Below are 57164 nucleotides of genomic sequence, written 5' to 3'. Positions count from 1 at the left end.
TGGCGTCACTTCTCCGGCTCTTCACGGACGCAAATCCGACCTGCGCGTTACAGGAGGCCAACGATGCCCGACATCGAAGTTCCCGTTCTCATAGTCGGTGCCGGCGGCTGCGGTCTGACCGCGTCGATCGCCCTGTCCGAACTCGGCGTGAAATCGCTCCTGATCGAGCGTCATGCCTCGACCGGCAACCTGCCGAAGGCGCGATACATCAACCAGCGGACGATGGAGGTCTTCCGACAGTTGGGTGTGGCCGGGGCCGTCTACGACAAGGCCATGCCGCTGTCCGCCATCCAGCGCATCCGCTGGTGCACGACCCTCGGCGGCGACGGCCCGCTGGACCGGCGCACATTCCACAGTGTCGAATCCTTTGGCGGTGGATCGCTGACCGACTACAGGCGGCACAGCCCCTGCGAAAGCTGTCTCTACCCGCAGGTTCGGCTCGAACCCTTGCTGACGGAACAGGCGCAGGATCGCAATCCGGACGGCCTGCTGTTCCGCCACGAGCTGAAAGAGGTGCATCAGGACACCGACCATGTCACCGCCATCGTCCGTGACCTCGAGAACGACCGCGATCTGACCATTCGGGCCCGATACCTGATTGCCGCCGACGGCGGACGCACGGTCGGCCCGGCAGTGGGCAGCCGGCTGGAAGGGCGACGCAAGCTGGTCGACATGGTGACGGTCTATTTCAGGGCCGACCTGTCGCAATGGTGGGACGACGATCTGGCCATGACCACATGGTTCGTCAATCCGGACGGCGGATCGTGGAGCAGCGGCGTGCTGGGCAAACTCGGGCCGACCCGGTTCGACCGTCACTCCGAGGAATGGATGTTTCACTTTTCCTTCCGCCCGGATGATCCGGCGCGGTTCGATCAGGCCTCGCTCTTGCCGCGGATGCGCGCTCTGCTGAATGTGCCGGACCTCGACCCGGACATCATCGGCATCGGTCACTGGGAAGTCGAAGGCGTGCTGGCCGACCGCTACCGGTTCGACAGGATCTTTTTGGCCGGCGACGCCGCGCATCGGCATCCGCCGACCACCGGTCTTGGCCTGAACTCGGCAATACAGGACGCCCATAACCTGGCCTGGAAACTGCGGGAGGTGCTGGAGGGTCGTGCCGATCCGGCCCTGCTGGACACCTATGAATCCGAGCGCCGGCCGGTTGCTGCGCGTAATGTCAGCTGGGCGCTGATGACCTTCGAAAACCATGCGCTGACCGATGGCGTCATTGGCCTGGTGCGGGGAGATGGCGAGACAAGCAGCAAGAACTTCGTCAAATTCTTTGCCGAGGACGATGAAGGCCGCACCCGCCGCGCACGGCTGAAGCAGGTGCTCAAGGTGCAGGAGATGGAGTGGCAGGCGCATGACCTGGAACTCGGCTTTCACTACGAACAGGGCGCGGTCATCGGCGACGGAACGCTGCCGCCCCAACGCGATCCCCTGGGCCGGACCTACCAGCCGACAACCCGGGCCGGGCACCGGCTCCCGCATTGCTGGGTCGAGAAGGACGGCACGCGCCTGTCCACGCTGGATCTCTGCGGCAAGGGCGATTTCGTCCTGATCGTCCCGGAAGGCGGCGCCGCATGGCTGCCCGCCGCCACCGATGCCGCCGCGCGGCACGGGGTTTCGCTCCGCACCGTTCGCATGGGGACGGATGTGGTCGACCCGGATCGCGAATGGGCGGCGCAATGCGAAATCGGCAGTACGGGCGCCATCCTGGTCCGACCGGACTCGCACGTGGCCTGGCGTGCGTTCGAAGCTGTGGCCGATCCGGCGACCGTGATGGAACAGGTGTTTGCCACCCTTCTGCGGCGCCAGCCCGCCCTCGCGGCCACAGCGGCCGCATGATGCCGCTGGCCAACCCTTTCGACCTCTCCGGAAAGACCGTCCTCGTATCGGGCGCGGCGGGGGCCCTCGGCAGCGCGACCGCCCGGGCCTGTGCCGGCCTTGGCGCGCGGCTGATCCTGACCGATATCCGCCGGCCGGACGATCTGGCCCGGGAACTGCGCGCGGCGGGAACCGAGGTACAGGCCCATCAGCTCGACACCACTGACCGGGCCGCGGTCGTAACCTGCATCGCCAGCCTCGGTCCGCTTGACGCCTATGCCGAATGCAGCGGCATCTACAGCAAGGGCGACTGGCGCGACGGCGGCGACTGGGACGCCCTTTATCAGCGGATCATGGAAGTGAACGTGCGCGGCCCGATCAACATGATGCGGGCGGTCATGCGTGGCATGATCGACCAAGGCGGCGGCAAGATCGCCATCGTGGCTTCGCAGGCCGGGCGCAACGCGGGCACCACACTGGATGTGGAACCGGCCTATGTCGCCTCCAAAGGCGCGATTCAGTCCCTGGTCCGGTATTTCGCCCGGCAAGGCGCGGCACATGGGGTGACGGTGAACGCAGTTGCACCGGGGCCGATCCTGACACCGATGCTGCGCGCCTCCGGTCAGCCGTTCGACCTGTCGAAACTGCCGACCGGCCGGATGGGTGAACCCGAAGAGGTCGGCGGCCCGATGGCCTTTCTCTGCACCGCCGCCGCCGGTTATGTGACTGGCGCCGTGCTGGACATCAACGGCGGCCTGCACTTCTCCTGACCGGTCTTGGCAGTCGACCGGGATGCAAATCTCACCTGTCCCCGTCAGGGGGGTCATGACCCGCACAGCTCCCCCGACAGACTGCCGCGCGGGGAGGATCCGACATGCAGTCACCAGCCAACGGGCACACCGATACGACCGCACTGTCGCACGTCCCGCGGCACGAGATCGTTTCGCACACCATCAGTATGCAAGGGCATCGGGTCTTCTATCTCTCCTGCGGGCCGCAGGATGGCGTTCCAGTCGTCCTTGTTCACGGCTGGCCTGAGTTGTCGTGGAGCTGGCGGCATGTTCTGTCGCATCTGGGCGGCATGGGGTTCCGCGCCATCGCGCCCGACATGCGGGGCTATGGCCGCTCGCAGGTCTACGACGATCCTGCGGCCTATGCGCTGCGCCACCAGGTCGCCGACCTCACCGGGCTGGCCGATGCGCTTGGTCTGAAGCGCGCGGTGTGGGTCGGCCACGACTGGGGTGCCCCGGCCGTCTGGTCTGTGGCCAGCCATCACCCGGATCGCTGTCACGGCGTTGCCAATCTCTGCGTGCCCTACCGCACGCTGGAATTCGGGATGGAGCACATGCTGCCGCTGGTCGACAGGACCCTATATCCCGAAGACAGCGCGCCCTATGGTCAATGGGCCTATCAGAGGTTCTATGTCGAACAGTTCGACCGCGCGACATCTGTCATGGAGGCAGACGTCTTGTGCACGGTTCGTGCACTCTTTCGGCACGGCAAACCCGAGGCTCTGGGCAAGCCCAGCCCGCATGCCGATATCTTCCGCAACGGCGGCTGGTTTGGCGGGGCCGACAAGGCGCCGGACCTGCCGCTTGACACCCGGGTGCTCACCGAAACCGATCTTGCAATCTATACGGACGCCCTGTCGCGCAACGGCTTTCGCGGTCCGAATGCCTATTATCTGAACGATGCAGACAACGCCGCATATTCCGCCACCGCCCTCAACGGCGGCCGCCTCGACATGCCCGTGCTGTTTCTCGCCGGGCGCTACGACATCACCTGCGAATCCGTGGATTCGCGATTGGCCGAACCGATGCGCGAGTCCTGCCGCAACCTGACCGAGCGCATCGTTCATTCCGGTCACTGGATGGCACAGGAACGGCCCGAACGCGTGCATCTCGAACTCACGCGCTGGCTCCTGACCAAAATGCCCCACCTCGTGCCAGACGATGCGGCGCCAACCCCCTGAGAGAGAAATAACATGCTGATATTGCTTGGCTTCTACAAGCGAAAGCCGGGGCTCACGCTGGATGAATTTCACCGACATTGGGGCGAAATCCACGGCCCGCTGGTCGCAAAGACGCCGAATATAGAGCGGTTTCTAAAACGATATGTCCAGCATCACATCAGGCCAAGCATCGGCTTTTCCGGTGTCGGCACTCTCGACTACGACGGCTTTTCCGAAGCCTGGTTCGTTTCCGAAGCAGCCCGCAAGGAAATGCATGCACAACCCTATCAGACCGAGGTCATGATCCCCGACGAACACGAGTTCCTCGACATGTCGGCGACGCGCTTGCTGATGTTCGACAAGCAGGTCGTGCAGATCGGCAAGGACTATGCCTTTGAATGGATGGCCGGCGGGACCTGAGACCCGCCTGTCCCATCGCCGGGGGTCACTTGGCCCGGCGATGCCGTGTCAGACCTGAGCCAGAGACATTCACGCCCTGACGGTTCCGGAGGACGCATGATCATCACCCTCGGCTTTTACAAACGCAAACCGGGCCTGACACTCGAGCAGTTCCAGGCTCACTGGCGGGACGTGCACGGGCCTTTGATCGCCGGAATCCCAGGCGTCGAGAAATACCTGAAACGCTACGTTCAGCATCACATGGTTCCTAGCCAGGGCTGGCCCGGAGTCGGACCGCTCGACTACGACGGGTTTTCCGAAAGCTGGTTCCCGAGCCTGGAGGCGAGAAAGGAGCTGCACGCAATGCCCTATTTCCAGAACGAGATGATTGAGGACGAACGACAGTTCCTCGACATGGATGCGACGCGCGTCCTGATGTTCGACAATCAGGTTGTCCAGATCGGCAAGGACTACGCAGGCGACTGGATGGAAGGTCGGCTTTGACGGCCGCTTGAAAGGACAGAGACCATGAAAGGTCTGGAAGGTCGCGCCGCGATCGTAACCGGTGCGGGGCAGGGGCTGGGTCGCGGGATCGCGGAACGGCTGATCGCCGAGGGTTGCCGGGTGCTGGCCGTCGATATCCGCCCCGATGGCCTGTCGTCGTTGCGCGGCGCGGAAATACTGGTTCAGGATTCCACCGCCGACGACGCGCCGGCTACCATCCTGGAAGCCTGTCGGAAGTCCTTCGCGACACTGGATATCCTGGTCAACAACGTCGGCCTCGGCAACGCGCCCGCACTGCATGATACGACCGACGAAATCTACGACCGGTATCTCGACGTCAATCTTCGCGCCATGTTCCGCCTGTCCCGCGACGCGCTGCCCATGCTTTTCGAAAGCCGTGGCAATATCGTGAACATCGCATCGTCCATCGGTCTGTCGGGCTACATGGGATTTGGTGCCTACACCGCAGCGAAAGCCGGCGTGATCGGCGTGACCCGGCAGATGGCCAGTGCCTATGGCCCCAAGGGTGTGCGGGTGAATGCCGTCGCGCCCGGGGTGATCCGGACACCGGGAACCGAGGACCGTCTGCACACCGCGCGGTTCAAGGCGCTGGTGGTGGCCACCATGCCGCTCGGTATGACCGGCGAACCCGAGGACGTGGCGAGCGCAGTCGCCTTTCTGGCAAGCCAGGACGCGCGCCTTGTCACCGGTCAGGTTCTGGCGGTGGACGGCGGGCAGACATCTTCTGTCTTCGTCAGTGAAGAGATGATCGCGGCCTGGGTCGCCACCCAGACTGAATAGGGCCTCAAGGCTCGAAGGATGAAAGGAACTCTCCAATGCGTATCGCACTCGTGACCGGTGGGGCAAGCGGACTTGGTCTTGCAACCGCCAAACGGTTCGCGAAAGACGGCATGATCGTCGCCGTGGCAGACCTCAAGGCGGAAGCGGCCGAACGGGCCGCGGCCAGCCTGCCCGGCGAAGGGCACAGGGGGTTCGCTCTGGATGTGACGGACGAAGCCGCCGTGAAAAAAACGTTTGGCGCCATCGAGTCCGAGGTCGGTCCGATCTCGGTCCTTGCCCAGTTCGCGGGGACGCTTGGCAACGGAAGCATGAGCACGGCGCCGGCGCTGGCCGATACCGACCTCGACGATTGGGATTTCACCATGGGCGTCAATGCCCGTGGCACGATGATCTGCATCCGCGAAATGGCTCGGTGCCGGCGTGCCAAACCGGTCGAGCACGGACGGATCATAACGGTATCCTCGCTGGCCGGTCAGATCGGCGGCCTTCAGTCGGGGGTCAACTACACGGCGTCCAAGGCCGCGGTGTTGGGCCTGACGCGCTTTGCCGCGCGGGCGCTGGCCAAGGAAGGGATCACGGTGAATGCCATTGCGCCGGGCCCGATCGACACGCCCATGCTGGCTCAGGCGACGGGCGCCACCGCGGATGGCACCAAATACACCAAGATGGATGCGATCCCCCTGGGCCGGGTCGGCCATCCCGACGAGATCGCGCATACCGCATCGTTTCTGGCTGACCCGCTGGCCGGGTTCATCACCGGCGTCACCATCGGCGTAAACGGCGGCCTCTTCATCGCATGAAAGCTTGCCCGGATCGCTGATCCGGGCGCAGCATATCGGATGATCGCATGACGAATATGAAAGCAGTCGAGCTTCGCCCGGCGCATGGGGGCGGCGGGCTGAGCATTGCATCCCGCCCGGTCCCGAAGCCCGGACGCGGTGAAGTGCTGGTACGCGTCCGCGCCGCATCCCTGAACTTCCGCGATCTGCTGGTTGCAGATCACATGTATGGTGCCCTGCCGGAAACCGTCGTGCCGCTGTCGGACGGAGCCGGAGAGATCGCAGCCCTTGGCGAAGGCGTCTCGGGGCTTGTCCCCGGGCAACGCGTCGCCGGCGCCTTTTACCCGGACTGGATCACCGGCCCGATCACTGCCGCTGCACGCACCCGGTCGCTGGGCGCCAACATGGACGGGATGCTGGCGCAATACGCGCTTCTGCCCGCCCATGCCGCCATTCCGGTGCCTGACCATCTGAGTGATGAAGAAGCCGCGACGCTGCCCTGCGCCGGTCTGACAGCATGGAACGCGCTGTTCAACGTGGCCGCGCTGCAGCCGGGTCAGGACGTGCTGCTGATCGGTTCCGGCGGTGTGTCGGTCTTTGCCCTGCAATTTGCCAGAATGGCCGGCGCCCGGATCATCATCCTGTCGGGCAGCGCTGAAAAGCGGGCGCGGCTGGCCGAAATGGGCGCGCATCACCTCATCGACTACAAGGCATCGCCAGACTGGCACAAGGACGTGATGCAGTTGACCGACGGCCGTGGCGTCGATGTGGTGGTCGAGGTCGGAGGTCCCGGCACACTGGAAAAATCGATGCAGTCCGTCCGCGTCGGCGGCACGATTGTCGCCATCGGCTTTGTCGCGCAGGAAGGCGCCGGGGTCGCGCCCCGTCTGGTGATCGGCAAATCCGTCAACCTTCAGGGCATTACCGTCGGAAACTGCGCCCAGTTCCACGAGATGAACCGCGCGCTGTCCCTGCATGAGCTGAAACCGGCCATTGGCCATGTTTTTGCGATGGACGACGTAAAGGACGCCTACGCTCTCCAGCGCCGTGCCGGGCATTTCGGCAAGATCGTGATCAAGGTGGATTAGAGAATGATTGACCTTCACTATGTCGCCACGGGCAACAACCTGAAGATCGCGATCATGCTGGAAGAAACCGGTCTGGAATATCGGCTGGTCCGATATGAGATGTTTCGAGGCGATCATCTGACTCCGGAGTTTCGCAGGATCAACCCCAACTGCAAGCTGCCAGCCATTGTCGACCGCGCGCCAGCCGATGGGGGCGATCCTTTCGCCGTCTTCGAATCCGGGGCGATCCTGACCTATCTGGCGGAAAAGTCGGGCCGATTTATCCCGGAAGACCCGCGCGGCCGAAGCCTCTGCCAACAATGGCTGGCCTGGCAGATCGCCGGGCTCGGGCCGATGCACGGGCAGGCGCATCATTTCATCCGCTATGCACCGGAAGGCCAGCACTATGCCGTCGCGCGCTACCGCAGCGAAGCCGAGCGACTTCTGCATGTGATGGAATATCGCCTTGCCGGGGCAGACTATCTTGCCGGCGAATACAGTATTGCCGATATGGCTTGCTTTCCCTGGCTGGGCGGACTTTCCCTGATCGGCCTGACGCTTGACGCGCTGCCGCATCTGGCCGCCTGGCACGACCGGATTGCCGCGCGGCCCGCAGTGCAGGCGGCCCGACAGGCGATCATGGACGAAAATCGTGCTCTCTATGCCCGGGCGAAGGCGGAACTGACGCCCGAACAGTGGTCGGCCATGTTCGGCGACCGGATGCACCGAGCCTCGCGCACCCTGTAATGCTGCCTCACAGTGTCGCCGTGCGGCCGGCCATGGCGGCTCGAACCCGCCCGCCGCTCTGCCCGCCGGGGATGCCGGCCCCATCGCAGGCCACAGGGATCAGGCCGTCGAGATCGACGCCCGTGGAGATGCCCATCCGGTTGAACATCCAGACCACATCCTCTGTCGCCACATTGCCGGTCGCGCCCGGCGCAAACGGACAGCCACCCAAACCCGCGAAGGACGCATCTACGATCCGCACCCCGGACCGGTAGGCGGCATACACGTTCGCCAGTCCCAGGCCATAGGTGTCGTGGGCATGAACCGCCCAGCGATCCACTTCGGGGAAAGTCGTGCGCGCCATGGAAAACAGGCGTTCGACCTGTTGCGGCTCTGCCTTTCCGGTGGTGTCGCAGAGGCAGATTTCCGCGCCCGGCTTCGCCGGCACCAGCTTCTCCAGCAGCCGCAACACGGCATCTTCATCCACCCGCCCCTCAAAGGGGCAATCAAAACAGGTCGAGAGGTCCAGCCGCAAATCCGCGTTGTCGGGCAGGGTCTCAACGATCTGAAGATATTCACCCACCGACTCGTCCGGATGCCGCTTCACATTGTTCCGATTGTGTGATTCCGAGACCGACAGCACAAAGGTCGGAAACGTCACCCCGTCTTCCAACGCCCGCAAGGCATGTTTCAGACTTGGCACCAGCACCCGGGGCGACACGTCGGGCATCGCCGTGCAGGCCGCCAGCAGCTCGGGCGTATCGGCCATCTGGGGCAGGGCCTTCGCGCTGACATAGGACCCGATCTCGATCTCTCTCAGGCCCGCAGCAGAAAGGCGCTGCAGGAAGGTGATCTTGTTCTGGGTTGGAATCAAGGGGCCAATGCCCTGAAAGCCGTCCCGCGGACCGACTTCAACCAGTGTGACACCGGGCGAGGTCATGCGATGATCTCCTTCTCGCGCAAGGCAGCGATTTCGGGCAGTGTAAAGCCAGACCCGGCCAGCACTTCGTCGGTGTGCTCCCCGATGGCAGCACCGCACCAGCGGATTTCGCCGGGATCGTCCGTCACCTTCGGCACGATGCCGGGATGGGTCAGAGCCTTGCCGAACAGCGGATCCTCGACCTCCCGCACCATCTCGCGATGGCGAAATTGGGGATCGGCGGCGCAATCCGCGGCGTCGTAAATCCGGGTCGCGGGCACATCTGCCTTTTCAAGCAGATCCAGAAGTGTTGCAGCCTCAAATTGGCACGTCCAGGCGCCGATCATGTCATCCAGCGCCGCGACGTTGGCCACCCGCGAAGGGTTGTCGCAAAAGCGCGGATCACCTGCCAGATCCGTTCCTCCCATCAAGGCGCAGAGACGTTGGAACAGCGGTTCGGAATTGCCGGCGATCAGCACCCATTTCCCGTCCCGCGTCGGATAGGCGCTCGATGGCGCGGCCGTCGGTATGCGCGATCCCGAGGGCTGGCGGACTTTGCCGGTCTCGCCATATTCCGGCAGCATTCCCTCCATCAGGCTGAGCACCGACTCGGTCAGGGCGACGTCCACCGTACGGCCGCGGCCATCGCCCGCCGCGCGGTCCCGCTGCCAGAGGGCCGACACGATGCCAAGCGCCGCGTAAAGGCCGGCCAGTGAATCGCCGATGCTCACCCCGACCCGTACCGGCGGCAGATCGGATGTCCCCGGCGGATGGTCCGACAGATGCCGCAGACCTCCGATGGCCTCGCCGATCACGCCGAAGGCGGCACGATCACGATAAGGGCCGTCCTGGCCATAGCCCGACACATGGCCGATCACCAGGGCCGGGTTCTCCCGCCGCAGGGTCTCGTTGGACAGGCCCATGCGGGCCAGCTGGCCCGGCCGGAAATTCTCGACCAATGCGTCGCAGTCCCGCACCAGCCGCAGAATTACCCCGGCCGCCCCCGGCGCCTTCAGGTTGACCGCCACCGAACGCTTGTTGCGCGCATGCACGGACCACCAAAGCGATTTGCCGTCGACCGAGTCACCCCATTTGCGGACAGGGTCGCCCGAAAGCGGCTCGACTTTCACGACATCCGCCCCGAGATCCGCCAGCAGGCGGGTACAGAAGGGCGCCGCGATGAAATGGCCGATTTCAAGTATGCGCATGCCGCGCAGCGGACCGGAAAATTTCCTCTTAGTCATCTTTGTCCTGTGCATATGGTCGGGCCGCGCCGGGCGCGTCTTCGGCCACAGTCTTGCACGTCCGGACTGCGCGATTTGTCCATGCCTTTAGGGACAGGCCGGGTTCGTTACGCTTTTTGCGGCAAACTTCTGCGAAGTTTCACGGTAACGACAAAAAGAATGCAGGCGGCGGCGATCGACACCGAACACATGCCGAAAAGCGCGGGGAACAATCCAAATCGGTCGGCCGCGAAACCGGTGAAGAGCACCGGCACGATGGAGCCGAAATAGCTGCACATATAGAGCATCGAGAGCACGGAAGCGCGCATCGCGTCAGGAGCGATCCGGTTTATCAGCTCCACCGTGCCCATCCATCCAAGGCCCTGAGACATTCCGCCGACCAGCAGACCGATGGCGACCCCGGCCACGCTTTCCGTCTTTAGGGCGACCAGCACGGTCACCAGCGCGACAACGACAAGGACTAGGGAAACCAGGGTCGCCCTGATGTATCCCAGCCAACCGCCTGTCAGCTGGATCATGCCGGCCGTTCCCAGAAAGGCCACCACGGACAGCCCGCCGACAAGCGGATGCGCATCTGTCATCAGAGTGAAGAACATGCTTGGTCCCAGCGACAGCCAAAGCCCGGTGTTGGCCCAACAGAGTACCGCAAGGCAGGCGGCATAGATGAACGGTCCGCGGATGTCGGCGGGTACACGCATCGCCTGCGGGCGATACGAAGCCGAACGAAGGCTCCGCCTGGCAATTGGCAAGATCGTTTCCCGATAGCCCCAGGTCAGTCCAAGGCTCACCACCAGCAGTGTCGCGAAGATCAGGTAAGGCAGCAGTACAGCCGTCTCTGTCGCCGCAAAATAGACCACCAGCGTGGCCGTCAGCATGCCCGCCGCCGGCGCGCTCAGGGTCGCGACGGCACCGACCCGCGACGCGGCACCCCGGTCCAGCCTGGGGTGCAATTCGATGATCGAGGCCACGGCCGGCCCGCTGAGCATGCCGATCCCGTAGCCGTTGAGCAGACGCGCGACCAGCAGCGGAGTCATGGAATTGGCAACCAGATACCCAAGGCTTGCCAGCAGAATCAGGAACAGGCCACTGCGCACCATGGGCTTGCGTCCCAGTTGATCCCCCAGCCGTCCGCCATGCAGGAGGCCAAAGGTCACACCAATCGGGTAACAGACAAAGATCATCACGATATCCGAGTTCGTCAAATCGAACCTGTCCTGCCAGAACGGATAAAGCGGCGTCGCCAGATGGCTGCCGAAGAGAGCCAGAAACAAGACGATCGCGGAGAAAACATACTGCAACATCGGACCGGGTCGGGCCATCGCGACCCGCTCTGCAGTTCCATCGCTCATCTGGTGGCTCTTTCGTCTTGCCCCGGCGGCCGGGCGGGCAGGGGGGCCATTTCGGTCCTGACCCGCGGAATTCGCTTGTCGTCCAATAGTCTCTCCGTCGCCGCCCAGGGCGGCTCTCTGTACGAGACTATCTATCACAAATGCCGGGCCATGCACCTGCCCGCAGGGACAAACGACGCCCATCACGACTGTCACACTGCAAGGGACAGACGATCAGAGACCGGCGCTTCATCCTTGTGCCACCTCGGCGAAAGAGAGCCGATCACAGGTAGTTGGTACCGACCAGAGGAGGGACGGAATGAAGATCACTCAATTCGCGGCGATTGGCGCATTCATGACTGCGGTAGCGGGACCGGCCGCTGCCGAGAACGTCGTATGGAAATACTCGTCCTGGCTGCCGCCGCAGCATCACGTGAACACAGAGGTCATGTATCCCTGGTTCGAACAGATCGAGAAGGTGACCGAAGGCCGGGTCAAGGTCGAAACGCTGCCAAAGATGGTTGGCTCTGCCGCTGGGCAGTTCGATGTCGTCCGCGACGGTCTGGCAGACGTTTCTTTCATCGTGACCGGCTACACGCCTGGCCGCTTCGTGATGTCCGAGCTTGGCGAAATGTCCTGGGTCGGCAACGACCCAAGCGTCTTCGGCCCGATCTTCTGGGACATCTACAAGGAATACATCGCCCCGCACGACGAATACCGGGGCGTCAAGGTCATGACCATGATCTCGAACGCGCCCGGCAATATCGTGACGACGCAGAAAGAGATCACCTCGATGGAAGATCTCAAGGGGATCAAGCTGCGCAGCACCGGGCCCTATGCCACCTCGCTCCTCGAAGCGGTCGGCGCGGTGCCGATCCTCAAGTCCTCAAACGAAGCCTTCGAAATGATGAGCACCGGGGTCATCGACGGCAGCCTCAGCCAGCCAGAGACGGTCATCAACATGAACATGCTGGACATGACCAAATACTACACGCTGGTGCCTGGTGGCCTGTTCAGCGCGACGCTGGGCGTCGTCATGAACGAAGACAGCTGGTCCAGGATCTCGCCCGAGGATCAGGAAGCGATCTGGAAGGTATCGGACCGGGTACTCGCCCAGCTTCTGGCCGACGATTTTGCAACCGCCGGCAATAAGGCGATGGAGCAGATGAAGGCGACCGATACGCTGACCATCCAGACGATCAGCGACGATTTCGTCGCTGAACTGAAAGAGGCGACACGCCCCCTTGAAGAAGAATGGGCCACCCGGGCTAAGGAAAAAGGCATGGAGGACCCGCTGGAGATTCTGGCCGAATTCCGGCGCCGCGTCGCGGAAGCCGAATCCAAAGCGACCAACTGAGTCCACGAGGGAGGAACAGCAATGCTCAAGCGCATCGAGACAGCCATCTCCATCATCGCAGCGGTCCTGTTGTTCCTCCTGATGATCATCACCTTCATCGACGTCATCGGGCGGAACTTCTTTAATCGCCCGCTGAACGGCGCGGCCGAGCTGACCGAACTGATGCTCGCCGCAACGGTCTTTCTCATGCTGCCGCTGATTGCGATCCGGCAGAAACACATCGTGGTTGACCTGCTGGACTTCGTCGGCAACCGGGTCTTCAAGGCTGCGCAGACGGTGATCGGCGTGGCGGTCGGCGCGTTTCTGTTCGGCATGATGGCCTGGCGCCTGTTCATTCTGGCCGAAAGCACCGCTCGGTATCACGACCTGACACCCACGCTCAAAATTCCGATTGCTCCCCTGGTCTATGGCATGTCGCTCTTTTCGGGCCTCACGGTGATCGCCTTTGTCGGGCTGGCCGTCACGATGTTCCAGTCGGGCTCGAAACGCCCGGCCGAGCAAGCCGGCGCGCCCGGTGAACTGGCCGCCAGAAGCCCGAACACCTGACCGGCTGGCCCCGCCGTCCCGACCTTCCAGCATTACCGGAGAACTCAGCCATGACAGTCGCTCTCGCCGGATTCGCCTCGGCCTTCTTCCTGATCTTCATGCGGGTTCCCATCGCCCTCGCCATGGGGCTGGTCGGGTTCATCGGCTTTGGCTATCTCGTCGGATGGAACCCGGCGTCATCCATGTTGGCCATGATATCGCGCGAAAGCACGATGACCTATTCGATGGTCGTGATTCCGCTGTTCATCCTGATGGGCAATCTCGTCGCCGGCACCGGCATCTCGCGCGAGCTGTATCGCGCCGCCCAGTGTTTCCTGGGCGCGCGCAAGGGCGGGCTGGCGGTTGCCACGGTGGTGGCCAGCGGCGGCTTTGCGTCGATCTGCGGCTCTTCGGTCGCTACCGTCGTGACGATGGGCAAGGTGGCGATGCCATCGATGCGGCAATACGGGTATGACGACCGGTTGTCGACCGCCTCCATCGCGGCCGGCGCCACGCTCGGCATTCTGATCCCGCCAAGCGTCCTGCTGGTCATCTATGGCATCATCACCGAGACCCACATCGGCAAGCTCTATGCCGCGGGTCTCATTCCCGGCATCATAGGGATCCTGCTTTACATCGCCGCGGTGCGCTGGACCGTCTGGCGCAAACCGGACATCGCGCCGCCTTCCGAAAAGGTCGGCTGGTCCGAGAAATTCGCTTCGCTGGGGCACATATGGGCCGCAGTGCTTCTGTTCGTCCTGGTGATCGGGGGTATCTACTCCGGCTTCTTCACCAGCACCGAGGCCGCCGGCTTCGGCGCATTCGGCGCCATGGTCATCGCGCTCGGGCGCCGGAAACTGGGTCTGCGCCAGTTCTACGAGATCCTGATCGACACCGCCGAAACCACCGCGATCCTCTTCGCCCTCATCATCGGAGCCGGTCTGTTCACCGAATTCCTGAACTACTCGGGAGCACATGCCGCCCTGCTCGACTTCGTCGCCCAATCCGGGTTTTCGCCCGCGACGGTCATCTTCGTGATCTGTCTCATCTACATCGTCCTCGGCATGCTGATGGAATCGATCTCGATGGTGCTGCTGACAGTGCCGCTGTTCTTCCCCGTCGTGGTCGGACTTGGGTTCGATCCGGTCTGGTTCGGCATCCTTCTGGTCATCCTCTGCGAACTCGGGCTGATCACGCCGCCTATCGGCGTGAACCTTTTCGTGATGCGCAGCGTGACCCCCGACGTGCCGATCTCGAAGATCATCCACGGCATCATCCCCTTCATCGGAGTGGACCTGATCCGCGTCGCCGTCGTGGCCCTTTTCCCGGCAATCGCCCTCTTCCTGCCAAACCTGCTGTTCTGACGCGGCACCGCATGCGCCCTTCCCGCAGCCCGGACGAAGAAATCAATTGGAGACGACTCTATGACCGATGACCGCAATGCAGACGACCTGCGACGCGACTGGATGAAGACCTCGACAATCGAGGACATGGTGGCACTGGTCGCCGGCGGTGGCAGCGGGATCGGCGAAGCAATCGCACATGCCTTTGCCGCCAATGGCGCAAAGGTCGTTGTCGCGGACCTGCGTCCCGACATGGCAGACAGCGTGGCGGCAGATATTCAGTCGAAGGGCGGAACGGCGATCGCAGTCTCGATGGACGTCTGCCAACAGGCCGACATCGACGCCGCGCTGGCGAAGATCGACTCCGATTTGGGCCGACTGGACATGCTGGTCAACTGCGCCGGGGTCATCACGCCCCGACCCTTGGTCGACGCCGATCTGGCCAGCTGGCGCAAGTCCTTCGAGGTCAATGTGGAAGGCGCCCTGCAACTGGCGCGCAGCGCGCTGCCGATGCTGAAGAAAAGCCCGGCCGCCTCGGTCGTGAACGTCGCTTCGCTCGCCGGTGGCCGCGCCTATCCGAACGGCGGTTCCTATGGCACCAGCAAGGCGGCCCTGATCCACCTGTCGCAGACGATGGGTGTGGAATGGGCCGAACATGGGGTGCGGGTCAATGTCATCAGCCCCGGCTCTGTCCTGACCCCACTGCTGCTGGCCAATATGTCAAAGGCAACGCAGGCGGCCCGGGCCGAACGCATCCCGCTGCATCGCATGGGCGCCCCGCGCGAGGTCGCCGATCTTGCCGTCTTCCTGGCGTCGCCCATGGCATCCTATATCACCGCGCAGGAAATCTGCTGTGACGGCGGACTTTCGCAGGCGCTGATGGTGCAGAAGTGGCAATCCGACACCTGAGTGAAAGCCCGGTCCCGGCGACCGGTCAAGCCGCGGGGGATCACTCCGCCGCGGCGATCTCGTTCCCGGCGATGTAGCCGAAGGTCAATCCCGGCCCGAGGCTCGACCCGCCGGCCGGATACATGCCCTTGGTCATCGAATTCATGTCGAGTCCGACAGCATACAACCCGGCAATCGGCTTGCCCGCCTCATCCAGAACCCGCGTCCGACCGTCGGTGACAAGCCCCGCAACCGAGCTGAGGTCACCCGGATACAGCGTGATCGCATAGAATGGCCCTGTTTCCAGCGGTGCAAGGCTCGGGTTCGGCTTGACCGTCTGATCGCCGCGATAACGCGAATGCGCGTCTGCTCCGCGACCGAAATCCGCATCCGCCCCCTTGCGCGCGAAGCCGTTGAACCGTTCGACCGTGTCCTGCAGTCCTGCCGGATCGACGCCGATCTTGCGCGCCAGGTCCTGAAGCGTCGCGCCTTCGGTCAGATATCCGTTCTTCAGCCATTTGCCGATCGGGTAGGGGAAGGGCCTCACCAGCCCCATCCCGTATTTCCGCAGGAAACGCCGGTCGCCGATCAGATACGACCGTGTCATGTTCCGCGCGTGCATCGTCGTCACGTAATGCTGGTAGGACAGCCCTTCGTTGACAAAGCGTTGACCAGTCTCGTCTACCGCAATCGACCCGGGCATGTAGCGGTCGATCATGATATGCGGAAAGCGTTTGACGGTTCCGTCCGCCTCGCGGTGCTCGGAAATCGGGATGAAGATCGCGTTCGAGGGATTGTCGCGCGCCATGCGCCCACCCACAGCTTCCCCCATGCGGGCGCCGTCCCCGACGTTCTCGGAAGGTTGGATCGAACGATGGTGCTCGGGATTGGGCATAAACTCCTTGCGCATCCCTTCACTCGCACCAAAGCCACCCGACGCCAGCACGACGGCCTTCCGCGCGGTGAGAACAATTTCCTGGCCCTTATGGCGCGCCTTGACACCGGTGATGCGCCCCCCGGTCTTGAGAAGCTCCAGTGCCGGCGTCTCGTTCCACAGCGTCACGCCGGCATCCAGCGCGGATTTGAGAAGCCGCGCGGCAAGAGCATTGCCGCTGACCAAACGTGTCGCTCGGCCATGGGTCGCCTTCTGGCGGGCATAACGGGCAACGGTCCGGGTGGTATAGCCAAAGCTGGCAGGGGTCTGGAATGCTGTCCGCAGCGGGGTGATGTCCGCGCCCGCCACCTGCATCCCGCCCAGAACCGTCAGCGTGTCGAGCGGACGGCGCAGAAGGTCGAGGTGTTTCCCCAGGCGCGTCCCGTCGTATTCCTTGGCGAGCACGCCACGTGAATGATAGGCGCTCGGCTTGTCCGGTTCGTAATCCGGCGTCGGCGTCACGACAAAATCCAGTTCGGTCGTATCCATCATGTGTTTCAGCATCCTCGGCCCGTTGTCGAGGAATGCATCGATCATTTCCGGATCGTAATGGTTGCCAAGCACCGCGCGCAGATAGGTCTCGGCCTTCTCGCGGCTATCGTCTAACCCGGCCTCGTGCATCAGATGGTTGTTCGGGATCCATCCAACCCCGCCGGAATAGGCGGTGGTTCCACCGAACACCGGGGCTTTCTCGATCACCAAAACCTTCAGCCCTTGCTGGGCCGCCACGATGGCTGTGGTCAGTCCGCTGACACCCGAACCGATCACAATAGCGTCGAAGTCTTTCACGCGTTTTCTCCCGGCGATTGATCTGCGCGAATACTATAAGACGCGTCCCGCGCCGGTGCCCCCGCGTGCAGGGACCGTCGATGTAACTTCCAGAGGGGACACACGCCGACCCGCGCGAAACTAAGGTTCTTCCAACTCCAAGGATGGGACTGTTTCGATGACCAAGGCGCCGTATCAACTGACTTTTCGCTGGCTGCACCTTCAGTATGCCGAGAACAGCCAGTTCGTCGAAACCTACGGGTTTGCAGGCAATCAAGGAAACGTGAACCTTGAAGGGATTCTGATCCTTCCCGAGGGCTGCCCCTCGGATACGCTCTGCGTCTTCATGCATCCGGCCTCGACACTGCAGCTGCTGCCGGTCCCCCGCGCTCTGGTGGCGCAGGGAATGCACGTGCTCTGCGCGGCAAGCCGTTATGCCAAAAACGACACGGCGCTGATCATGGAAAAGGTCCTGCTGGACCTCGGCGCCTACATCCGCCACGCGAAAGAGGAACTGGGATACCGGCATGTCGTCCTTGTGGGATGGAGCGGTGGTGGATCGCTGACGCTGATGTACCAATCGCAGGCACAGAACCCGACCATCACCGAAACACCCGCCGGCGACCCGGTCGATGTGAAAGGCGCCGGCCTGATCCCGGCGGATGCGCTTGTCTTCCAAGCGGCCCACATATCGCGGGCGCGGCTTCTTCTGGACAATATCGATCCTTCGGTTCTCGACGAATTCGACCCCGATAAACGCGATCCCGAACTGGATATCTACGATCCCGCGAACCCGAACAAGGCGCCCTATTCTGCCGAATTCATCGCGGACTATCGCAAGGCGCAACGCTGGCGAATCGACAAGATACGCGCACAGGTCATGGAAACGCTGCACGATCTGAAATCGCGTGGCACCGGCGAATTGGAGCGGCCTTTCCTGACCCACCGAACATTTGCAGACCCGCGCTTTGTGGATCCTTCACTGGATCCGAATGACCGAAGGCCGAACTGGAGCTATATCGGCGATCCCGAGACCGCGAATTCGGGCCCGGTCGCGCTTGGACGTTTCTCGACTTTGCGGTCCTGGTTGTCGCAATGGTCCATCGAGGACAGCAAGGCCGACGGCGTGGAGAATGCGGCGCATATCACGGTGCCCTTCCTTGCCATTGAAAACAGCGCGGACGACGCCGTGCCCACCTATCACACGCCGGCAATCCACGCCGCCACCGCGAGCAAGGACAAGACCCATCATCTGATCAAGGGCGGCACCCATTACTACGCCGGCCAGCCGGATCATCTGAAGGAAGCGGTCGAAACACAGCTTGGCTGGCTTCGCGAACGCGGGCTTTTCCAGGGATGATTATCGAACCCACTCTAAGCGTGCGGAACTGGCGTCCCATAGGGGGGGACACGCCAGCCAGCGCGCAGATGCTAATTTCGAAACAGAAGCAGACCGCCTTTCGGTCTTGATGAATTGAGGTAAATGCCATGGCAAATGTGGACGTTCAAAAGGCACCGCACGCGACCGCGCGGCCCCGCAATCCCGGCCTGACGCCGATGATGCTCAACCATGCGGCCTGGGTCACGCATGACGTCGAAGCAACTCACGACTTCTACACCCGAATTATGGGAATGGAACTTGCGAGCACTGTCATCGACGATGCCGTGCCCTCGACCGGCGACGCATTTCCTTATTTCCACCTCTTCTTCAAGATGAAGGATGGCTCGACCTTCGCCTTCTTCGAGGCACCCGGGCTGCCTGCGCCGGCAAAGTCCACTCACCCCGCCTATGACGTCTTTACGCATATCGCGCTCGAGGTCGACAGCACCGACAAGGTGCTGGAATGGTACGAATGGCTCAAGTCCAACGACATCGACATCGTCGGGCCGACCGATCACGGCATCATCCTGTCGATCTACTTCTTCGACCCCAACGGCGTCCGGCTGGAAATTACCACGCCCCTGGACAAGGACTGGAACAATCACACCGAAACCGCGGCCGATGATTTCCGGGCCTGGACCGATGCCAAGCGCAAGGCGAAGGAACAGGGTGACGACGTCGTCCAGGCGATGATCGACCTCGCACGCAAGCGCCGCGCCGAACGCAACGCCGCCAAGTCCGCCGGCCACTGAACACGGCGTCATGGCTCGACCAAGGGGTTGAGCCATGAAACTCCCCAAAGAAGTACTATTGACCATCCCTTAGATTTATTTTAGCCGTCATCGTGTCGCGAACACAGTAATGGCGGCGTCCGGACCAGGGTCCTGAAGGAGGAAATGAATGTCGGATATCCAGCTTCGTCACGGTATCTTCCTGGCGCCATATCACCCCATCGGCGAAAGCCCCTCGACGCTGCTGCGGCGCGACATCGACTACTGCAAGCTGTGGGAAGACCTCGGCTTTGACGAAGTCTGGATCGGCGAACACCACTCGGGCGGCATGGAAATCATCAGTTCCCCCGAACTGTTCATCTCGGCCGCCGCCGAAGCGACCAAACGCATCCGCTTCGGCACGGGCGTCATCTCGCTGCCCTATCACAACCCGCTGATGGTCGCGAACCGCATCGCGCAGCTCGACCATCAGACACGCGGCCGCGTCAGCTTCGGCTTCGGGCCGGGGCTGCTGGTCGGCGACGCGCACATGCAGGCGATCGAACCCAAGACCACCCGCAACCGGATGCTCGAGGCGCTGGATGTCATCATCCGTCTGCTGAAGGGCGAGGAAGTCACCGAAGAGACGGAATGGTACAAGCTCCAGAACGCGCGCGCCCATCTGCTGCCCTATTCCCGGCCCCTGCCGGAAATCGCGGTTGCCAGCGCCGGCACCCCGTCTGGCGGGCATGCCGCCGGCAAGTTCGGAGCCTCGATGCTCTGCGTGGCCGCTTCCGATAGCGGCGGGTTCAACGTGCTGGATACCAATTGGAAGATCGCCTGCGAAACGGCTCAGGAATACGGCAACACGATGGACCGCAACAACCTGCGCCTCGTCGCTCCGATCCACATCGCTGAAACCCGCGAGCAGGCGCTGAAGAACGTAGAATGGGGTCTGGACGAATGGGGCGACTACTATCAGCTCGTCTCGCCGAACCCCTTCGGAGCGAGGGGCAAGGAACTGACAAAGGCGCTGATCGACAGCAAGCGCGCGGTCATCGGCACCCCGGATGACGCCATCGAGATGATCGAGCGGATGCAGGGCAAGCAGGGCGAATTCGGTGTCTTCCTGGCACAGCACGTCGATTGGGCCGACCCCGCCGCGACCCGCAAGTCCTACGAGCTCTACGCGCGCTACGTCATGCCGCATTTCGCAAAGACCAACCGGAACCGGGTCGCAACGCAGGATTGGATGATCGCCCAGAATACGGACTTCCAGGCCCGCCGAAAGACCGCGTCCGATGCGGCCTTTGCGCAGCACGAGGCAGGGAAGGCCGCGGCGCAGCGCAAGGCTGGCGAATAGGGAGGCCGGACATGGAAGTGCGGGTCAGGGGAGACCGAATGGCGCTGGATCTCGCCGAGGACTTTTCCCGGTTCAAGGTCGTCATGTGCGACCGGACTGCCACCAGTTTCGCGTCGCACCAACTGTCTCTCGAACCTTCGCTGACCCTCGCCGACAAGGACACCGCCTGGGTGTCCTTGTCATGGCTGCGCACGACCGGGCCTGCCGACACTCACTGGCAGACCGGTCTCGATCAAATGGTCGCCAAGGCCGCCCCGCATGGCTGGATCAGCGCCGATGGCTCGGCCGTCAAGGCCCATCTGGAGTGGGCCGAGGTCGCGCCCCAGGTCAGCGACAGTTTCCGTCTTGCCATGCGCCGCCTGGCCGCCACCCCCTGTCTCATCACCACGATGAGCGCCGGCCGGCGCCATGGCATGGCCGCAACCTCGGTTACCTCGCTAAGCTTCGATCCACCATCGATCCTGGTCTGCGTCAACGCCCAGGCCAGCATCCACGACCCTCTGCGGGCCGAAGGCCGCTTCTGCGCCAACCTCATGGGGGGCAACCACGACGCGTTGCTCGGCGCGTTCAGCGGAGAGTTGAAAGGCGAGGCGCGCTTCAGCCTCGGCGACTGGCAGGTCCAGGCGAATCTGCCCTATCTCCCGGATGCGCAGGCCAACATCTTCTGCAGCGTCGCCGAAAAGTGGCGCTATGGAACTCATTCCATTTTCGTGGGGCAAGTCGAATCCGTGCGCACCGACGGCGAACTCGATCCCATGGTCTACCTCGACGGGCGCAAGGGACGGTTCGCAGCCGTCTGAGGCCTGCATCCCCTGAAACACCCGCAAATGAAACAGGCTCATCTGGCCACCGACATCCGCACGGTGCCGCTGGGTTTCGAATTAGGAGAGCGAACCAATGACTGCCAACCTCTTGTCCGAAGCCCTTCCGCCTGGTGTTGAAGCCAATGAAGATCGCGCGGGGATTCACCGCGCCATCAAGAAGCTCTGCGATGGCTTCGATGACGAATACTGGCGTGAAAAGGAAAAGACGCACAGCTTCCCGCATGAATTCCACAAGGCTCTGGCCGAACAGGGCTGGCTGGGTCTGACCATGCCCGAACAATACGGCGGCGCCGGCCTTGGCGTGACCGAAGCGGCGATCATGATGCAGACCGTGGCCAATTCCGCCGGGGCGATCTCGGCCTGCTCGACCTTCCATATCAACCTTTTCGGACCGCATCCCGTGTTGCTGTACGGCACCGAGGAACAGAAGTCCCGGATCGTGCCGCCCCTTGTGCGGGGCGAGGACAAGGTGGCCTTCGGCGTGACCGAACCGGACGCCGGTCTCGATACCACCGCGATCACCACACGCGCGGTGCGGCAGGGCGACAACTACATCGTGAACGGCCGCAAGGTCTGGACGACGACGGCACAGCAGGCGACGAAGATCTTTCTGCTGACCCGAACCACGCCGAAGGAAGACTGTGCAAAGCGCACTGACGGCTTGACGCTGTTCTACACCGATTTCAACCGCGACCGGATCGAGGTCCGCGAGATCGACAAGATGGGACGAAACGCCGTCAACTCGAACGCGATCTTCATCGACAACCTCGTCATCCCCGAGGAAGACCGCATCGGGGAAGAGGGTAAGGGCTTCCGCATGCTGCTGGACAGCCTCAACCCCGAACGGGTTCTGATCGCGGCGGAATGTGTCGGGCTGGGCCGACGTTCGCTGGCCCACGGGGTCCAGTATGCCAACGACCGCGTCGTTTTCGGCCGGCCGATTGGCAAGAACCAGGCGATTCAACATCCGCTCGCCCAAAGCTGGATGTCGCTCGAAGCGGCCGATCTCATGGTCTGGCTCGCGGCGAAACTCTATGACAGCGGCCAGCCTTGCGGCGCTCAGGCAAACGCAGCCAAATACCTTGCCGCTGATGCCGCTTTTGCCACCTGCGATCAGGTTGTCCGCACGCACGGTGGCTTCGGATACGCCAAGGAATACAACGTCGAGCGCTACCTGCGCGAGATCATGCTGCCCCGGATCGCCCCGGTCAGCCGCGAGATGATCATGAACTACGTGTCCGAGCACGTGCTCGGTCTGCCCCGGTCTTACTGAGCCTGCCCGGACGATGGAGACAGGAGCCGACATACCGCACGACCGGCCCCTTGCGGGCCTGCGCATCCTCGAGATGGCCGCGCTTGGCCCGTTGCCGCTGGCCGGAACGCTGCTGGCCGGGTTCGGCGCCGATGTCGTCCGAATCCAGAAGGAACCGGACACCGACGTCGCGGTGCGGTCGCGGCGCGTTGTCCGACTCGATTTGAAATCGCCGGAGGGGCGCGCCGCCTGTCTCGACCTGGTGTCCGGCGCCGACGCGCTGCTCGAAGGATTCCGGCCCGGCACGATGGAGCGGCTCGGGCTGGGATCGGCCGACTGCCACGCCCGCGCGCCTGCACTTGTCTATTGCCGGATGACCGGCTGGGGTCAGGACGGTCCGCTGGCCCGTGAGGCGGGGCATGACATAAACTACATCGCCTTGTCCGGTGTGTTAGGCCGCATCACCCGCCCAGGCGAACGCCCGGTGGTCCCGCTCAATCTGATCGGGGACTACGGTGGCGGCACGATGACCATGCTGTTTGGACTGATGACCGCACTCTGGCGCGCACGGGCGACAGGGCAGGGCGAGGTGATCGACGCCGCCATGATCGACGGTGCCGCCATCATGATGAGCAAGCAATTCGCCTTGCACGGACAGGACCAGCTTGGCCCGCCGGGCACCAACCTGCTCGACGGCGGGGCGTTCTTCTACGACACCTACGTCTGCGCTGACGGCCACCACGTCGCCGTCGGGGCGATTGAGCCCAAGTTCTATAAATCTCTGCTGGCGGTGCTTGGCCTGACGGAAGGAGACCTGCCGCCGCAGTCTGACCAGGCCCGCTGGCCGGAAGGACGCCGCATCTTCGCTGAAACGTTCCTGACACGCACGCGGGACGACTGGGTCGCACGTGCCCGTGACAAGGACGCCTGCCTGACCCCGGTGCTCGACCTCGACGAAGCGGTCGCACATCCCCATGCCAGGGCCCGCAACAGCTTTCACTGCGCAGAGGGCGGCGCCTGGATCCCGGCGCTCGCCCCACGCCTTGCCTCGATGGACGGCAGGTCTCTGCGAGAGGACAGGAACAGCGAAATCCCGGTCGCAGAGATCATCGCAGACTGGCGCGCGCGCAGCGCCGGCGCCACTGAAAGGAAGGGTTCGAAATGAGTTATACCGATCTGCTGATCGAACGGCAGGACCATGTTCTGAGACTGACGATCAACCGCGAAGAACGCCGCAACGCCTTGAACGAGGAGATCATGATCGCGATGCGCATCGCGTTGGAGGAGAATATCCCCAATCGCGACATCCGCGTGGTTCTGGTGACCGCGGCGGGCGAAAAGGCGTTCTGCGCCGGCGGCGATCTGAAGCCCGGCGCAGATACCTTCGGCTTCGATCCCGCTGAACCGCGCACCGCCTTCGCCGGGCTGCTGCGGGTTGCCAAATCCTGCGATGTGCCAATCGTGGCGCGGGTGAATGGCCACTGCCTGGCGGGCGGCATGGGTCTGCTGGCGATGTGCGACATGGCCGTCGCGACCGAGAAGGCCCTGTTCGGACTGCCAGAGGTCAAGATCGGGATGTTCCCGGCCCAGGTGGCCGCCCTGCTGGAACGACTGATTCCGCCGCGCAAGTTCGAGGAGATGACATATACGGGCGAGCCGATCACCGCAGAGGAGGCCTGCGACATCGGGCTGATCAACTATGTCGTCCCCGCCGGCGAACTGGACGAAAAGACCAATTGGCTGCTGGGCCGGATCGTCGACAAGTCGCCGACAGCGATCCGGCGCGGCAAATACGCTTTGCGCGCCACACGCGACATGTCGATGGATCAGGCTCTGACCTTCATGGAATCGCAGATCGGCATGTTCGGCATGACCCAGGACGCAAAGGAAGGCCTCGCGGCTTTCAACGAAAAGCGCAAGCCGGTCTGGCCGGGCAAGTGACACCAGGGGAGCCAAGACAATGACGGATCTGCCGGAACGGGTTGAAATCATCGAGGAAGGCCCGCGCGAAGGCTTTCAAAGCGAACCGCCCGGTATTGCGACCCGCGACAAGATCCGCCTGATCGAGGCGCTCGCCGAAACGGGCCTGCGCCACATCACCTGTGCGTCCTTCGTCAGTCCGAAACTGCTGCCCCAGATGGCCGATGCCGAACGGATCGCCGAGGGGATCGACCAGAAGCTAGGTGTCGAATACGGCGCGCTCTGGCTGAATGACAGCGGCTTCCGGCGGGCGCAGGCCACCAGCTTCACCCTGCGTCCGGTCCTGTTCGCCAGCGCATCTGACACCTTCCTGCTGAAGAACAACAACCGGACGCCCGATCGGTCCCTGGCCGAACAGATGGCGATGCGCGGGCTTTATGACGAGGCCGGACTGGGACGCAGCCCGCTCTACATCTTCACTGCCTTCGGCTGCAATTACGAAGGCTCCGTGCCGGTCGACAAGGTTCTGGCGGCCGTCGAACGCCTGATTTCAGGCCTTGCCGATCTGGGGCAGAAACCGTCCGAAATCTGCCTCTGCGACACAATCGGCGCCGCAAACCCCACCCTTGTGCGCCGCGTCATTGGCGCGGCGCGCGACCGGTGGCCGGACCTGCCGATCGCGCTTCACCTGCACGACACCCGCGGCCTCGGCATCGCCAATGCGGCCGCAGGGCTGGACCTTGGCGTGTCCCGCTTCGACAGCTCCATCGGCGGTCTCGGCGGCTGTCCCTTCGCGGGAAACCGCGCGGCGGCGGGCAATATCGCCACCGAGGAACTGGTGTTTCTTTGCGAAGAGATGGGCGTCGACACCGGCGTCGATCTCGAACAGGCCATCTCGGTCGCCACGCTGGCGGAACAGATTGTTGGCCATCCCTTGCCCGGACGCATCATGAAGGCCGGATCGCTCAAGCGGTTCCGCGCCCGCGCGACGGCGGAGGTGGCCCAATGACCGGGTCGAAGTGTCGCACCGCCGAGGATGCCGTCGCCGTGGTCAAATCCGGCATGACGGTCGGTCTGGGCTGTATCGGCGCCGAGCCGACCGACCTGACAACCGCGCTCTGGGCACGGGGCGGTGAGCTTCGCGATGTGACGATCCTCACCGGCATGCTGCTGACGGGATACGATTTCCTGACCGGCCCGAATGCCGGCGCATTCCGTCTGAGGACGTGGTTCATGCCCGGCACGCTGCTCAGCTGTTCGGCGCGTGACCTGCGGGCGGACTATCTGCCGCTGAACTGGACCCAGACCGCCCGGATGCTGGCCGCCGCGCATATCGACGTGGCCTTTGTCCAGGTTTCGGAAGCGGATGCGCAGGGCTATCACAGCCTCGGGATCCACGTCGGCCAGCAACTGCCAATGTTGCGCAGCGCAAAGCTGGTCGTGGCCGAGGTCAATCCCAGGATGCCGCGCACCTTCGGCAGCGCGCTGGTGCATGAATCCGAGCTCGATATCCTCGTTCGGACAGATCATCCGCTGATCCCCTTTCCCCACCGCGACGGCGACGACATTGACAGGCAGGTTGCCCTGAATGCCGCGAAACACGTCCCCGACGGTGCGACCCTGCAATTCGGTATCGGCGGGATCCCCGGCGCGATGCTGGCCGAACTGCAGACCCTGAACCGCAAGCACCTCACCATCTATTCACAGCTCTCCGATCCCGGCATCGGCCTGATCGAAAGCGGTGCCTGCCGACAGGATGGGCCATGCTGCATCATCGGCGAAATCCTCGGCACGGAAGACCTCTACCGCTGGGCCGATGGGCGAAAGGACCTTCGGATGGCAAGCGCATTCGAGACGCACACGCCCAATGCCCTTGCCAGGGTCGAGAACTTCGTCTCGGTGAACTCGGTTCTCGAAATCGACCTCTACGGACAGACGAACGCCGAGACGCTCGGCGGGCGACAGGTCGGCTCGACAGGCGGCAGTTCGGATTTCGCCATCGGCGCGATGTTCGACGGCAACCTGTCGGTCATCGCCCTGCGCGCGACCACCAAGAAGGGCGCCAGTCGCATCGTGAAACAGCTGCCTCCCGGACCAGTTACGGCTCAGCGCACGCTGGTTCAGGTCGTCGTGAGCGAATTCGGCTCGGCCGATCTGCGCGGCAAGACGATGCGTGAACGGGCCGAAGCGCTGGCGGCGATTGCTCACCCCGATCACCGCGAGGATCTGATGCGCGCCGCGGCGGATTTCTGAAAGGACAGCGTGATGACACCCCTTTACGGACCCTCCATCCTGTTCTGTCCGGGCGATCGGCCCGAGCGGTTTGCCAAGGCCGCCGCAGCTGCCGATACCGCCGTGCTGGATCTGGAGGACGGGGTCATGCCCGCTTCCAAGGACGCGGCCCGTGATGCTGTCTGCGCCCACATCGCGGGCGGGGACAGGACTGTCATTGTCCGCATCAACGACCCCGCGACCGAGCGTGGCCAGGCCGACCTGAAGGCCCTCGCCGCAGCCGGAGCGCGCTCGATCCTGATGGCCAAGACCGAGACGACCAGCCAGATCGACCAGGTCGTCGCGGCCATCGGCAAATCGGTCAGCCTGACGATCACGGTGGAATCCGCCGCCGGCCTTCAGACGCTGCCGCAACTCCTGCGCCACGACGCGGTCGGGGCAGTCTCCTGGGGTCCCTACGACCTTGTCGCCGACCTGGGCATGCGCGCTGTGCGAGACCCGTCCGGTGCGCTGCTGCCGATCCTGACACAGGCGCGCAACCAGATCCTGCTGGCGGCCGGCGCGGCGCGCGTGCCGGCCTACGACACGGTCACCGCCGAGATGTCGGACGGCGGCAAGATACTGGAGCGCGACGCGAACGAGGCCGCGGTGCTAGGCTTCGTCGGCAAATACATGATCCACCCGTCGCAAACGGAAATCGTGCGGAACGCCTTTCGGCCGACCCAGCAAGAGCTGGACCGAAGCCGCCGGATGCTGTCGGCTATCACCGACCGCGGAGCCTTCCTCTTCGAAGGCGACATGACCGACGAGCCGATGCTCCGGCGGGCGCGCCGGATCGTCGAGACCGCAGACCGCATCGGGACCAGATCGCCATGAGCACCGACCACACCGCCCCCGCGCTTCCCTGCCAGGGTATCCGCGTGCTGGATCTCAGCCGCGTTCTGGCTGGCCCCTTCGCTGGCGCCATCCTCGCCGACCTGGGCGCCGATGTCATTCATGTAGAACACCCCGATCAAATGGACGAAACCCGCCGTTGGCCCCCGGTCTTCGGCGATTTCACCGGCGCCAACGCCGCGCTCAATCATTCCAAGCGCAGTATCGCCCTCGATGTCGGCAAACCCGCCGGCCGCGATCTGCTGCTGCGCATGATCGCCGAAACTGATGTCCTGATCGAGAATTTCCGTCATGGCGGCATGGATCGTCTGGGACTCGGCCGCGAGACACTCAAGACCGCGAATTCCCGCCTGATCCACTGTTCGGTGCGGGCCCATCCCACGAAAACGCGGAACGAACGCCTGCCCGGATACGAGGCGACGATGCAGGCCTATTCCGGCGTCATGAGCCTGACGGGCGAAGCCGATGGCGAACCGGTGCGCTGCGGCCCAAGCGTGCTGGACCTGTCCACCGGCATGGCCTCGGTCGTGGGCATCCTCGCGGCGCTACGTCATCGCGATGCCACGGGGCAGGGGGCCTATGTGGAACCTTCGCTTCTGCGTTCGGCGCTCAACCTGATGAATTTCCAGATTGCCTCTTACAGCCTCGGCGGCGCCGTCCCGCAGCGCTACGGCAGCGGTCATCTTTCGCTCGTGCCCTATGGCACGTTTCACACCAAAACTGGTCCGATCCTGCTGGCTGCCAGCAACGACCGGCTTTATGCGCGCCTCTGGTCTGTCCTGGATCGGGGGCGGGGCGAAGCCTGCCCCTGGCCCACCCTGGCCGAACGCGTTCAGAACCGTGACCTCATGAATGCCCGCCTTTCCGTCCTGACAGCCGAGTGGGACCGCGACACCCTCCGCGACGCGCTCGAAGCCGAAGGCGTACCGTCAGCACCGGTGCAGACGTTGCCCGAAGTTCTTGAAGACCCGTCACTTGTCACCGCCGGCGCGCTGACTCGGATGCAGCTGCCCGGCGGAGCGGCGCTGACCATTCCGGGGCCGCTGTTCGGTGGCGATGTTCCAATGAAGACGCGCACCGTCGCGCCACGTCTGGGCGAAAACGGCCCCGCAATCCTGCGCGAGTTTGGCCTGACCGCGGAAGAAGTCGCTGACTATGCCGCCGCCGGCGCATTGCCGAAAGTCTGAAAGTCCCCGATGCATCGTCACGCCGTCACGTTAAGGAATCATTTGCCGGAAAAGAGTGCCGGGCCTGTCAAAAATATCTGCTTTATCCAAAATAGAGTCATGTTGCCCTCCAGCCAGCGAACGGACGAACGCTCTGCAATCGCTAGGATTGTGTCGTTCAGATAGGCAAATAGGTCGGTTCACTGGTATTACCCGCTCTAACGTCAGTTGAGAAACGCACAAAAGTTCTATATAGATCCATCAGTAGAACAACCATTGAGCGAACTGGTTAATTGATGAACTCGAGCCAACCTGCGGTCCTGAAGTCCGGTCCAGTGACCCTTTACGCACAACTCGCGGATATCTTCCGCCGCAAGATCGTGGCAGGAGAATGGGCGCAGAACGAGCCGATTCCGACGCTCGAGGAACTGGCCAAGCAATACGACGTGGCGCGAGTTACCGCGCGGCAGGCGATCCAGATGCTCTCGGCCGAAGGACTGCTCTCCAGCCATCGCGGCAGACGCACCACCGTGACCTACGAGCTCAAGAACCAGCCGGTCTTCCTTTCGGTCGGTTCGGTCGAACGCGACACCCCCGACTTCAAGCTCCGGATCTATTCGTCCCAGCCGGGACTTCCCGACCGGGCCGATGCCTTCTTTGGCAAGCTGGCCGGCGAATACCAGCATATCCACAAGATCGACATGGACGCTGGCGCCGCCTATTCCGTCTCGCATAACTTTATCGCCCAAAGCCTCTATCAGAGGTTCCCCGAGGGCGCCGAGCAGCGGATCAAGGTGGCGCGCCTGGTCAGCGACTACGGCCGCGATTTCGTGGCGATCTGGAAGGAAAAAGTCACCGTAGGCATGTCGGACGAGGAGGAGTCCCTCCTCCTCGGCTGCGCGCTGCACTCGCCCGTGGCCCGGATTACCCGTATCTGTACGGATGTCGAAGGCAAGATCCTCTACCTGGGCAAGCTCTGCTATCTGGGGTCGCGCTATGAGACACAGCGCGACATCACCCATCTTTTGAAGACCTGAAGGGTCAGGGCAGCAGCAGGATCGACCCGGCGGCCCTGGCCGTCTCTGCCAACTGATGTGCCTGAACCGCGTCGCGCAGCGCAAAACGCGAGTCGATGCGCGGAACCAGCGCCCCTTCGGCAAGTAACCCGACCAGCTCGCTTGCCGTTCGCCGCAGCGCCACCGCGTCACCGATATGGCCGGTGACGCCGGCGCGCGCCACCGAAAGCGAGCGCATGGCCAGCGTCTGGATATTGAGCGGCGCAACCGGGCCGGAGGCATTTCCGTAGTTCACCAGCTTCCCGAAGGGCGCCATGAGACCGACGGATTTCTCGAAAGTCGCCGCGCCAACGCCGTCATATACGATGCTGACCCCCTCCGGCACGAGATCGCGAACCGCCTCGGAAAAATCCACGTCGTTGTAAAGCACCACGTGAGAGCAGCCGTTCTGCCGCCCGATCTCGGCCTTCTCAGGCGAACCCGCCGTGCCGATCACAGTCGCGCCAAGATGGTGCGCCCATTGGCACAGCAGCGAACCCACACCCGAGGCGGCTGCATGTACTAGCACGGTGTCGCCCGGTCCGGGGGTCGCCAGACGATTGACGATCAACGACGCTGTACTGCCCTTCAGCAACATCGCCGCCGCCTGCTCGTCCGACACCGCGTCTGGTATGTGGACAAGCCTGTCCTGCGGCACCGCACGATACTCGCAATAGGCGCCGGATTGCTCGAAGAACTGCCCGTGCATACCGGCATAGGCCACACGGTCCCCGGGGGCGACGTCGGTAACGCCTTTGCCAACGGTCTCGACCACGCCCGCCGCCTCGTTCCCCAGGATCAGCGGAAATGGTTGATCGCTGTCGGACAGGATGCTCGCATAGAAACCGCCACGCCGGACGTTGATATCGGAAAAGTTGACACCGATGGCCGTGTGCCGCACCAGCGCCTGCCCGTGACCTGGCACTGGTTTGGGCACCTGCTCCCATTGCATTTCTTCTGCGCCGCCGTTCCGGTGGATGCGGATCGCGTTCATCGTTTCCATGCTACTGGCCCCGTTACGGTCTGGAAAAAAGGACGGGAGCCACCACCGGGCCCCCGTCGCCATCTCTTGTTGCGTGCTGTGTGCTTACATGCCGCCGGTTGCGGCCTTTTTGTATTTCGCCAGAGTCTCTTCGGCATTCTCCAGCCCGGCCGCCTTGGCCCGTTCGATCCAGGCGGTTTCAATGGGCTTGAGCATCTCGCGCAGCTTCGCCATGTCCTCATCGGAGGCCACCGTCGTCGAATAGCCCGCCTCTTTCATCTTCTCGAGAGCCGCCGCGTCCTGACGGTCGTATTCATCGCCAACGTTCTTGGCGAAAACCTCACCCGAAATCTTGCGGATCGCGTCCTGGTCTGCCGGCGAGATCTTGTCCCAGGTAGCCTTGTTCAGGCCCCACAGGATGACCGCGTTCGACATGCCGCCCGGGATGTAATATTGGGAATCGGTCAGCCCCAGCCCGCCAAACCCGATCACCGAGTTCAGGTTGGTGATCTGCCCGTCGATCGTGCCCGAGGCCAACATTTCATAAACCTCTGCAATCGGCTTCAGGATCGGCACGGCACCGACGGCCTCGATCGCGGCTGTCAAGGTGTTCGATGAAGACCGCAGCTTCAGCCCCTTCAGATCTTCGACGTGGTTGACCACGGTGCCCTTCAGAACCATCTGCAGGGGCGAGATGACCAGCACCGACAGCGGTTCGACACCTTCGAAGACGTTGTATTGCGCCAGGTCCTCGCGATAAATCCGGTCCATCGCGGGGGCAAGCGTACCGGCCTTTTCGCCGATCAGTCCGAGATCTCCAAACTCGATCATCGGGAAGCGCCCGGGGGTATAGCCCGCAACGATCCAGCTCAGATCGGCCAGCCCATCGCGGATAACGTCATATTGTCCCTGCACCGATCCGACCACCTTCGGCGTCGTCTCGACAACAACCCGGCCTTCAGTGACTTCCTCGACCTGCTTGATCCAGTCTGCGATCACCTCTTCCTTGAGCCAGAAGCCGCTCGGCAGCCAGTTCGAATAGCGGATGGTCACATCCTGCGCCATGGCAGCCGCGGCAAATCCCACACCGAGGGCGCCAGCCAGCACGGTACGGAGAACAAATCCTGTTTGCATGAATTCCTCCCTTTGCGAACACAGCGTCGCACGGGTGCAAAGTGACGGTACGAAATGACGTGCACGTCCTTATCAAGGGGGACATGGCCGTGCTGAATACCGGTAAACCGGAAGAATATGCCGAAAAAGCGGCTCACAGCTGCGGACCTCCCGCAATGAACCACGGAAAACTGCGCATTATGATCTATCTTGAGCCTTTACCACGGCGAACCATAAACACGTCATTCCACTAGGTTGCGGTACGCTTCACGAGAGTATCCGCCGGACACCTTGCTAAGCTGGCACATAAATGTCCATAAATCCGTAAACATGTTTTTAGCCTTGCCGCAAAGGGACATCATGGACAATCCCATTTGGTCGAGCGCAACCGAACTCACCACCGCTTTCCGGCTGGGAAACCTGACTCCTGTTGAGGTCCTCACTGAAATATCCCGGCAGGCGGAGCGCGTGGCACCCGTGCTCAATCCCTTTCAGACAGTCCGCTTCGACATGGCGTTGGCAGAGGCCGAGGAAGCGACAACCCGGTGGCGCAACCAGCGCCCGTGCGGGCCGCTCGATGGCGTCCCGATAACAATCAAGGACACGGTGGACCTTGCAGGATGGCCGACCCTCAAGGGATCGCTCCTGACCGATGCCTCGGTTCCGGCCCGCACGGATGCGCCCTCTGTCGCAAGCCTGAAGCGCGCCGGAGCGGTGATCTTCGCCAAGACGACCACCCCCGAATTCGCCTGGAAGAGTCTGACGCAATCGCGCCGAAACGGGGCGACCCGCACCCCCTGGGACGTCACACGCAACGCGGGTGGGTCAACCGGGGGCGGCGCGGCAGCAGTGGCCGCCGGCCTCGGGCCGATCGCCCATGGAACAGACGGAGGCGGCTCGCTCAGAATGCCGCCCAGCTACTGTGGCGTCGTCGGCATCAAACCAACAAACGGCAGCATACCTTTCCTTCCACAATCAGGCCCCTCGGCCCGGATGGTCGTGGAAGGACCGATCGCCCGGAACGTCGCCGACGCCGCGCTCGCACTTGACGTCATGCGCCAGCCCGACCGGCGCGACCCGCTCTGCCTCCCGTACGATCCCGAATCCTGGTACCCGGCCAGCCGACCCGACTTGACCTCCCTGACCTTTGCCTACGCGCCCGGCTTCGCTGGCGCACAGGCCTCTCCTGGCACTCTTGCTGTCATCGACGAGGCCCTGCGCCTATTGCGACAGGCCGGCGCCACAATCATCGAGGTCGGGTCCGTCATCCCACCGATGCGCGAACGGTTCGAACCCTTCTGGCTGGCTAGCATGGCCCAGGCACTGCGCTCCATACCGGAGGACAAGCGCGACCTCGTAGACCCGAAACTTGTGGAAATCGGCCTGAGCGGAATGTCCATCGGGCCCGAGGCGATCTGGCAGGGGCTGCAACACCAGCTTGATCTGACGGCAGAACTGGCGACCTTTCATGAAACGCACCGCTTCCTCATCACGCCAACGATGCTGGACACGGCGCCAGCCGCAGACCTGCCCTACCACGAGGGCGCTTACACGCGCTGGTCTGCAACCACCTATGTGCTGCCGGCCAACACGACCGGCCAACCGGCACTCACGCTGCCCGCAGGGCTGGCCGATGACCTGCCGGTCGGGCTTCAGATCATGGCCCGGCGTTACGACGACCGCGCGCTGATCGCTGCCGGTGCGGCTGTCGAGGCGCGGCTGGCCTTTTCCACGCCACATCCCGTCCTGCTGGGGCGGCTGGCAGGGATCAACCAGAAGTCTCATCATTAAGACTTGTATGACGCCGCAACTCGATTTTATACCAATCCCATCAGTCAGGCGCCCGGCGCCGGTCAAAAGGCCGCCTGCGACAGGCCGAGGAGCAAAATCATGAACCGTCCCAAAACATCGAGCCGCAAGGTCGTCATCAGCTGCGCGATCACCGGATCCATCCACACGCCATCGATGTCACCGCATCTCCCCATAACAGCAGAGCAGATCGCCCGGAACGCGGTCGAGGCGGCACAGGCAGGCGCCGCGGTTATTCACCTCCATGCGCGCAAACCGGACAGCGGCATTCCGGATCAGAACCCGGCGCTGTTCCGGCCCTTCCTGCAATCCATCAAGCAGCAGTCCGACGCGGTGCTGAACCTGACAACCGGTGGCTCCCAGACCATGACCATCGAAGAACGGCTCCGTCCCGCTGTGGAGTTCAGCCCCGAACTGGCGTCTCTGAACATGGGCACGATGAACTTTGGCCTCTACCCGATGCTGCAACGCTATCCCGAAATCAGCGGCTGGGAACGCGACTATCTGGAGGGCAGCCGCAGCGGGTTCTTCCGTAACACCCTGGCCGATATCGAACACATTCTGCGCTCATGTTCCGAACAGAACACCCGGTTCGAGGTCGAATGCTATGACATCGGCCATCTCTATACGCTGGCGCATTTCATCGACCGCGGCCTGATCAAGCCACCGTTCTTCGTTCAGTCGGTCTTCGGCATCCTGGGTGGAATCGGCACCCACGCCGAAGACGTCATGCACATGCGCCGCACCGCAGACCGGCTTTTCGGCGGGGACTATGTCTGGTCCGTGCTCGGGGCAGGGGCCAATCAGATGCGCATCGCCACCTCCGCCGCGCTTATGGGCGGAAACGTGCGCGTCGGCCTCGAGGATTCGCTCTGGCTGAAGAAAGGCCAACTGGCAAAGTCCAACGCTGAACAGGTCACGGCGATCCGCGGCATCATCGAGGGACTGGGGCTCGAGATTGCAACGCCCGACGACGCCCGCGAATTGCTGCAACTCAAGGGCTCCGACCGCACGGCATTCTGACCGGGCAGCAAGGGAGATGGCCCCGCGGGAGTGATAAGTTTTAAAATTCTAAAAATAAGGTTCATTTCCACTGGCGGCTGGTGCACACTCGCACCAGAAACATGCGACGCGGCCATCTGGAGGAAAGACGAGTGGCACAAAAGGCGGCTTCCAAGCCTCTTGACGGGATCCGGGTGGTGGACCTCACGACCGTTTTGATGGGCCCGCTCTGCACGCAGATCCTGGCGGACAGCGGTGCCGAGGTCATCAAGGTCGAACCGATGGCGGGTGACACGACGCGCCATATCGGGCCAAGCGTTACCTCCGGTATGGGTCCGCTCTTCATGAACCTGAATCGGGGCAAGAAGACCCTGTCGATGGATCTGGCCGACCCGCGCTGCCGTGAAGCCCTGGACAAGATCATCGCCAAGGCAGATGTCGTGGTGCACAACCTGCGCCCCCGGGCCGCGCAGAGACGCGGACTGGATTTTGAACGCCTCGCATCGGTCAATCCGAAGATCGTCTTTTGCAACCTCTATGGCTATGGACAGAAGGGCCCGTATCGCGACCGTCCCGCCTATGACGATCTGATCCAGGGGGCCTGTGGTCTGCCCTATCTTCAGACCCTCGCGGGGTCGCACTCTCCGCGCTATGTGCCGATCAACATGGCCGACCGCATCGTCGGGCTGTATGCGGCGGCGGCAATTCCCATCGGCCTGCTGGCTGCCCGTCAGACCGGCCAGGCGCAGAAGGTCGAACTGCCGATGTTCGAGGTTCTGGCGTCCCTTGTGCTGGGCGATCATCTCTACGGCACCACATCGGTCGATGGCGATGGCGCGCTTGGCTATCCCCGCCTGCTGTCGCATGACCGCAGGCCGTTCAAGACGCGAAACGGGCACATCTGCGTCGCGGTCTACAACGACAACCATTGGCGGCGGTTTCTACCCAAGGTCGGCCGCGAGGATCTGCTCGACCACCCGCACTTCAGCTCGATCAATGCGCGGGTCGTTCACATCGATTCGGTTTCCGCGCTCATGTCCGACATCCTGAAAGAACAGGACACCGCCTACTGGATGGATTTCTTCGATGACCTCGACATTCCCGTCTCGCCGATGAATTCGCTTCAGGAGTTGATCGACGATCCGCAAACGCGTGCCTCGGAACTGGTCGTGGAACAGGATCACCCCACCGAGGGCCGCACGCGCGCCATCGCGAACCCGATGGTCTGGAACGACGCCAGCTTCGAACTCGGTCTGCCCCCGAAACTTGGGCAGCACACCGAAGAGCTGCTGCGTGATGCCGGCCTCACCGACGCCCAGATCGGCGCGCTCGCGGTAGAGGGCTCCATCTCGCTCGCCAAGACCCCGTGAACCGCCGCCGCGCCGGCGTCTGGCAGGCCTGCACGCGCATCGCTGCGGATGCAGCTGTGCAAGGAGGATTGGCAACCGCCGCGTCCGCGTCTAGAAAATCCGGCCAATTGGTCTGATTATTTTCAGACCCCGAGATATGAAGAGGAGAGGCCGGGAATGACCGACGAGGCCGCGCTCTGGACCTTTGACAGGTTCGAATCCGGCCAGTCCTTTGGCACGGTCAACATAGCCATGGACGAGGCCAAGAAGGCGGAATGGGTCAAGCTGTTCGGCCCGTCCGACTCGTCTCGCCTGCCGGGCGGCATGATCGTTGCCGCGATGATGGAGGCCTATATCCGTGCGATCCAGCCGCGCCCGAACGGCAACGTGCACGCCTCGCAGGCACTGTCCTTCACCGGCGCGCCGGCCCGGTGGAACGACACGCTCGCCATTTCGGTATTCTGCCGCGACAAGGAAGAGCGCAAGGGCCGCAAGTGGGTGTCCTTCGGTGTCGAGGCCTCGGCCGGCGGCCAGGTCATCATGACCGGAACAATACGCTCTATCTGGGCAGCCTAGGAGAAACGCCATGACACCCTCGGCCCTCAAGCAGCTCAGCCTGCAAAGCGATCCGGCCCTGACCGCTGCCTATGCCAACCTCGCGCATGATTTCAATCCGCTGCATCTGGACCAGGACTTCGCCAGCCAGACCCCTTTCGGCGGCCCCATCGTGCACGGATCGATGTCGCTCGTCCTTCTGCTCAATGCCATCGAGGTCACGTTCGGCGCCGCCGCAACGCAGCAGGATCTGGACATCCGGTTTACCGCACCGGTAAGGGTCGGGGAACGCATCACCGCGGGCGGCGATCGCACGGACGACGGATTCTCCGTCTGGGTCAGGACGGATGACGGCAAGGACGTCCTCTCGGGGACCCTGAGGATTGCCTCACCGGCCTGATCCCGCCACGGACAAGCAAGGACTTTGCCATGTCAGCCAGCGCGCAACCACAGACAGCCAGTGCCCTCGAATTTCCCTTTGCCGAGATGCCGGGTTTCGGTGAGCTCGTCGAGGTGCGCGAGGGTATCCTTTGGACCCGCGTGCCGCTTCCCTATTTGCTCGATCATGTAAACATCTTCTTCATCCGCGACGGCGAAGGCTGGGCGGTGATCGATACCGGCATCCAGACGGATGAGGCGATCGGGATCTGGACCGCCCTGTTCGACGGGCCGATGAAGGGCGAAACCATCACCCGCGTGATCGTGACCCATTTCCACCCCGATCACATCGGCCTTGCCGGCTGGCTCTGCAAACAGTTCGACGCTCAGCTGCTGACCAGCTACTCCTCCTACATGGGCAGCAAGGTCGTGCCGCTCGGCGTGAACGAAAGGCTGACCGCCCAGAACTTCGACTTCTACCAGAAACACGGGATGTCCAAAGAGGTCGCCGGCGTCGTCGCGATCCAGGGCAACGAATATCTGCGTCGGGTTGCCGAACTGCCGTTGTCCTATCATCGGCTTGTCCTCGCCGACGTGCTCGAAATCGGCGCGTTCACCTTCCGCGTTCTTACCGGCGACGGCCACGCGCCCGAACAGGTGATGCTCTATTGCGAGGAAGAAAAGCTCCTCTTCGCCGCCGATCAGGTGCTCGAACGCATCTCTCCCAACGTGAGCGTCTACGCAGGCGACCCGAACGGCGACCCCCTAGGACACTACCTGCGTTCGCTCAGGTTTCTCCGCTCGGAAATCCCCGATGACGTTCTTGTTCTTCCGGGGCATCGCCGCGTGTTCCGGGGCCTGCACCAGCGATGCTCCGAACTCGAAGCGCACCACGAGGAACGCTGCGACCGCATTCGCGAGGCTTGCAAGGCCGGACCCCAGACCGCCGCCGCACTTGTCCCGGTGCTGTTCACGCGCCCCCTCGATCCGCATCAGATGAGCTTTGCCTTCACCGAAACGCTGGCGCATGTGAATCGCCTCGTGCGTCGGGGCGAGTTGAAGACTGTCCCGCGCGACGGGAAGCTGGTGACGGTCCCCGCAACCGACTCCTAAGCCGAACTCATCCGGAAAAGACATCGCCTGACCCTGCGTACGCGCGCAGCGGTCAAAGATGTGTTGCGCGTATCTCATTGCCGTGAAATTATTAAGCCGGATATCCGGTTTAATGAATCACCCAACAGGAAGACGCAGGAGCGCGACGCCATGACCGAAGCCCTAAAGTTTGATGCCATCGTGATCGGGGCCGGCGCAGGAGGATGCCATGCGGCAGCCCGCCTGGCGGCGGCGGGCCGGCATACCCTCCTGATCGACGACCACGATTATCTGGGCGGTCGCGCCGGCACCGAGATCATCGACGGCCACAAGGTGAACATCGGCGCCATCGCGCTGGAACCCGGCGGCGTGTTCGAAGAAACCTTCAAGCTTTGCGGCGCCACCCTGGACATCCGCCAACCGACACCGCCCGCCGTCTTCTATCTCAACCGCAAGGTGGTCGACGTCAGCAAGGGCGGCCTGGGTTTCCTGCTGAACGGCGTGACCAAACAGGCCTCCCGGGTGCTCGACCAGTTTGCCATGGCGCGCACCGGCACGCTTCCCGATAGCCGCGAGTCGACCGAGGACTGGTTGCAGCGCTATACCGGCAACAAGACGGTGCACGCGATCTTCCGCAACCTCTGCGCCGCAATCTTCGCGATGAACTCCAGCGAAATCCCGGCCCGCGCCTTCTTGACCTATTTCACCCAGAAAGGTGCGTTCAAACGGTTTGGCTTTCATCCGCAAGGCACCATGGGCGCCTGGCAGGCGCTGGCCGATGCGGTCGAACGGCTTGGCGGCGAGGTCTGGCTATCCAGTCCGGCCGAGAAGATCGAGATCGAGAACGGACAGGCCACCGCCGTCTGGATCCGCCGCAACGGCGGCGCGCCGATCCGGGTCGAAGCTTCGACCATCCTGTTCAACGGCGGCCCGAAGGCGCTGGTCGGCCTGACCGGCCCCGAGGCTCTGGGCGCGGACTACGTCCGTCAGACCGAGGATCTTCTCAAACCCGCGGCCAATATCGTCTTCAACTTCGCCACCCGGGAAGACCTGATGCCAAAGGCGCCGGGAATCATGACCTTCGGCCAGACCCGGAACAACCGGCTCTGCAACATGGCCAACCTGACCGCCACCTGCCCCGAACTCGCGCCGGAAGGCTGGCACCAGTATGTGGCCTATGCCGTTCCGCATCCGGCGATCGGCGACTTCGACAGCGATGCCGAGGTGAACCTGGCCCTCGAAGACCTGCGCGAGCAGTTCCCGGGCTTCGATGACAAGGTCAAGATGCTGTCAGTTCGGGTGATGCGCGACGACTGGCCCGCGCAGCGCTCGGGCGCCGGCTATGACATGGATGTGGAAACGCCCGTTCGCGGCCTCTGGTGTGTCGGCGACGCGGTCAAGGACTATGGCAACGGCGGCACGCAGGCCTGCGCGGAATCTGCCCGGCTCGCGGTGACCAAAGCCCTGGAACACTCGGGCCGGACCGTGCCGGCAAGCTGACCGCATTCCGACCCAACCGCACACAAGAGCACCTACCGGCGTCACACCCGCGTGGGACAGACCTGTTGCGCTGCGCGGCAGTAGCCTGAGCCCATACAGCCTTTTTTGACATGGACCCTGAGCCGTGGCATTTGAGGCCCTGGTGCGGAAGGTTGTTCCGGCAAATGCCGGACGCCCGGTCGAGGTGTGGAGCGATTCGGATAAAGTCGGCAGCCAGACAGAAGGCCACAAAGCCAGAGCCGGGCGCGCGTCCGGTAAAGGCCAAGGCCAAGCGCGGCCGCCCATCCAAACAGGAACAGGCCCGCCGTGGCGACCCGCGCGAGCTGCTGCTGGACGCAGTGCACGAGGTGATGGTCGCCAAGAACTCCATCGACGTGTCAGTCGCCGAGATTGCCGAAAGGGCAGGGCAGAGCCCTGCGGTGGTGCAATATCATTTCGGGGGCAAGGCCGGACTGCTGCAGGCGCTCATGCGGCGCGGCGCTGATCGCTCCGTCGCGCAGCTCAGCGACCTCATCCGCATGGACCTGTCTCCGGAACGCAAGATCGCCGCCCATATCCGCGGCCTCGTCAAGGCCTACTATCAGGCGCCCTACGTTTATGCCCTCTTCCGCTATCTGTCGGATTCGGCGCCCGAAGGCGAGGAGGAAGCCGTTTTCCGGGAATTCGCCCAGCCGATTGTGGAATTCTACGATTCCGTTCTGGCGCAGGGTTATGCGGAAGGGGTCTTCAAGAAGGTCTCGTCCATGCACATGTACATGATGGTCGTTGGCGCCAGCGACCACATCTTTGCCCGCCGCCGGCTGTTGCCCGCCCTGTTCGGCGTTGACGAGATCACCGACGAAGAACGCCGCAATTATTCAGACTTCCTGACCGAAATGGTCCTGAAAGGTCTGCGCCGCTGACGCCTCACGCGGCGAGGTTCAGCAGCTGCTTGTCATAGGCGTCCAGATACCAGACCAGAAGTTCGCGCTGGCTGCTGATCGCCAGCCGTGAATAGGCCCTTTTCCGGTAGGTCACGACGCTCTCCTTGCCGATGTCCAGATCCAGCGCGATCCCGAGTGTCGTCAAGCCGTGGAGGATACGGGCACAGACCTGGCTTTCCCGCCGGGTCAGCTCGTTTGTGCGCAATACGCTCTCCTCTATCATCTGCAGCGACACCAGCGGCGCCGCAGCCTGCGAGCGCCGCACCGCGATGGCCAGATGCCGCGTCACGAAGGACAGAAAGATGCGGGCCAGACGCCGAATGTGGTCCAGCCGCCTTTGGGACAGCGGTTCCCGGTCGGGCGAACGCAACAGACGCAGGGCAGTCACGGAATGATCGTGGATGCAGCACAGCGTGATCCTCTGATGTTTTTGCGGATCGTTTCCCTGTGGCGCGTCAATGCCCGAGATCGAAACGGCGCAGTCCCCGCCCGCAACCGGCCGCAGCATCGTCCGCAGGTCGAAAGCGCTTGGCGTCACACCCGAAACGGCGGCCATCGGGTCACCCGCCCGATCGACAACCTGCACACGGCCACCATGCAAAAGCAGCAATTCACATCCGTCGACTTCGACCAAAGACGAGACTGCGCGCATCAGCCCCTCGGCGAAATCCGGCGTTCCGATCAGGTGAACCGCCTCCGATATCGCGGCAATCAGCGTCTCTCCGGAAACCTCGTCCGGAGCGAAGGGTTGTTCCAAGATATCCAGCATTCGAATCTCCTCCCACCAGCAACCTTGCGGAACGGCGCGCGGGTTTTCAACTCAATTATCTTATCATTTAATTTTATTTGTGCCTCTCAATAGAATCATGTTTTTGCTAACTTTTTCCCTTGAATAACCCCGACTCCGGCGGGCCTTTGCACAGCCCGGAAGACCCGCAAAGATGCGTCCCCCAACTTGGGGACCGCATATAATAAATATTCGTTTAATTAATTCAATCGGGCAAGGCTCCACCCGCGCGAACACGACTCCGCGGGCCCGGTTCTGCGCCCGTTCGAGACCACCTCAACCGGAGCACCTGACGTGGATGCCAGCCCAGACCCGGACCTCGAAGCCTTCCGAAAGACGGTCCGCGATTTTCTCCACCAGACCATCACACCCGACATCCGCGCGCAGGCACAGCGGCAGGCCGGCATCGCTGCGGAACCCGCGCTTGGTATCTGGTGGCTGAAAGAGCTCCACAAGAAGGGCTGGGCCGCGCCGGCCTGGCCAAAGGAATACGGCGGCACAGGCTGGGACGCCGCCCGCCGGCACATCTTCGAGGAAGAATGCGTGCGTGCCGGCGCCCCCACGCTTTGGGTTTCCGGGCACCAGCTGCTCGGGCCCGTGGTCATGCAGTTCGGCACCCAGGCGCAAAAGGACTTCTTTCTGCCCCGCATCCTCAACGGTGAGCACTACTGGTCACAGGGCTTTTCTGAGCCGGGGTCCGGCTCCGACCTCGCCTCGCTCAGCACTCAGGCCGTTCTGGACGGCGATCACTACATCGTCAACGGCGGCAAGATCTGGACCAGCCATGCCCATTGGTCCAACTGGATTTTCCTGCTCGTCCGCACGGCGAAGCCCGCCAACAAACGGGAAGGCATCACCTTTCTCGTGGCCCCCACCGACACACCCGGCATCACCGTTCAGCCGATTGTGTCGATGTCGGGCGAGCATGAGACCAACCAGGTCTTTCTCGACAATGTCCGCATCCCCGTAACGAACCGTATCGGCGACGAAGGGCTGGGCTGGGCCATCGCCAAGTACCTGCTCGAATTCGAACGCGCAGGCAGCTACGCGGCCCAGGCCCAGGCGAGCCTTGACGAAGCCCGGATCGCGGCAAAGTCGCCCGATCCCGTCACCGGCGAACGGCAGTGGGACGATCCGCAATTCCGCCGCGACTTCGCGGATGCACAACTGCGTGTCACCGCGCAAAGCTGGATGGAAAAGCGCGTCGTTTCCGCCATCAGCTCGGGCCAGAACGTCGGCGACGCGATCGCCTCCATCCTGAAGCTGCGTGGATCTGAATGCCAGCAGGCAGCTCAGGAGGTGTCGGTCGCCGCACTCGGCCCCCTGGGCATGGCCGATCAGCGCGCCGCGCTAAAGCCTGGCTCCAACGAGGCGGCCATCGGCACACCGTCGGCGATCCGGCCCACGGCCAAATATCTGAACGGACGGGCGGCGTCGATTTACGGCGGATCGAACGAAATTCAGCGCAACATCCTGTTCCGCTTCATCTCGGCCGGTCAGGTGCCGTGAGGCAGTGGACTGCGGGCCTCTTTGCAACAGCAGAATGAAACAAGGACCAGAAGCAGGATGAACTTCGATCTCTCCGAGGAACAGGTGATGCTGGGGCGCTCAGTCGCTGCCTATCTGGAAAAACACTGGGATCAGGATCGCCTGAGCAACGGAGGAACCGCCGCGCGGCGCGCCCTGTGGCAGGGCATAGCCGCCGATCTTGGCCTCTTATCCGTCATGGTGCCCGAAGGGCTGGGTGGCATGGGGGGCGGCATGATCGACGCGATGGTCGTGGCGCAGGAACTCGGTCGCCACCTGGCGCTCGACAGTTTCGTTCCCACGGCTGTTTATGCAGGCACCCTGTTTAAAACGGCCGATGCCACGCAGGCGCTGGAAAGCGTCGGCACCGGCAAGATGATCGTTGCACTGGCCCACACGGAACCCGGCCAACTGTCCGGCGCCCGAAAGGTTGGCACGCGCGTCGAAAACGGACAACTCACCGGTACCAAGATCATGGTCGCGGGCGCACCTCTGGCCACTCATTTCATCGTTTCGGCACAGGAGGACGAACAGCAGACCTTCTCGCTGTTTCTCCTGTCTGCCGATACGACAGGGATTACCCGCAGCGACTTTACCATGATCGATGGTCAGCCCGCCTCGGAACTCCGGTTCGAAGATGTCGCCGTCGGCGCGGAAACCCGTCTCGGTGCCATCGGAGCCGGAGCCGACCTTCATCTGCACGCCGCCGACATGGCGACAATCGCGCATACGGCCGAAGCCGTCGGTATGATGGAAACCCTGATCCGCACCACTGCCGCCTATATCACTGGGCGACAGCAGTTCGGGCAGCCGCTCAGCGCCTTCCAGGCCCTGCAACATCGCATGGCGGATATGGTTCTCTATCTCGAAGATGCCCGCTCGCTGCTTTACATGGCCCTTCTGACCGACCCTGCGGACACCCGCGCCTTCGAACGGGCGGTCACCGGCATGAAGGTCAAGGCCGCAGAAGCGCTACGCTTCGTCAGCCAGCAGGCAGTACAACTGCACGGCGGCATGGGCATCACCAGCGAGCTTATGGTCGGACATTTCTTCAAACGCGCCATGACCGTGAATGAAAACTATGGCGGCCCGGGGTTCTACCGCAAACGCTATGAGGCCTCGCTCGACTGAGGCGCATGCACCGTCACCAACCCAACCCGGGGAGCCCGGCCCTTGTGGGATGTCCCCGGCACATGGGACGGCCCCTCCCTGGGACCGGACCTAGTCTTCCGGCGGGTCAATCCAGACAGAAAGCCAGGACCGACTCCAGGGTGCCCCTGAAGCGACGGACACAAAGAAGGAGAAGGACATGCTCAAGGACGTCGTGATCATCGGTGACGAAATGATGTCCCGCCAGACCCTGTTCGAAAAGGGCCTGCGGGCGACCAGCGCCTTTCTTTCCATCGGCATAGGGCCCGAGGATCCTGTCGCGCTGCTGATGCGCAATACCATTGCCTTTTTCGAAGCCAGCAGGGGTATCGGCGGGACAGGCGGTTACGCAGTTCCCCTGAACTGGCACAACAAGACGGACGAGATCGACTACATCATGAAGGATGCTAGACCAAAGGCTCTGGTCGGACACTCCGACATCCTTCTCGGCGTCCGTGACGCCATTCCGCCCGGGATCCCCGTGTTCCTCGTCCCGGTCGACGGCCAGCCGGCCACCAACTGTGCCGCGACCCGAGAGGCCCTGCAGGTCTTCGACGGCTCGAAGGTGTGGGAAGATTGGATCTCGGGCTTTGAACCCTATGCCGGCGAACCCCGCGTTCCTCCGGCGGCCATCCTCTACACGTCGGGAACCACGGGCCATCCCAAGGCCGTGCGCAAACCCACAATGACGCCCGCGCAGATGGCCAAGTTCCGCAAGTTTATCTTCGACGCCTACGGAATCGGCCCGGGTGCCCGCGTTCTGGTGCTCGGACCGCTTTACCATGCCAGCCCGGATGCGGCCGGCCGCTTCGCGGTCAACGAGGCCGACCTCGCCGTTCTGCAGCCCAAGTTCGATGCCGAGGGCATGCTGAAACTGATCGAAGAGCACCGCATCACCCATATCTCCACCGTGCCGACCGTCTTTGTCCGGCTGCTGAAACTGCCGCCTGAGGTCCGCGCCCGCTATGACGTATCCTCGCTGCGGCAGGTCTCCCATACCGGCGGGCCCTGCCCGGTGGAGGTGAAACGCCAGATGATCGACTGGTTCGGCCCGGTGATTCACGAAATCTACGGCGGCACCGAACAGGGCATCACATTCTCATGCGATTCCGCGACCTGGCTGACCTATCCCGGCACGGTCGGGCTCCCGCTCGAAGGGACTCGCTACGCCATCATCGGGGAAAATGGCGAAAGGCTCGGCCCCAATGAAGTGGGCGAGATCTACGCCCGCAACGATGCCTTCGGCGACTTCACCTATGTCGGCCGCCCCGACGCCCGCGCCGAGTGCGAGATAGATACCATGATCACACTCGGCGACATGGGCTACGTGAACGAGGATGGCGCCCTCTATCTGTGCGACCGCAAGAAGGACATGGTTATCTCCGGAGGCGTCAATATCTATCCGGCCGAGACGGAAATGGCCCTGCTGAGCCATCCCGACGTCCAGGACTGCGCCGTATTCGGAATTCCGGATGACGAGATGGGTGAATCCCTGATGGCGGCGGTGCAGCTCAAACCCAGCGCGCGGACCGATGCCGAGTCCATCCGAAGCTGGCTGAAGCAACGGCTGACCGGCTACAAGGTGCCCCGCGCAGTGACGTTCCACGACACCCTGCCGCGCGAGGACAGCGGCAAGATCTTCAAGCGCAAGCTGCGTTCCCCCTATTGGGAAGGCCGCGAACGCGCAATCTGAAGGCATCAGGGACAGGTTGGGCCGTCAACGGACGGTTCAGCCGATCCTGTCGCGCAGCCAAGCGCCGATCTGCGCCAGCGATTCCCGGGCTTCCGACAACTCTGGAAAGACCTGGAAGTGGTGGATCATGTCGTCCCAGACCACTGCCTCCACCAAAGTCCCGGCAGCGCCGGCGCGCCTGCAAAAGCTCCGTATCGCCCAGAACCGTCTCGTTGTTGCCGACATGGATCAGGATCGGCGGCAGCCCCGCCAGATCGCCATTGACCGGCGAGACATAGGGATCACTCGGATCGCCCTCCCGCCCGATATAGGCCCGCACCATCATCCCCACCTTGGCCTTCTGCGTCAGCGGATCGACCGCGGCTCGGGTCTCGTAGCTTTCGCCGCGCAGTTCCATGTCGACCCAGGGCGACAGGAACACCGCCGCCGCCGGCAGCGGAAACCCCTCCTCACGGGCCTTCAGCAGGGTCGCCAGCGCCAGTCCCGCCCCGGCGGAATCGCCCGCAATGGCCAGTCGGGCAGGGTCCACTCCCTGATCCAGCACCCAACGATACACCGACACCGCATCGTCAAGAGCGGCCGGATACCGGTGTTCCGGTGCCAGGCGATAGTCGAAGCCCAGAACGCGCGTGCCGCTGGCGGCTGCAAGATCCGCCATCAGCGCGCCGTGCGAGACAAGCGACCCCATCTGATAGCCGCCGCCGTGGCAGTAAAGGATCACGCCATCTCCGGCACCGAACCAGCCCGCCGGAACGCCGTCCGCGGCGAGTGAACGCATGTCCGGGCGCCGGCCGTGCGAGACAAGCTCGGCAAACCCGGCGCGCATCTCGTCAAGGGTGGTGCCGCGCCCCCACTGGCCGAATATCGCGGCGATCCGCGCACGAACGCGATCGATCGGGGCGTCGGTCATATCCAGAAACTCCGGGGAAGGGCGTGCTCAGGCTTTCGCGGGAAAGCCCGACATGAACACATCGATGACCCGATCCGCATAGTCCTGCGGGGTCACCGGTCCGTTGGGGTCATACCAGGCATAGGTGTAGTTCAGCGACCCAAGCAGCGACATGGCATAGGTGGTCGCATATTTCGGCGTCATCCGGTGCGCCGAATCCACCCGCGTCATCGCATCGCGCACGATCGAGATGATCTTGCGCTGCGCCGCCCCGACCGACGCGCGCGTCCCGTCGTCCAGCTGGTTCCAGTCGTTCAGAAGAACGATCTGCTCGGCATTGTTGACGGCGTTCAGCTCCATGATCTTGCGCGCGATGGCACGCAGATGCGCTTCCGGCTCCAGCCGCTCTTCGCCGATGTCGTGCAGCGACACCAGCATGGCCTCCACATGTTCGGTGATGATCCGGGTCAGGATCTCTTCCTTGGACGTGAAGTAATGGTACAACGCCCCGCGCGACGACTGGCACGCCTGCGCAAGGTCCACGATGGTCGTGGAAGAAAAACCCTTCTCGGCGAACAGCTTTGCCGCCGACCGCAGGATATTCTGGCGGATTTCAGGGTAATCTTTGCTTTGAGTTCTGGCCATCTATACGTCGAACGTTCGGATTATGAAATTCGGGTTTCGTCTATCAGCAGAACATATTCCCCGCAACCGAGCAAAGGAAATCCGGCGCGATCCACGCACGCTCATTCCACCACAGGGCAGCGGCGCATCAGATCGCAGGCATCGCGCACGATCCGCCCCACCAGCGCGTCACATGTCGGAAGATCATGGATCAGCCCCATCACCTGTCCGGCCCAGATGATCCCGCCATCGGCATCCCCGTCAACCAGCGCCTGCCTGCCCCGCGTGCCGGCCACCAGCTCCGCGACATCCGCAAAGGTGGCATCCGGATGCGCCAATCGCTCGACGACTTCATCGGAAACCGAAGTCTTCATCACCCGCGCCGTGTTGCGCAAACGGCGGAAGATTAGATTGGTGTCCCGCTCGTCCTTATCGACGTACAGCCGCTTGATATCCGGATGGGCCGGCGCCTCCTGCGTCGCACAGAACCGGGTCCCCATGTTGATCCCCTCGGCCCCCAGCATCAAGGCGGCGGCAAGGCCGCGCCCGTCCCCGAAACCACCCGAGGCGATCATCGGAATGCGGATCCGGTCCGCCGTCGCGGGGATCAGAACCAGCCCGCCCACATCATCCTCTCCCGGATGCCCGGCGCATTCGAAACCGTCGATCGAGATCACGTCGACCCCCATCTTCTCGGCCGAAACCGCATGCCGAACCGAAGCGCACTTGTGAATCACCTTGATCCCTGCACCCTTCAGCAGCGGCAGATGGTCGGTCGGCGCGCGCCCGGCCGTTTCGACCGCCACCACGCCGCCCTCGATGATCGCATCCCGGTATTCGTCATAGGGAATTGGATTGATCGTCGGCAGCAGCGTCAGATTCACCCCGAACGGCCGGTCGGTCATATCCCGGCATCGCGCGATCTCGCGGGACAGCCCCTCGGGGGAACCCGCGGTAAGCGCCGTGAGCATCCCAAGCGCCCCAGCATTGGACACGGCCGAGGCCAGTTCCGCCCGGCCATAGAAGGTCAGACCGCCCATGACGACAGGATGTTCGATACCCAAAAGCTCGGTTATCCGCGTCTTCAATCGCATGACCATTCCTCGATCTGAAGCGAAACCAAGTCAGACGGGATCCCAGGTGAACACATGCTCCGAGCGTTCCAGCGGGTAGAATTGAGCGGCCATCGACGGCAGCGCATGATCCAGCACCGTCTCGGGTGTCCATCCCTCGCCACGCTGAACCGACCGCAGCGGACGCGGCTGGCTCATCAGCATGATTTCGTTGTTGCGCACGCAGAAGATTTGCCCCGATGGCGCCCGCTCGTCGCCCGACAGCAGCGAAATCGCCAGCGGCGCGATCTTCTCCGGCACCATCTGCTTGAACTTCTCCACCCGCGCGATCTGTTCCGGCGTGTCTGTGGGCAGGGAACTGGTCATCCGGCTCCAGGCAAAGGGGGCGATGCAGTTCGATTTCACGCCAAAGCGCTCCATGTCCAGCGCGATGGACTTGGACAGCGCAACGATCCCCATCTTCGCGGCCATGTAATTGGCCTGGCCAAAATTCCCGATCAGCGCCGAGGTCGAGGTCATGTGGACAAAGGCGCCCGAACCCTGATCCTTGAAATGCATCGCAGCCGCGCGGCTGATGTTGAAGCTTCCGTACAGATGGACCTTCAAGACCGAGTCGAAGTTCTCGTGGCTCATCTTGTGGAAGAAGCCGTCGCGCAGGATGCCCGCATTGTTGATCACCCCGTCGATACGACCGAAACGGTCGATCGCCGTGCCCACGATGGCCTGCGCCTCGCCGGGGTCCGATACGCTCTGCGTCGCGGCAACCGCCTGTCCACCGGCGGCTATGATTTCCTGCACGACCTTCTCGGCGGCGCCAAGATCATCCGCCTCACCGCTCAGCGACACACCGATATCGTTGGCGACAACCGCCGCGCCGGCGCGCGCGCATTCCAATGCCAGCGCCCGACCGATGCCGCCCCCGGCACCTGTTACGATGATGACTTTGTCTTTCAGCACTGGAAGCCTCCCACAATTTCCTTTAAATAAAACCGGACAGCCGGTATTTGCAAGTCAGCATCCACGCCCAGTGCAGCAAATCAGCATAGCCGGGGCGGGCCAAACTGACGACAAAGGACGCATCTCGATGGAACAGCTGACCGCCACGGCGCACGACAGTCTCCTCCACCTGGAACTGAATGTGCCCGGCAAGAAGAACGCGCTGACCGACATCCTGCGGCGCGAACTGCGCGAGGCAATCGTCGCGGCGCAGACAGATCCTTCTGTCCGCGCGATTGTCCTCTCCGGGGCAGGGGGCAGCTTCTGCTCGGGCGGTGACATCTCGGCCATGACATCGGACCCCGAGGTGGCGCGGGCGCGCATGACGATCCTGCACGATGTCGTCCGGATGCTTCTCGCCGGCACCCGGCCCGTCGTCGCTGCCGTGGCCGGCCCCGCCTATGGCGCGGGCATGTCGCTGGCGCTCTGCTGCGATCAGGTCATCGTCGACCCCAGCGCGCGTTTCTCTGCCTCCTTCGGGCGTGTCGGCCTGCCGCCCGACCTCGCGCTTGGCTTCACTCTGCCGCGTCGCGTCGGCGAAGGCCGCGCGCGGCGGATGTTGCTCTCCAGCAGCGTCACCGGTGCCGAGGAGGCGGTGCGCATCGGACTTGCCGACGAGATCAGCGCCGAGGGTCAGCTGATCGAGACCGCCATGACCCGGGCGCGCGAACTGGCCGCCTTCACGCAAGAGGCGAAGGGCCATGTCAAGGCGATGCTGACCGAGAACGCCGGCTCGCTCGACGCCGTTCTATTGCGCGAAATGGCGTCCTACCTCACCCTGCTGCAGTCCGCCGAACATCAGGCGGCCCGGGACGCCTTCCTGAAAAAGTCGGGCTGACCGCCGTCACTCCTCGCGGGGAGTGCTGAACTGGGGAAAATGGGCGGCGACCACCGGACCGTCCAGCGCCATCGCATGACACCCGCCCAGATAGGCCGGCCGCGTGGTCAGCGTCTCGGTGCGCAGGCTGTCCGGCTCGGTCCGGTTCTCCCACTCCGACGACAGGGTCTGAAATGCCACGGTCCGTACGCTCAGCAGCATTTCCCGCAGATGCGTGCAGCCGCTTGTCGCACCCAGCACCTCGGCCACGCGCTGCCGCCAGCCCTTCATCAGGTTCGCCCCAAGTAGATCCGGCAGGTTGTCCCCGCCGCCCTGACAGAACAGATAAGGCGTGTCGTCCAGCGCGCAGACGATGTCCTGCACCACGAAATCCCCGTCGAACGTGACCCTAACCGAGATATTGTGGATGAACGCGCCGGGCTCCATCGCACCCCTTGTATGGTCGAAATAGACATAGGGCTTGCTGTCCTGAACCATCGCGTCGATATCCCACAGCCCGTCCTTGCGGCGATAGGCCTGAAACCGGTAGGTCCGCAGGTGGCTTTCCTCACGTTCGACCGGGGTCGGTAAAGTCATCGAGATCTCCCGTAGTCTTTCTCGAAACAGCGCCGCCGTCAGCCGACGGGACGTGGCGCATTCTTCCAGTGAGGCGCCCGCAGCTCTGCCTTCAGCGTCTTGCCAGCCCCCGAAATCGGCAGCGCATCCATCACCTCCATACTGCGCGGACACTTGTAGTTGGCCAGCAACGAGGCGCAATGCGTCCTGAGATCGGTCAGCGTCACGCTCTGTCCGGCCTTGCAGACGACCACAGCATGAACCGCCTCTCCCCACTCGGCCGAGGGAATGGCGATCACCGCGCAGTCCTTCACCGCCGGATGCTTGAAGATCGCATTCTCGACCTCCTTCGAATAGACATTCTCGCCGCCGCTGACGATCATGTCCTTCACCCGGTCTGTCAGATAGATGAAACCATCGTCGTCCATGTAACCGCCGTCGCCGCTGCACAGCCAACCGTCACAAAAAGCCGCCTCGGTCAGTTCCGGCTGGTTCCAGTATCCCAGCATCACCTGCGGCCCGCGCAACGCGATCTCGCCGTGTTCGCCGCGTGGCAGCTCCAGGCCGCCGCCAGGCGCGGTGATCTTCACGTCCAGCCCATAGGCCGCGCACCCGGTCGCAAGCCGTCTCGCGGTCCAGTCGGGCCCGTCGAAGTGGTAGCGCCACGGCAAGGACAGCGCCAGCGCGGCGCATTCGGTCATCCCGTATCCCTGAATGAACGTGCAGTCCGGCAATCGCTCCAGCGCCCTGGCCAGAACGCTTTCCGACATCGGCGACGCGCCATACTCAATATAACGCAGGCTCGACAGATCGAACTCCGCCTCGCGCGGATGGTTGAGGATCATGTTGATCATCGTCGGTACGAACAGGCAGTAGTTCACCCGATGCTTCTGGATGATCTCCATGCCCAGTTCGGCATCGAACTTCGGCAGGCAGACATGCGTCCCACCGGCCAGCGTCAGCGCAAACATCGGAATGGAACCGGCCAGATGGAAAAAGCCGGCGGAATGCATGAAGACGGTTTCGTCGCTGAAGTGCAGCGAGGCGATCCAGTTGATCGACGCCACGACCAGATTGGTGTGCGACAGCATCACACCCTTGGATTTCCCCGTGGTGCCCCCGGTATAGCATATACTGCACAGATCGTCGCCGATGCCCGACCGCTCGTCCATCGGCTCCGCCCCCGCGACCAGCGCCTCGTACGACAATGCGCCCTCGGGCGGCGTGTCATCATCAATGTAGACGACCGACTGCACCTGCGTCGCTGCAAGTATCTCCGATAGGGACCCGCGGAACGCGGCATCGACCAGCAACACCCGCGCCCCGGAATCTGTCAGTGCATAGACGATTTCCGTCAGCGACCATCGCGTATTCAGCGGGACGGACACGCCACCGGCCCAGGCGATGCCATAGAAGGCTTCCACGTAGCGGTCGCTGTTCAACGCCAGGATCGCCACGTGATCCGTCGGCGCGACGCCCAGCCCGTCCAGCGCCCCGGCCAGGCATCGGACCCGCGCTCCCACCTCTGACCAGGTTCTTGTCCGGCCGGCAAAGATCGTTGCCGGATACCGCCCGCGGGTCTGGACCGCCCGTGTCAGACTGGAAGTAAGACGCATGTTCCCCTCCGGGTTTCGGCCCCATTACATCACAACGGTTCGTGCCGTTGGGCGATCTGGTATTTCGGATAGCCCTTGGCGACCCCGTATTCACTCATGCCGTAACCGGTCTGCCCGCCACATTCGACGCGGGTGAAGTGGTCGCCCAGCTGACGCGCCTGACGCCGGGTTTCGGGGTCGGACAGATCCCAGACGTAGTGGTCGCTGTGCAGTTTTCCGCGGTTGTCGCCGTGGTTCCATCCCTGGTGACCGCCGTAGCCACCACCCTTCAGGAAGAACCGGCCCCGCTGCGGCGCCAGCGTCAGTTCGCGCGTCCCGCCGTCCTCGTAGTGCAACACCAGACTACCGCCCGACCAGGTCTGGCCCAGCGGATCATCCGCCCATTCGATCTCGTGATCGACGGCGATGATCTCGCGCTCCTCTCCATCGCTGCCGATCTCCAGGCCCGACAGAAAGAACGGCTTGCCGGGCTTTCGCTCTTTCAGGAACAGCGAGATTGCGAAGTCATCAAACTGGTAGGTCAGCCAGAACCAGAAGAAGTCCTTGTAGGTCGGCAGCGTGCCGTTCGTGACCATGTCGGTCTGCATGACCGAGCGGATACCCCAGGAATGGTCGCGCTGCGCATACCAGGTGTCCGGGCTGACCTCGATCCGGCGGCCCTTAAGTTCGATCCAGCCCTCCATGCGGCCGAACTGCGTCATCCGGATCAGGTCCTCTTCCACCCTGTTCCGCTTGCGTCGAAAACTCTGGTGCTCTTCCAGCCCCTTGAAGCTCGCCCGCCAGTCGATCTCGAAACTCAGACCCAGATCGTTCTCTGCCAGGGTCAGCCTGTGGTGCTTCAGCCCTTCCACGATCTCGAACCGCAGCGCCCCCGCCGCGGTTTCCAGCGGCGCCGAGCCCAGCTGGCGCGAGACACGATAGTTGTGCTGGACATTGTCCACTGTGATGCCCGCGAACATGTCCATGATGTTCTTGTTCGGATACCAGCCAAGCCCGAGGTCCAGCAGCACGTCGCCAGTGTCGATCGGAGCGCCCGAATACCAGAACCGTTCGGTCCAGCGATCATCGCTCGACACGACATGGTTGAAGGTGGTCGGCAGCTGATGCCCGATATTGTCGTCTTGCGGTGAAAGCATGAGAAGTCCTTCTGTCCGGTCAGGTCATGGCGGAATAATTGGCGGCGGCGATGCGCGACCGCTCCGCCGCGAGATAGGCCCGCAGGCTCTTGTGGATGATCGCTTCGGTTTCCGCCGGCAAAGCGGCGTCTCCGCCGGACGCAAAGACCGCTGCGATCACCCGCGCAAAGGCGGTCTCGTTTCCCGCAAGCGCCTCGGCCGGCTCGCCGTCGCCGGTCTCGGGCGTCTCTCCCAGCTCGCTCAACCCCTGCGACAACGCCGCGTTCTGTTCGGCCTGCAGCGCAGGCGACCAGTCGGAGAGCGCGGACAGCTTGTCGAGAACGTCGAGCGCCCCAAGAAGCTGGCTGCGCGCGTGTTCGTGCTGAACATGCGGTAGCACCTCGGCCTTCATCGAGCTGCGGATCGCGTCGAAATAAAGGGTCAGCGCCAGGGTCATGCCGCAATCTCGATCATCTTCAGCATTCCCATCAGCGTGGTCGCCTTCTGCAGCACCATCACCGCAAGGCGGATGTCGTGCAGATCGCCATTGCGCAGCCGCTGCTCGGTGCCCACCAGCATCGACGCCATCTTGAACTGTCCCAGTACCTGGAAATACCTCACCCGGTGCTGATCCACCTGCCGGCCCGACGCGGCCGTGTACCGCTCCTGGAAGGCCTGAAGGTCCAGCAACCCGGACAGGGTCGTCCGGGTGCCGCCGAAGGTGCGCATCGCGGCCCAGGCCAGATCCTCGTGCGGATCGCCAAGATGCGTCAGCTCCCAGTCCAGCAAGCCCGAAATCCGGCCGTCATCGACCAGGAAGTTGCCCACGCGATAGTCGCCATGCAGCAGTACAACCTCGTCGGATTTCGGCGCATGGGCGTGCAGCCATCCGGCCGCATAGCGCATGGCATTGTCTTCCAAACCACCGGACGGGCCCGCCGCATGCATGCTCCAGCGGTCGATTTCTCTATGCGTGCAGGTCTCGACCGTCGCCCCGGGGGTCAGCGCCTCGATCGGCGTTCCGCGCCAGGCACACCCGTGAATCGCGGCGAGATGCGTGGCAAAATCCTCGGTCACCTGTTTGGCATGCGGATAGGGCACCTCGGTTTCCGCCCCCGGCCATCGCGGCAGCAGGGTCTCGCCGCGCAGGCGCGTGACAATCAGGAACGGCGCACCAAAGGTCGCCGGGTCGTCGCTGTGCCACAGGACCCGCGGCACCGGGACAGCGGTTTCCGCATTCAGCGTCGTGAAGGTCAGATACTCGGGCAAAGTCGAGTAGGGGGCCAGCAATCCGTTTGGATCTCCGATGCGCAGGATCGCTTCGCGCACCCCGCCCGAGGACGGATGCATCACGAAAAGCACCGTCACCCAGGACAGGCCCGCCGTGAAGCGCTTCAGCGCCGATACGGCGACAGGTTCGCGCATCTGATCCGTCAGATACGCCGCCAGCCTGTCGGCCAGCCCATCGGTGCGCCACACGGGCAACCGAGCGTGTGTGGCGGACTCATCCCGCATCGGACACCGGTCTTGTCCCGACACAGGAAATGCCGAAGCCGGCCAGGTTGCCGTATTGCCCTTCGCTCTCCGACAGAAGCTCGATCTGCCGCACGCCCAGATCGGCAAGGATCTGCGCCGGAATGCCGAAATCTATCAACTCGGTAAAGCCATAGCCGGTCGAGGCCTGCCGCTCACGCGCGACGAACCGCTCGGTGAGGGTCGTGTCATAGGATTCCCGGATCAGGATGATCACCCCGCACCCCAGCGCATCGACCGCCCGCAAGTACCGCCCGACATGATCGGAAGAGCCGAAGTTGCGCCAGCGGAGGATGTCGTCGGTGATGTTCAGCGAATGCACCCGCACCGGCACGGCACCCGTGGCAGCGGACAAATTCCCCTTGATCAGCGCAATATGCTCCGCCCCCGACAACCGGTTGCGGTAAAGCTGGACCGCGAAAATACCGCCTTCCTCAGTATCGGCCGAAGTGGCATGGGTGCGCTCCACCATCTTCTCGGTCCGGCGCCGGGCCAGGATCAGATCCTTGATGTCCAGAACGGCGCAGTCCAGGGACTCGGCCAAAGCCTGAAAATGGCCGATGTCGGCCAGTTCGCCCTCGTCATCCAGCACGTCGGAGAAGACCGCAAAAGGCCCGCAGCCGGACAGCCGCGCAAGGTCCAGCGCGGCCTCGGGCAACGTCGGCTTCAAAAGCGTCCCGCCATCCGCCACCACGTAGGGAAAGACGTGACCCGGGGTGTGCAGCGCACGCGGACCGCTCGCAGGGTCGATTGCCGCCGCAATGGTGCGCGCACGGTCCTCTGCGGAAATGCCGGTACTCACCCCCCGCACCGCCTCGATGGACACCGTGAATCCTGTCTGCCCGGATGCCATGTTGCGCCGAGGCTGCATCCGCAGCTCCAACCGGGCGGCCTGTTCGCCGGTCATGGCAAGACAGACAAGGCCCCGCGCGTGTTTCGCCAGAAGGTTGACGCCGGGTGCATCGCAGTGCGTGGCGGCAACGACCATTACGGCCGCGCGCCGAGCGCCGCTTTCCCCGTGAATGAACACGCCGCGCCCGGCGGCAAGCGCTTCGACGGCTGTCTTGAATGAGGATTGAACGTTCGTTTCCATCTTGCTCGGCTCCTTGCCCGCCGGGCGGAGCACAGTTCCGTGTCAGCCCTGTTGCACCACGGGTGCGGCCATCTTACCCCGGTATGCTGCCCCCCCTGTCCCCGACACCGGGGACAGCCTGCGCACCGGGTCAGACCCGTTCGATGATGATGGCCGGGGCCATGCCGCCGGCGGCGCACATGGTGACCAGCCCGCGGTGCAGGTCGCGGCGTTCGAGCTCGTCGAGCAGGGTGCCGATCAGCATGGCGCCGGTGGCCCCGATCGGGTGGCCGAGGGCGATGGCGCCGCCGTTGACGTTCACCCTGTCGCGGTCGAGGTCGAGGTCGCGGATGAATTTCTCGGCCACCACGGCAAAGGCCTCGTTGACCTCGATCAGGTCGATGTCGGCAAGGGTCATCCCGGCCTTGTCGAGCACCTTGCGGGCGGCGGGGACGGGGCCGTTCAGCATCAGCTCGGGGCTGTCGCCGACATTGGCCATGGCGACGATGCGGGCGCGGGGTGTCCAGCCGTTGGCCTCGATGGCCTGGTGCGAGGCGATGAGCAGGGCGGCGGCGCCGTCGACCACGCCCGAAGATGTCCCGGCGTGGTGGATGTAGTCGATGTCGAGGCCCGGATAGACGCGGCGGATCAGGTCGAGCTGGGTGGTGCCCTCGTCGTCGACGGGCGATTGCGCCACCGCCTCGAAGACCGGCTTGAGGGCGGCGAGGCTGTCCAGCGTGGTCTGCGGGCGGGGGTATTCCTCGTGGTCGAGCAGGACGTTGCCCTCGGCGTCGCGGACGGTGATTGTCGAGCGCGCGAAATGGCCGGCCTTGATGG

54 protein-coding genes and 1 pseudogene are annotated in these 57164 nt (G+C 63.3%); 37 read left to right on the top strand and 18 right to left on the bottom strand.

The features are described 5' to 3' along the window. Window positions 1–63 precede the first annotated feature (63 nt). The 9 genes from IE266_RS18505 (at window position 64) to IE266_RS18465 (ending at window position 8075) form a co-directional block, all read left to right on the top strand. Window positions 64–1848, top strand: a complete 1785-nt coding sequence (locus IE266_RS18505) for an FAD-dependent monooxygenase (protein ID WP_189681603.1) — start codon at window positions 64–66, stop codon at window positions 1846–1848. Next, complete coding sequence (locus IE266_RS18500) at window positions 1848–2597, top strand: SDR family NAD(P)-dependent oxidoreductase (protein WP_189681602.1); 750 nt, start codon at window positions 1848–1850, stop codon at window positions 2595–2597. The genes IE266_RS18505 and IE266_RS18500 overlap by 1 nt, the downstream gene beginning before the upstream one ends. Window positions 2598–2701: 104 nt before the next feature. Next, window positions 2702–3799, top strand: coding sequence for an alpha/beta hydrolase (locus IE266_RS18495; protein ID WP_229864269.1), 1098 nt, complete (start codon window positions 2702–2704; stop codon window positions 3797–3799). A 12-nt stretch (window positions 3800–3811) separates the two neighbouring features. After that, window positions 3812–4198, top strand: coding sequence for an EthD domain-containing protein (locus tag IE266_RS18490; protein WP_189681601.1), 387 nt, complete (start codon window positions 3812–3814; stop codon window positions 4196–4198). 96 nt (window positions 4199–4294) lie between these two features. After that, window positions 4295–4681 carry an EthD domain-containing protein gene (locus IE266_RS18485; protein ID WP_189681600.1) on the top strand — a complete coding sequence of 129 codons (387 nt, stop codon included), beginning with the start codon at window positions 4295–4297 and terminating at the stop codon, window positions 4679–4681. A gap of 24 nt (window positions 4682–4705) precedes the next feature. Then, a complete protein-coding gene (locus IE266_RS18480) occupies window positions 4706–5482 on the top strand; it encodes an SDR family NAD(P)-dependent oxidoreductase (RefSeq protein WP_189681599.1) in 777 nt (258 codons plus the stop codon). Window positions 5483–5517: 35 nt separating this feature from the next. Continuing rightward, window positions 5518–6282, top strand: a complete 765-nt coding sequence (locus IE266_RS18475) for an SDR family NAD(P)-dependent oxidoreductase (protein ID WP_189681598.1) — start codon at window positions 5518–5520, stop codon at window positions 6280–6282. 47 nt (window positions 6283–6329) lie between these two features. Further along, window positions 6330–7349: a zinc-dependent alcohol dehydrogenase family protein gene (locus IE266_RS18470; protein WP_189681597.1), complete on the top strand. Its 1020-nt coding sequence runs from the start codon at window positions 6330–6332 to the stop codon at window positions 7347–7349. Window positions 7350–7352: 3 nt separating this feature from the next. Continuing rightward, complete coding sequence (locus tag IE266_RS18465; protein WP_189681596.1) at window positions 7353–8075, top strand: glutathione binding-like protein; 723 nt, start codon at window positions 7353–7355, stop codon at window positions 8073–8075. A gap of 7 nt (window positions 8076–8082) precedes the next feature. On the opposite strand, the gene IE266_RS18460 is transcribed toward IE266_RS18465, so the two are convergent. The 3 genes from IE266_RS18460 to IE266_RS18450 form a co-directional block, all read right to left on the bottom strand. Beyond that, window positions 8083–8994, bottom strand: coding sequence for a hydroxymethylglutaryl-CoA lyase (locus tag IE266_RS18460; RefSeq protein ID WP_189681595.1), 912 nt, complete (start codon window positions 8992–8994; stop codon window positions 8083–8085). Next, the gene (locus tag IE266_RS18455; RefSeq protein WP_189681594.1) at window positions 8991–10217 is read right to left on the bottom strand and encodes a CaiB/BaiF CoA transferase family protein; all 1227 of its coding nucleotides are present in this window, start codon (window positions 10215–10217) and stop codon (window positions 8991–8993) included. The genes IE266_RS18460 and IE266_RS18455 overlap by 4 nt, the downstream gene beginning before the upstream one ends. 107 nt (window positions 10218–10324) lie before the next feature. Continuing rightward, entirely contained in the window at window positions 10325–11566 is a 1242-nt protein-coding gene (locus tag IE266_RS18450; protein WP_189681593.1) for an MFS transporter, read from the bottom strand. A gap of 298 nt (window positions 11567–11864) precedes the next feature. On the opposite strand from IE266_RS18450, the gene IE266_RS18445 reads away from it, so the two are divergent. Genes IE266_RS18445 through IE266_RS18430 form a run of 4 tightly spaced genes read left to right on the top strand, consistent with a single transcriptional unit; the run spans window position 11865 to window position 15679 of the window. Next, on the top strand, window positions 11865–12902 hold the full coding sequence (locus IE266_RS18445) for a TRAP transporter substrate-binding protein (protein WP_189681592.1): 1038 nt from the start codon (window positions 11865–11867) through the stop codon (window positions 12900–12902). A 21-nt stretch (window positions 12903–12923) separates the two neighbouring features. After that, on the top strand, window positions 12924–13448 hold the full coding sequence (locus IE266_RS18440; RefSeq protein ID WP_189681591.1) for a TRAP transporter small permease: 525 nt from the start codon (window positions 12924–12926) through the stop codon (window positions 13446–13448). Between the two features lie 50 nt (window positions 13449–13498). Continuing rightward, entirely contained in the window at window positions 13499–14791 is a 1293-nt protein-coding gene (locus IE266_RS18435) for a TRAP transporter large permease (protein WP_189681590.1), read from the top strand. Window positions 14792–14851: 60 nt separating this feature from the next. Further along, window positions 14852–15679, top strand: coding sequence for an SDR family NAD(P)-dependent oxidoreductase (locus tag IE266_RS18430; protein WP_189681589.1), 828 nt, complete (start codon window positions 14852–14854; stop codon window positions 15677–15679). Between the two features lie 40 nt (window positions 15680–15719). Here the strand turns inward: IE266_RS18430 and IE266_RS18425 are convergent, their stop codons facing one another. After that, complete coding sequence (locus IE266_RS18425) at window positions 15720–17381, bottom strand: FAD-dependent oxidoreductase (RefSeq protein ID WP_189681588.1); 1662 nt, start codon at window positions 17379–17381, stop codon at window positions 15720–15722. A gap of 157 nt (window positions 17382–17538) precedes the next feature. Between IE266_RS18425 and IE266_RS18420 the strand changes: the two genes are divergently transcribed. From IE266_RS18420 to IE266_RS18365, 12 genes are all read left to right on the top strand, one after another. After that, the gene (locus tag IE266_RS18420) at window positions 17539–18720 is read left to right on the top strand and encodes an alpha/beta hydrolase (protein ID WP_189681587.1); all 1182 of its coding nucleotides are present in this window, start codon (window positions 17539–17541) and stop codon (window positions 18718–18720) included. A 128-nt stretch (window positions 18721–18848) separates the two neighbouring features. Then, window positions 18849–19493 (top strand): VOC family protein, encoded by a 645-nt coding sequence (locus tag IE266_RS18415; protein WP_229864268.1) that lies wholly within the window; start codon window positions 18849–18851, stop codon window positions 19491–19493. 148 nt (window positions 19494–19641) lie between these two features. Next, a complete protein-coding gene (locus IE266_RS18410) occupies window positions 19642–20814 on the top strand; it encodes an LLM class flavin-dependent oxidoreductase (RefSeq protein WP_189681586.1) in 1173 nt (390 codons plus the stop codon). A gap of 38 nt (window positions 20815–20852) precedes the next feature. Beyond that, on the top strand, window positions 20853–21614 hold the full coding sequence (locus tag IE266_RS18405; RefSeq protein WP_189681585.1) for a flavin reductase family protein: 762 nt from the start codon (window positions 20853–20855) through the stop codon (window positions 21612–21614). 97 nt (window positions 21615–21711) lie between these two features. Next, window positions 21712–22911, top strand: a complete 1200-nt coding sequence (locus IE266_RS18400) for an acyl-CoA dehydrogenase family protein (RefSeq protein ID WP_189681584.1) — start codon at window positions 21712–21714, stop codon at window positions 22909–22911. A 13-nt stretch (window positions 22912–22924) separates the two neighbouring features. Continuing rightward, window positions 22925–24055: a CaiB/BaiF CoA transferase family protein gene (locus IE266_RS18395; RefSeq protein ID WP_189681583.1), complete on the top strand. Its 1131-nt coding sequence runs from the start codon at window positions 22925–22927 to the stop codon at window positions 24053–24055. After that, window positions 24052–24831, top strand: coding sequence for an enoyl-CoA hydratase/isomerase family protein (locus tag IE266_RS18390; RefSeq protein ID WP_189681582.1), 780 nt, complete (start codon window positions 24052–24054; stop codon window positions 24829–24831). The genes IE266_RS18395 and IE266_RS18390 overlap by 4 nt, the downstream gene beginning before the upstream one ends. A 19-nt stretch (window positions 24832–24850) precedes the next feature. Then, window positions 24851–25819, top strand: a complete 969-nt coding sequence (locus tag IE266_RS18385) for a hydroxymethylglutaryl-CoA lyase (RefSeq protein ID WP_189681581.1) — start codon at window positions 24851–24853, stop codon at window positions 25817–25819. Next, window positions 25816–27063, top strand: coding sequence for an acetyl-CoA hydrolase/transferase family protein (locus IE266_RS18380; RefSeq protein WP_189681580.1), 1248 nt, complete (start codon window positions 25816–25818; stop codon window positions 27061–27063). Before IE266_RS18385 ends, IE266_RS18380 begins: the two co-directional genes overlap by 4 nt. 12 nt (window positions 27064–27075) lie before the next feature. Beyond that, a complete protein-coding gene (locus IE266_RS18375; RefSeq protein ID WP_189681579.1) occupies window positions 27076–27918 on the top strand; it encodes an HpcH/HpaI aldolase/citrate lyase family protein in 843 nt (280 codons plus the stop codon). After that, entirely contained in the window at window positions 27915–29123 is a 1209-nt protein-coding gene (locus IE266_RS18370; RefSeq protein WP_189681578.1) for a CaiB/BaiF CoA transferase family protein, read from the top strand. The genes IE266_RS18375 and IE266_RS18370 overlap by 4 nt, the downstream gene beginning before the upstream one ends. Before the next feature lie 314 nt (window positions 29124–29437). Then, window positions 29438–30139, top strand: coding sequence for a GntR family transcriptional regulator (locus IE266_RS18365; RefSeq protein ID WP_189681577.1), 702 nt, complete (start codon window positions 29438–29440; stop codon window positions 30137–30139). A 4-nt stretch (window positions 30140–30143) separates the two neighbouring features. Here the strand turns inward: IE266_RS18365 and IE266_RS18360 are convergent, their stop codons facing one another. Together IE266_RS18360 and dctP are read right to left on the bottom strand one after the other, a co-directional pair. Next, on the bottom strand, window positions 30144–31151 hold the full coding sequence (locus IE266_RS18360; RefSeq protein ID WP_189681576.1) for a quinone oxidoreductase family protein: 1008 nt from the start codon (window positions 31149–31151) through the stop codon (window positions 30144–30146). A 93-nt stretch (window positions 31152–31244) separates the two neighbouring features. Further along, window positions 31245–32273 (bottom strand): TRAP transporter substrate-binding protein DctP, encoded by a 1029-nt coding sequence (gene dctP, locus IE266_RS18355; protein WP_189681575.1) that lies wholly within the window; start codon window positions 32271–32273, stop codon window positions 31245–31247. Between the two features lie 339 nt (window positions 32274–32612). Here dctP and IE266_RS18350 point away from each other — a divergent pair, with 339 nt between their 5' ends. The 8 genes from IE266_RS18350 (at window position 32613) to IE266_RS18315 (ending at window position 40839) form a co-directional block, all read left to right on the top strand. After that, a complete protein-coding gene (locus IE266_RS18350) occupies window positions 32613–34043 on the top strand; it encodes an amidase family protein (protein WP_189681574.1) in 1431 nt (476 codons plus the stop codon). 99 nt (window positions 34044–34142) lie between these two features. Beyond that, entirely contained in the window at window positions 34143–35084 is a 942-nt protein-coding gene (gene kce, locus IE266_RS18345; protein WP_189681665.1) for a 3,5-dioxohexanoate:acetyl-CoA acetone transferase, read from the top strand. A 131-nt stretch (window positions 35085–35215) separates the two neighbouring features. Then, window positions 35216–36433, top strand: coding sequence for a CaiB/BaiF CoA transferase family protein (locus IE266_RS18340; RefSeq protein ID WP_189681573.1), 1218 nt, complete (start codon window positions 35216–35218; stop codon window positions 36431–36433). Window positions 36434–36589: 156 nt separating this feature from the next. Then, window positions 36590–36988: a hotdog family protein gene (locus tag IE266_RS18335; protein ID WP_189681572.1), complete on the top strand. Its 399-nt coding sequence runs from the start codon at window positions 36590–36592 to the stop codon at window positions 36986–36988. Between the two features lie 10 nt (window positions 36989–36998). Next, complete coding sequence (locus tag IE266_RS18330; RefSeq protein WP_189681571.1) at window positions 36999–37367, top strand: MaoC family dehydratase; 369 nt, start codon at window positions 36999–37001, stop codon at window positions 37365–37367. A 29-nt stretch (window positions 37368–37396) separates the two neighbouring features. Further along, window positions 37397–38458: an MBL fold metallo-hydrolase gene (locus IE266_RS18325; protein ID WP_189681570.1), complete on the top strand. Its 1062-nt coding sequence runs from the start codon at window positions 37397–37399 to the stop codon at window positions 38456–38458. A 150-nt stretch (window positions 38459–38608) separates the two neighbouring features. Next, entirely contained in the window at window positions 38609–39937 is a 1329-nt protein-coding gene (locus IE266_RS18320) for a phytoene desaturase family protein (protein ID WP_189681569.1), read from the top strand. Between the two features lie 164 nt (window positions 39938–40101). Beyond that, a complete protein-coding gene (locus IE266_RS18315) occupies window positions 40102–40839 on the top strand; it encodes a TetR family transcriptional regulator (RefSeq protein ID WP_189681568.1) in 738 nt (245 codons plus the stop codon). Between the two features lie 4 nt (window positions 40840–40843). Here IE266_RS18315 and IE266_RS18310 read toward each other — a convergent pair whose 3' ends face one another. Next, window positions 40844–41629 (bottom strand): helix-turn-helix transcriptional regulator, encoded by a 786-nt coding sequence (locus IE266_RS18310; protein WP_189681567.1) that lies wholly within the window; start codon window positions 41627–41629, stop codon window positions 40844–40846. Between the two features lie 312 nt (window positions 41630–41941). On the opposite strand from IE266_RS18310, the gene IE266_RS18305 reads away from it, so the two are divergent. The 3 genes from IE266_RS18305 to IE266_RS18295 all read left to right on the top strand — a co-directional run bounded on the left by IE266_RS18305 (window position 41942) and on the right by IE266_RS18295 (window position 46016). Beyond that, window positions 41942–43156, top strand: a complete 1215-nt coding sequence (locus tag IE266_RS18305) for an acyl-CoA dehydrogenase family protein (protein WP_229864265.1) — start codon at window positions 41942–41944, stop codon at window positions 43154–43156. A gap of 57 nt (window positions 43157–43213) precedes the next feature. After that, a complete protein-coding gene (locus tag IE266_RS18300) occupies window positions 43214–44305 on the top strand; it encodes an acyl-CoA dehydrogenase family protein (RefSeq protein ID WP_189681566.1) in 1092 nt (363 codons plus the stop codon). A gap of 178 nt (window positions 44306–44483) precedes the next feature. Further along, window positions 44484–46016 (top strand): AMP-binding protein, encoded by a 1533-nt coding sequence (locus tag IE266_RS18295; protein WP_229864263.1) that lies wholly within the window; start codon window positions 44484–44486, stop codon window positions 46014–46016. Here the strand turns inward: IE266_RS18295 and IE266_RS18290 are convergent. The 4 genes from IE266_RS18290 to IE266_RS18275 form a co-directional block, all read right to left on the bottom strand. Next, window positions 45964–46926 (bottom strand): alpha/beta hydrolase, encoded by a 963-nt coding sequence (locus IE266_RS18290; protein ID WP_189681565.1) that lies wholly within the window; start codon window positions 46924–46926, stop codon window positions 45964–45966. The two genes, IE266_RS18295 and IE266_RS18290, sit on opposite strands and share 53 nt — an antisense overlap. A gap of 27 nt (window positions 46927–46953) precedes the next feature. Next, window positions 46954–47550: a TetR/AcrR family transcriptional regulator gene (locus IE266_RS18285; RefSeq protein WP_189681564.1), complete on the bottom strand. Its 597-nt coding sequence runs from the start codon at window positions 47548–47550 to the stop codon at window positions 46954–46956. 101 nt (window positions 47551–47651) lie between these two features. Next, window positions 47652–48623, bottom strand: a complete 972-nt coding sequence (locus tag IE266_RS18280) for an NAD(P)H-dependent flavin oxidoreductase (RefSeq protein ID WP_189681563.1) — start codon at window positions 48621–48623, stop codon at window positions 47652–47654. 30 nt (window positions 48624–48653) lie between these two features. Continuing rightward, window positions 48654–49559, bottom strand: coding sequence for an SDR family NAD(P)-dependent oxidoreductase (locus IE266_RS18275; protein ID WP_229864260.1), 906 nt, complete (start codon window positions 49557–49559; stop codon window positions 48654–48656). A 127-nt stretch (window positions 49560–49686) separates the two neighbouring features. On the opposite strand from IE266_RS18275, the gene IE266_RS18270 reads away from it, so the two are divergent. Further along, a complete protein-coding gene (locus IE266_RS18270; RefSeq protein ID WP_189681562.1) occupies window positions 49687–50436 on the top strand; it encodes an enoyl-CoA hydratase/isomerase family protein in 750 nt (249 codons plus the stop codon). Between the two features lie 6 nt (window positions 50437–50442). Here the strand turns inward: IE266_RS18270 and IE266_RS18265 are convergent, their stop codons facing one another. The 7 genes and pseudogenes from IE266_RS18265 to IE266_RS18235 form a co-directional block, all read right to left on the bottom strand. Continuing rightward, on the bottom strand, window positions 50443–51012 hold the full coding sequence (locus IE266_RS18265) for a DUF2889 domain-containing protein (protein ID WP_189681561.1): 570 nt from the start codon (window positions 51010–51012) through the stop codon (window positions 50443–50445). Between the two features lie 38 nt (window positions 51013–51050). After that, window positions 51051–52607, bottom strand: a complete 1557-nt coding sequence (locus IE266_RS18260) for an AMP-binding protein (RefSeq protein WP_189681560.1) — start codon at window positions 52605–52607, stop codon at window positions 51051–51053. Window positions 52608–52636: 29 nt separating this feature from the next. Further along, on the bottom strand, window positions 52637–53743 hold the full coding sequence (locus IE266_RS18255; RefSeq protein WP_189681559.1) for an Rv3169 family protein: 1107 nt from the start codon (window positions 53741–53743) through the stop codon (window positions 52637–52639). A 19-nt stretch (window positions 53744–53762) separates the two neighbouring features. Beyond that, on the bottom strand, window positions 53763–54179 hold the full coding sequence (locus IE266_RS18250) for a hypothetical protein (RefSeq protein ID WP_189681558.1): 417 nt from the start codon (window positions 54177–54179) through the stop codon (window positions 53763–53765). Further along, window positions 54176–55237, bottom strand: coding sequence for a phosphotransferase family protein (locus IE266_RS18245; RefSeq protein WP_189681557.1), 1062 nt, complete (start codon window positions 55235–55237; stop codon window positions 54176–54178). Before IE266_RS18245 ends, IE266_RS18250 begins: the two co-directional genes overlap by 4 nt. After that, window positions 55227–56348, bottom strand: a complete 1122-nt coding sequence (locus tag IE266_RS18240) for a 3,4-dihydroxy-2-butanone-4-phosphate synthase (RefSeq protein WP_189681556.1) — start codon at window positions 56346–56348, stop codon at window positions 55227–55229. The genes IE266_RS18245 and IE266_RS18240 overlap by 11 nt, the downstream gene beginning before the upstream one ends. A gap of 130 nt (window positions 56349–56478) precedes the next feature. Next, window positions 56479–57164: pseudogene (locus IE266_RS18235) on the bottom strand (acetyl-CoA C-acyltransferase); the annotation flags it as partial.

It is taken from the genome of Seohaeicola zhoushanensis, assembly GCF_014656415.1.
Taxonomy (GTDB): domain Bacteria; phylum Pseudomonadota; class Alphaproteobacteria; order Rhodobacterales; family Rhodobacteraceae; genus Seohaeicola_A; species Seohaeicola_A zhoushanensis.
Note: the sequence above shows the minus strand (reverse complement) of the source record. Positions and strands in the feature narration are given on the sequence as shown.

Excerpts from the sequence above, each read along its gene's own strand:
- IE266_RS18505 (WP_189681603.1), top strand. The coding sequence starts at position 64 with ATGCCCGACATCGAAGTTCCCGTTCTCATAGTCGGTGCCGGCGGCTGC.
- IE266_RS18470 (WP_189681597.1), top strand. The coding sequence starts at position 6,330 with ATGACGAATATGAAAGCAGTCGAGCTTCGCCCGGCGCATGGGGGCGGC.
- IE266_RS18245 (WP_189681557.1), bottom strand. The coding sequence starts at position 55,237 with ATGCGGGATGAGTCCGCCACACACGCTCGGTTGCCCGTGTGGCGCACC.
- IE266_RS18465 (WP_189681596.1), top strand. The coding sequence starts at position 7,353 with ATGATTGACCTTCACTATGTCGCCACGGGCAACAACCTGAAGATCGCG.
- IE266_RS18495 (WP_229864269.1), top strand. The coding sequence starts at position 2,702 with ATGCAGTCACCAGCCAACGGGCACACCGATACGACCGCACTGTCGCAC.
- IE266_RS18255 (WP_189681559.1), bottom strand. The coding sequence starts at position 53,743 with ATGCTTTCACCGCAAGACGACAATATCGGGCATCAGCTGCCGACCACC.
- IE266_RS18400 (WP_189681584.1), top strand. The coding sequence starts at position 21,712 with ATGACTGCCAACCTCTTGTCCGAAGCCCTTCCGCCTGGTGTTGAAGCC.
- IE266_RS18405 (WP_189681585.1), top strand. The coding sequence starts at position 20,853 with ATGGCGCTGGATCTCGCCGAGGACTTTTCCCGGTTCAAGGTCGTCATG.
- IE266_RS18390 (WP_189681582.1), top strand. The coding sequence starts at position 24,052 with ATGAGTTATACCGATCTGCTGATCGAACGGCAGGACCATGTTCTGAGA.
- IE266_RS18240 (WP_189681556.1), bottom strand. The coding sequence starts at position 56,348 with ATGGAAACGAACGTTCAATCCTCATTCAAGACAGCCGTCGAAGCGCTT.
- IE266_RS18325 (WP_189681570.1), top strand. The coding sequence starts at position 37,397 with ATGTCAGCCAGCGCGCAACCACAGACAGCCAGTGCCCTCGAATTTCCC.
- IE266_RS18360 (WP_189681576.1), bottom strand. The coding sequence starts at position 31,151 with ATGAACGCGATCCGCATCCACCGGAACGGCGGCGCAGAAGAAATGCAA.
- IE266_RS18490 (WP_189681601.1), top strand. The coding sequence starts at position 3,812 with ATGCTGATATTGCTTGGCTTCTACAAGCGAAAGCCGGGGCTCACGCTG.
- IE266_RS18330 (WP_189681571.1), top strand. The coding sequence starts at position 36,999 with ATGACACCCTCGGCCCTCAAGCAGCTCAGCCTGCAAAGCGATCCGGCC.
- IE266_RS18350 (WP_189681574.1), top strand. The coding sequence starts at position 32,613 with ATGGACAATCCCATTTGGTCGAGCGCAACCGAACTCACCACCGCTTTC.
- IE266_RS18335 (WP_189681572.1), top strand. The coding sequence starts at position 36,590 with ATGACCGACGAGGCCGCGCTCTGGACCTTTGACAGGTTCGAATCCGGC.
- IE266_RS18270 (WP_189681562.1), top strand. The coding sequence starts at position 49,687 with ATGGAACAGCTGACCGCCACGGCGCACGACAGTCTCCTCCACCTGGAA.
- IE266_RS18395 (WP_189681583.1), top strand. The coding sequence starts at position 22,925 with ATGGAGACAGGAGCCGACATACCGCACGACCGGCCCCTTGCGGGCCTG.
- IE266_RS18420 (WP_189681587.1), top strand. The coding sequence starts at position 17,539 with ATGACCAAGGCGCCGTATCAACTGACTTTTCGCTGGCTGCACCTTCAG.
- IE266_RS18280 (WP_189681563.1), bottom strand. The coding sequence starts at position 48,623 with ATGCGATTGAAGACGCGGATAACCGAGCTTTTGGGTATCGAACATCCT.
- IE266_RS18430 (WP_189681589.1), top strand. The coding sequence starts at position 14,852 with ATGACCGATGACCGCAATGCAGACGACCTGCGACGCGACTGGATGAAG.
- IE266_RS18460 (WP_189681595.1), bottom strand. The coding sequence starts at position 8,994 with ATGACCTCGCCCGGTGTCACACTGGTTGAAGTCGGTCCGCGGGACGGC.
- IE266_RS18295 (WP_229864263.1), top strand. The coding sequence starts at position 44,484 with ATGCTCAAGGACGTCGTGATCATCGGTGACGAAATGATGTCCCGCCAG.
- IE266_RS18370 (WP_189681578.1), top strand. The coding sequence starts at position 27,915 with ATGAGCACCGACCACACCGCCCCCGCGCTTCCCTGCCAGGGTATCCGC.
- IE266_RS18410 (WP_189681586.1), top strand. The coding sequence starts at position 19,642 with ATGTCGGATATCCAGCTTCGTCACGGTATCTTCCTGGCGCCATATCAC.
- IE266_RS18450 (WP_189681593.1), bottom strand. The coding sequence starts at position 11,566 with ATGAGCGATGGAACTGCAGAGCGGGTCGCGATGGCCCGACCCGGTCCG.
- IE266_RS18260 (WP_189681560.1), bottom strand. The coding sequence starts at position 52,607 with ATGCGTCTTACTTCCAGTCTGACACGGGCGGTCCAGACCCGCGGGCGG.
- IE266_RS18475 (WP_189681598.1), top strand. The coding sequence starts at position 5,518 with ATGCGTATCGCACTCGTGACCGGTGGGGCAAGCGGACTTGGTCTTGCA.
- kce (WP_189681665.1), top strand. The coding sequence starts at position 34,143 with ATGAACCGTCCCAAAACATCGAGCCGCAAGGTCGTCATCAGCTGCGCG.
- IE266_RS18485 (WP_189681600.1), top strand. The coding sequence starts at position 4,295 with ATGATCATCACCCTCGGCTTTTACAAACGCAAACCGGGCCTGACACTC.
- IE266_RS18265 (WP_189681561.1), bottom strand. The coding sequence starts at position 51,012 with ATGACTTTACCGACCCCGGTCGAACGTGAGGAAAGCCACCTGCGGACC.
- IE266_RS18445 (WP_189681592.1), top strand. The coding sequence starts at position 11,865 with ATGAAGATCACTCAATTCGCGGCGATTGGCGCATTCATGACTGCGGTA.
- IE266_RS18290 (WP_189681565.1), bottom strand. The coding sequence starts at position 46,926 with ATGACCGACGCCCCGATCGATCGCGTTCGTGCGCGGATCGCCGCGATA.
- IE266_RS18455 (WP_189681594.1), bottom strand. The coding sequence starts at position 10,217 with ATGACTAAGAGGAAATTTTCCGGTCCGCTGCGCGGCATGCGCATACTT.
- IE266_RS18320 (WP_189681569.1), top strand. The coding sequence starts at position 38,609 with ATGACCGAAGCCCTAAAGTTTGATGCCATCGTGATCGGGGCCGGCGCA.
- IE266_RS18500 (WP_189681602.1), top strand. The coding sequence starts at position 1,848 with ATGCCGCTGGCCAACCCTTTCGACCTCTCCGGAAAGACCGTCCTCGTA.
- IE266_RS18380 (WP_189681580.1), top strand. The coding sequence starts at position 25,816 with ATGACCGGGTCGAAGTGTCGCACCGCCGAGGATGCCGTCGCCGTGGTC.
- IE266_RS18310 (WP_189681567.1), bottom strand. The coding sequence starts at position 41,629 with ATGCTGGATATCTTGGAACAACCCTTCGCTCCGGACGAGGTTTCCGGA.
- IE266_RS18480 (WP_189681599.1), top strand. The coding sequence starts at position 4,706 with ATGAAAGGTCTGGAAGGTCGCGCCGCGATCGTAACCGGTGCGGGGCAG.
- IE266_RS18375 (WP_189681579.1), top strand. The coding sequence starts at position 27,076 with ATGACACCCCTTTACGGACCCTCCATCCTGTTCTGTCCGGGCGATCGG.
- IE266_RS18435 (WP_189681590.1), top strand. The coding sequence starts at position 13,499 with ATGACAGTCGCTCTCGCCGGATTCGCCTCGGCCTTCTTCCTGATCTTC.
- dctP (WP_189681575.1), bottom strand. The coding sequence starts at position 32,273 with ATGCAAACAGGATTTGTTCTCCGTACCGTGCTGGCTGGCGCCCTCGGT.
- IE266_RS18285 (WP_189681564.1), bottom strand. The coding sequence starts at position 47,550 with ATGGCCAGAACTCAAAGCAAAGATTACCCTGAAATCCGCCAGAATATC.
- IE266_RS18440 (WP_189681591.1), top strand. The coding sequence starts at position 12,924 with ATGCTCAAGCGCATCGAGACAGCCATCTCCATCATCGCAGCGGTCCTG.
- IE266_RS18315 (WP_189681568.1), top strand. The coding sequence starts at position 40,102 with ATGCCGGACGCCCGGTCGAGGTGTGGAGCGATTCGGATAAAGTCGGCA.
- IE266_RS18415 (WP_229864268.1), top strand. The coding sequence starts at position 18,849 with ATGGCAAATGTGGACGTTCAAAAGGCACCGCACGCGACCGCGCGGCCC.
- IE266_RS18300 (WP_189681566.1), top strand. The coding sequence starts at position 43,214 with ATGAACTTCGATCTCTCCGAGGAACAGGTGATGCTGGGGCGCTCAGTC.
- IE266_RS18250 (WP_189681558.1), bottom strand. The coding sequence starts at position 54,179 with ATGACCCTGGCGCTGACCCTTTATTTCGACGCGATCCGCAGCTCGATG.
- IE266_RS18385 (WP_189681581.1), top strand. The coding sequence starts at position 24,851 with ATGACGGATCTGCCGGAACGGGTTGAAATCATCGAGGAAGGCCCGCGC.